Genomic DNA, 56,900 nt, shown 5'->3' with positions numbered 1-56,900 from the left:
GTACGCGACAATGTGGCCCAGGCCAAGGAACGCCTGGACTTTGTGGACACCGCCGCCACCGAAGCCGAGGCCAAGCTGGCAGCTGCCGACACCGCTGCCGCCGCGATGACGGTCAAGGCCGCCGAGGAAAGCCTGCTGCAGTTCAATGTGCTGCTGGAGGCGTTGAACAAGGCCGACGCCACGCTCCATGAGGCGGCGCAGACCCTGACCACCGCCCTCCCCGCAGCCCTGGCGGATCTGGGGCAGGCCAAGTCCATGGTGGCCTCAAGCCAGTTTGCCCGCTACAGCCCCACGGTGCAGGCGGCCGAGGCGCAATTGGACCAGGTGCGCAGGGGTGCTGCCGCCGGCAAGCCCAACCCCGTGGCACAGTTGGCAGCCGTCCAGCAGGCGCACGGGCAGCTCGATGAACTCCTCAACGGCATCCGGGATCAGCAGCAGCAGGCGCTGCGGGCGCAGGCTGCCCTGCAGCAGGCGCTCGCCGGCGCCCAAGCCACCATTGCCACGGCCGAGGATTTCATTGCGGCACGGCGCGGAGGTGTGGGCTCCGCGGCCCGGACCCGGCTGTCGGAAGCGGCACGCAATTTTGATTACGCCCTGTCCATTGCCGATTCCGATCCCAGCAATGCCCTCAGCTATGCCCAGCAGGCCCAGGCACTGGCCCAGCAGGCCATGGCGTACGCCCAAAACGACGTTGACGACTTTGGCCGCGGCGGCGGTTATGGTGGCGGCGGTTATGGCGGCGGCAGGGGTTCCATGGGTGGCGGCATGGGCGGTGCCATTTTGGGCGGCATCATTGGCGGCCTGCTTAGCGGCGGCGGCGGAGGTTTTGGCGGCGGCGGCTTCGGTGGCGGTGGAGGTTTCGGTGGCGGCGGCGGAGGCGGGGGCTTTGGCGGCGGGGACGGCGGCTTCGGGGGCAGCGGCGGAAACTTCTAGCCCGTGAAGGGTGCGGCGCAGACACTTGGCGGGTTTGGGCAGGGAGCCGCCAACCGGCGTCGGACGTGGGGAAGATTGCACCGGGGACGGCCCAGGGGCAAGAATGAACAGGAGCCGCGGCGGGCAAAAACCGCCGGGGCACTCTTCGCAGCTTTTCGAATTTTGTCAGGCAAGCAGCTATTAAAGGGGAAAGAACGATGAAGCAATCAATATTCGGCCGCATCGCACAGTTGGCCAAGGCCAACATCAATGCACTCTTGGACCAGGCCGAGGATCCGCAGAAAATGCTTGACCAAATGGTGCGTGACTACAAGGCCAACATCACGGAGGCCGAGGGCGCCGTGGCGCAGACCATCGGCAATCTGCGCATGCTCGAGGACGATTACAACGAAGATGTCCGCAATGCCCAGGATTGGGGTTCCAAGGCCCTGGCGGCAAGCCGCAAGGCCGATGAATTCCGCGCCGCCGGCAATCCCGCCGATGCGCAGAAGTTCGACAACCTGGCCAAGGTGGCACTGCAGCGGCAGATTTCCTCCGAAAACGAGGCCAAGTCCGCCCAGCCCAACATTGCTGCGCAGACCGAAATTGTGGACAAGCTCAAGACGGGCCTGCAGCAAATGCAGGGCAAGCTCAATGAGCTCAACAGCAAGCGCAATGAACTCATTGCCCGTTCCAAAACAGCCAGCGCCCAGCTGCAGGTCAACGATGCGCTCAAGAGCATTGACATCATGGACCCCACCAGCGAAGTCAGCCGCTTCGAGGAAAAGATCCGCCGTGAAGAGGCCAAGGTCCGCGGCCAGAACGAACTTGCCGCCTCCAGTCTGGATGCCCAGTTCAATTCATTGGAGGACCTGGGTGAGCAGACGGAGATTGAGGCCCGATTGGCCGCGCTCAAGGCCGGGCACTCCCCCGCGCCGTCGGCCATCAGTGCCTCCGACACCGTGGATGAAGCGGACTTCGACAAGCTCTAGCCGGCGTTCTTGGCCTTGACGCAAAGGGGTGCACCTTCCATAAAGGAAGGTGCACCCCTTTGTTTCCTGCCCTGGCAACTACATTTGCGTGAAGGCCGCCTCCGCGGGATCTGCACCGGTGCGCCCGCCTGCTTCCAGCGCCGAAATGCTCTGGAGTTCACTTTCACTGAGTTCGAGCCGGGCCGCAGCCAGATTCTCGGCCATGCGCTCGGGGCTGACGGTTTTGGGAATGACAATGTTGCCCAGTCCCAAGTGCCACGCCAGGACTATCTGCGCCGGGGTTGCCTGGTGGGCCTGCGCCAGCTGGGCAATCACTTCATTGTCCAAATCCTGCCCCTGCCCCAGCGGGCTGTACGCCTCCACCGCAATGCCGTGGCTACGGCTCTTGTGCGCCACGTCAGCCTGCTGGAAAGTGGGGTGGATCTCGATTTGGTTCACAGCCGGCACCACCGTGGAATTGGCCAAAAGCTCCTCGAGGTGGTCGGGAAGGAAGTTGGAGACCCCAATGGCGCGGATGCGTCCCTCGGCGTACAAGGATTCCAACTCATGCCATGCCTGGGTGAAAAGTCCCTGGGAGGGCACCGGCCAGTGGATCAAATACAAATCCACCCAATCAACCCCCAGCGCCCTGCGGCTGGCTTCAAAGGCTGCGCGCGCATTCCCTTGCTCGCCATTGCGCAGTTTGGTGGTGATGAAAAGTTCGTCGCGCGCCAGGCCGGATTCGGCAATGGCTGCCCCCACTCCGTCCTCGTTGCGGTACGCGGCCGCCGTGTCAATGTGCCGGTACCCCGCTTTGAGGGCCTGGCCCACAGCTGTCCGGGTTTCCTCCGGCGGGACTTGAAAGACGCCAAAGCCAAGCTGCGGAATGGTCACGCCATTGTTTAAGGTCAGATCTTGAACGGCTGGATTCGTGCCTTGATGGTCAGTCATGCCAGATGCGGTCCTTTCATTTCCTGCGCCGCACGCTGCGGCTCCCCCTCCAGCTTAAGCAGCTTCAGCGGATTGCCGCACCCCCCAGCTGCCCCACTGTCCTGCACAATTTGAGCATTGAACCGGGTATGCGCATAAATGGCCTATTTATATCCTCAGATGAGGAGGTTAGACTGGCAGCATGACTTTTATTCGCGTGGCTGAAGCGGCACGGTTCCTGGGCGTCAGCGACGATACCGTGCGCCGCTGGTTGGACAACGGCACTTTGACGGGCCACAAGGACCTCCGTGGGAAAACCGTCATTGCCGGCACCGAGTTGGCCGCCGTCGCCAAGGCCCAGGCGTCGCTGCCGCAGGATCCCACGGGCATTGGCAGTTCCGCCCGCAACCGTTTCGTGGGTCTGGTGACCAACATTGTGCTGGATAAGGTGATGGCCCAGGTGGAACTGCAGTGCGGACCGTTCCGGGTGGTGTCCCTGATGAGCAGCGAGGCGGTGCGCGAGCTGCAGCTGGAACCCGGCTCCGTGGCCACGGCCGTGGTGAAATCCACCAATGTCATCCTCGAAGTCCCGTCCGCAGGGAACCGGAGTTGACGGGCCGTGGCAGGCTGCCGGCAGCGCTGACGGCCCTGGCGTGGTTGACGACGGCGGCACTCACCGGCTGCTCCTCCCCCGCCTCCCCCGGCGGGTCCGCCGGCCAGGAGCCCACCGGAACGCTGACGGTCTTTGCCGCCGCGTCCTTGAAATCCACCTTCACCGAACTGGCAGGTGAGTATGAGCGCCAGCACCCCGGGGTGCAGGTGTCACTGAGCTTTGACGGTTCCAGCTCCCTGGCCACGCAAATTATTGCCGGGGCCCCCGCGGATGTTTTTGCCGCCGCCGACCAGCCCACCATGGACCGCGTCAAGGACAGCGGCCTGCTGCGGGGCGGTCCGGCCACCTTTGCCGCCAACACCATGACCCTGGTGGTGCCGCCCGGCAACCGAGCCAACATCACCTCCTTCGCCGACGCGGTGCGCCCCGGGGTGAAACTGGTGGTGTGCGCTCCCCAGGTGCCCTGCGGTGCCGCCGCCGCAGCGGATGCAGCCAGTGCCGGCCTGTCCCTGCAACCGGTCAGCGAGGAACTGTCGGTGGGAAGCGTGCTCAGCAAGGTCATTTCCCAGGAGGCCGACGCCGGACTGGTCTACGTCACGGACGCGAAATCCGCCGGTGCAAAGGTGGAGGAAATTGCGTTGGACGTGCCCAATCCGGCCCGCAACAGCTACCCCATTGCCGCCGTGGAGACCCGCACGCCGCCCGAGCTGGCCCAGGGCTTCATTGACCTGGTGATGGGTGCACAGGGACGCGCGGTCCTTCAGGAAGCCGGCTTCGATGCGCCCTAGGCCATCCCGACCTTGGCAATACACGGGTGTTCCGGCGTGGATCTTCGCCGTCGCCGCAGTGGGGACGCTCTTCATCCTGCTGCCCTTGACGGGGATGGTGGCACAGGTGAAGTGGGGGCAGTTTCCTGCGCTCATCACCTCAGCGGCCTCGCTGGCGGCGCTGGGACTGAGTTTGAAGACAGCCCTGGCCAGCACAGCCCTGTGCCTTGTTTTTGGTGTGCCCCTGGCGGTGCTGCTGGCCCGGGCGCAATTTCCGGGGCAGCGGATGGTGCGGGCCCTGATCCTGCTGCCGCTGGTGGTGCCGCCGGTGGTGGGCGGGCTGGCACTGCTGTACACCTTTGGCCGGGCCGGGCTCCTGGGCCAGCATCTGAACGCAGTGGGACTGGACATTGGCTTCTCCACCACCGCGGTGGTCATGGCGCAGACCTTTGTGGCCATGCCCTTTTTGGTGTTGAGCCTTGAGGGCACCCTGCGCACGGCCGGGCACCGTTATGAAGAGGTGGCCGCAAGCCTTGGCGCCGCTCCCGCCACGGTGTTCCGGCGCATCACGGTGCCGCTGGTGCTGCCCGGACTGGTGTCGGCGGCCGTATTGTCCTTTGCCCGGAGCCTGGGCGAATTCGGTGCCACCTTGACCTTTGCCGGGAGCCTGGAAGGCGTCACCCGGACCCTGCCGCTGGAAATCTACCTGCAGCGTGAAGGTGATCCCGACGCCGCAGTGGCGCTGTCATTTGTCCTCATTGCCGTGGCAGTGGTGGTGGTGCTGCTGGCATACCGGGCGCCGCGCCATGTAGGGCAGGGCACGGCATGACGCTGACGCTGCAGGCTGCGCTGGCCAGCCGGGGGCTGGAGCTCCAGCTGTCCCTGAAGCCAGGCGAAACGGTGGCCGTGATGGGTCCCAACGGTGCAGGGAAGTCCTCTTTGCTGCAGATTTTGGCCGGCTTGGTGAAACCCGATTCGGGCCACGCGGCCGTGGACGGCAAGGCGCTGTTCCAGCTGGCGGCAAATGGCGGGGAATCCAGGAAGCTGTGGCTGCCGCCGCACCGGCGCGGTGTAGGGGTGCTGGCGCAGGAGCCCCTGCTGTTTCCGCATTTGAACGTGCTGGACAATGTGGCGTTTGGCCCCCGAAGCCAGGGCCGCACCCGCCGTGAAAGCCGCAGCCGGGCAAGGCACTGGCTGCAGGAGGTGGATGCGGCCATGTTCTCCACCCGACGCCCCGCGGAGCTTTCCGGCGGGCAGGCGCAGCGGGTGGCCCTGGCCCGGGCGCTGGCCACCGACCCGGCGCTGCTGTTGCTTGATGAGCCCATGGCGGCACTGGACGTGGCCAACACGGCGCTCATGCGCAGCCTGCTCAAACGGGTCCTGACCGGACGCCGGGCCATCATCATCACCCACGACCTGCTCGATGCCCTCATGCTTGCCGGCCGCACGGTCATCATGGAGGGCGGGCGGATTGTGGAATCCGGCCCCACCGCCACCGTCCTGACGCACCCGCGCAGCACCTTTGCCGCATCCCTGGCGGGCTTGAACGTGCTGCGCGGCACCCTGGCCGGCAGCACCCTCGCCACGCCCGACGGCGGCCACGTCGCCGGCCGTCCCGCAGCCGGCACCAAAGGCACAGGCCCCGGCTTGGCCGCGTTCCCGCCGTCGGCGGTGTCGGTGTTCCCCACCGCGCCGCACGGCAGCCCGCGGAACGTCTGGCCGGTCACGGTGTCGGAAGTGGAACCCCAGGCCGGCGGCGTCCGGGTCCGGGCCGGGGAACTGTCCGCCAGCATTTCCACCGCCGCCATGGCGGACCTTGGCTTGACGCCGGGACAGCGGATCTTTTTTGTGGTCAAGGCCGCCGAAGTGGTTTTGTACCAGGAATAGGGCGGGGAAACGAAAAACCCCCGGCCGTCCGGCCGGGGGTTTTCCTCATCTGGTTGCGGGGACAGGATTTGAACCTGTGACCTCCGGGTTATGAGCCCGGCGAGCTACCGAACTGCTCCACCCCGCGTTGCGTCCTCAACAGTACATGCAATTGGGCCAATCACCAACTCGGGCCGGACCCGTCCGGTGCGCAGGCGCGCTAACCCGCCGCCGGCGCGGACTCAACGATGCTTGAAATTCGCCGGGCGCTTTTCATTGAAGGCCGCCATGCCCTCCTTTTGGTCCTCGGTGGCGAAGCAGGCAAAAATGCCGCGGCGCTCATGCCGGACACCCTCGGCCAGCGTGGTTTCGAAGGCCACGTTGACGGCCTCCTTGGCCATCATGGCGACGGGCTTGGACATGCCGGCAATGGTCCCGGCCGTTGCCAGCGCCTCCTCCAGCAGCGAATCCACGGGCACCACGCGGGCCACGAGGCCCGCCTGCTCAGCCTCCACCGCCCCCATGACGCGGCCCGTGAGCACCATTTCCATGGCCTTGGCCTTGCCAACAGCCAAGGTCAGCCGTTGGGAGCCGCCCATGCCGGGGATGACGCCGAGCTTGATTTCGGGCTGGCCGAACTGGGCGTTCTCTGCGGCAATGATGAAATCGGCGATCATGGCCAGCTCGCATCCCCCGCCCAGGGCGTGCCCGGCCACGGCGGCAATGATGGGTGTGCGGACCCGGGCCAGCTCGTCCCAAGCACCAAACCAGTTGGACTGGTACATCTCCACGGAGCTTTTGTTTGCCATCTCCACAATGTCCGCACCGGCAGCGAAGGCCCGGGATGAACCCGTGATCACCAGCGCGCCAATGCCGGGATCGGCGTCGAAAGCCTGGGCCGCGGCGAGGACCTCCCTGCCCATGGCGTCATTGAGGGCGTTCAGGGCCTCGGGACGGTTCAGGGTGATCAGCCCGACCCGGCCACGCTGCTCAACAAGGATGAATGAGTGCTGCGTCATGACAAGTCCAATCTTTTTGCGGTGGCTGTGGAGTGTGGTTTACGGTGCGGCCGCGGCGGGAAGCTTTAGTTCGCGTGCGCCCAGCGGCGCGAACGCGTCCGCCACCAGCTGCGCGGACACGTCTGCAAGCTGCGCCGGGAGCCACTGCGGGTTTCTGTCCTTGTCCACCAGCTGGGCCCGGATCCCCTCGCTGAAGTCCGGCCACTGCACAGCACGCAGGGACACCCGGAGATCCTGCGCCAGCCCCTCCTCCAGCGACCCCAGGCCACGGGCGCGCCGCAGCGCCGCCAGTGCCACCGTCACCGCTGTGGGCGACTTTGCTGCGATCAACTCCCCTGCAGCCACGGCCCGCGGATCACTGTGGCGGGCCAGGCGTGCAAGGATCGTCCCGGCGTCGTCAGCTCCGTAGCACTGATCGATCCAGGCACGGGACCCCTCCAGCTCCGAGGGCGACGGCTGCTGGCCCCAGCGGGCGGTGACGGCGGCTGCGGAGCGGTGCGCCAACTCGGCCACCAGCGTGGGCAGCCGGGACGAGTGCACATAGTGTCCGGCCAGTCCCATGGCAATGGCGTCGGCGCCGCTGACCATGGTGCCGGTCAGGGCCGCATGGGTGCCTGTTTCACCCGGGGCGCGCGCCAGCAGATAGCTGCCGCCAACGTCAGGGACGAAGCCGATGCCCGTCTCCGGCATGCCGATGCGGGACCGCTCGGTCACGATCCGGTGCCGGGCGTGGGCGGAAATCCCCACACCGCCACCCAAAACCACCCCGTCCATGAAAGCGACCATGGGTTTGGGATAGCTGTGAATGCGGGCATTGAGAGTGTATTCGTCGCGCCAAAACTGCTCGCTGCCCTGGCCGCCCCGGCGGGCGTCGTGGTAAATGGACACCACGTCGCCCCCTGCGCACAGCCCCCGTTCGCCGGCGCCGGAAATCAACACCGTGGCAACCGACGCGTCATGCTCCCACTCATCCAGTGCTGCGGCAATGGCACGGATCATGCCGTGGTTCAGTGCGTTCATGGCCTGCGGCCGGTTCAACAGCACATGTCCCAGCTGCCCGGTGCGCTCCACGAGGACTTCATTGTTCTCCATGCGCCCATCCTTCACGTTTTTACTTCGTTACTTTACCCATCAGGGAAGCCACCGGGCGCAGGAACAGCGGCTGGGCCAGGAACCAGGCCGCTGCCATGACCACCAGGGAGGCGGCAAAAATGCCAAAGCCCCACCAGTTGACGGCGTCGGTGGCGGCGTACATGTGGTTCAGGTTTTTCAGCGCCCCCGTGGCCAACACCAGTGTCACGTGCGTGATGATGAAGATGACAAAGTACACCATGACGGGGAAGTGCAGCGCCCGCGCCAGCTCAATGGGGTAGGCCTTATTCAGGGTTTTGGCCTTCTTCGGCCACGCACCGGACATGCGCAGGCCCGTGATGATGGCCAGGGGCGCGGCAATGAACACCGTGATGAAGTAGGTGAGCAGCTGCAGGGCGTTGTAATTGACCCAGCCGTTGTCCGTGGGCCAGTTCAGAGACAGGTACTGCAGTCCGGCGGAAACGGCGTTGGGGAACACGTCCCAGCTGGTGGGCACAATGCGCATCCACTGGCCGGTGGCAAACAGCACCACAATGAAGACAGCCCCGTTGAGGACCCACAAGGCATCCAGCGTCAGGTGGAACCAGAGGTCCAGGCTGATCTTTCCGGGCGCGTTTTTAGTTTTAATGAGTCCCTTGTTGTTGCGGATCCAGTGCGCAGCGGGGCGCTTGGTGGTGCGCACCTGCCAGCCCGAGCGGATGATCAGCAGGATGAAAAACGAGTTCAGGAAGTGCTGCCACCCCAGCCAGGCCGGAAGTCCCACCGGGGCGCCTTCGGGCAGCTCTGACGCCCCAGGGTACGTGGTCAGGAAGGACTGCACCGCCGCCAGCCCCACCAGTGAACGGGCTGCAAGGACCAGCACACCCAGCAGCACCACGAGGGCAGCTGCGGAAACGCCAATTTTGGACCACAGGCCCAGAGCCTGCCACCGGCCCTTAAGACTGGCGGCCTGCTTGTTACGGGGGGTCGACATGGTCGTGGAAACCTCTTTCACATACGTACTTGGGACAATGCCGTCACCACGGCGTACTGCGGTTCTTATCTTCCATCATCTGGACCCGCAGATCGAACTTTCACTACTCCCTGCGCCATCAGTGCACCCGAAGGAGCCCCCATGGAACTCCCCGCCCCCGCCATGCCAGTGCGCTGCCGGGGGTGCCCGAGGGCGGGCGCACACACAAAAAACCCCCGGCCAACTGGCCGAGGGTTTTTTCTTTGTTGCGGGGACAGGATTTGAACCTGTGACCTCCGGGTTATGAGCCCGGCGAGCTACCGAACTGCTCCACCCCGCGATGTGTCTACAACTTTACTGCCCTGAGGCGCTCAGGCCAAGTTCCCACCGGGTGACGTTCGTCTCCCCAGTCTCCGGCAGGTCAGTGACCTTCAAAAGAGCCATGCAGCAACAAGGCCCGGCCACCGGGGTGGCCGGGCCTTGTTGGCCTCACATTCTCAAAGCGGCGCCGGAGCCGGCGCTGCACATCCGGCTACGGAGCTGCCGGCGTTGCCGAGGCTTCAGGGCTCGCCGGCGCAGCCGGGGCTGCCCCTTCGGCGGCCAGTGCCGCGGCAATGGCCGCCTCCAGACGCTTCTGGGTTTCGCCGTAGGCGGCAAAGTCGCCCTTGGCCAAGGCTGCCTGGCCGTCCTTGATGGCTGCGCTGGCATCCGTAAGTGCCTTGGTCAGCGCGGCATTGCCACCGCCGGCAGGGGTGCCACTGCCGTCCGTGGAGCTGCCCCCGGTGCCCGGCTCCTCCTTGTCCAGGCCGAAGTCGCCGGCGGCGGCACCGGAGTCACCCCCGAAGAGGTTGTCCAAGGCCTCATCCAGGGTTGCGGCGTAGCCAATCTTGTTGCCAAAGGCCACGAGCACGCGCTGCAGCGTGGGGTAGGAGGTGGAACCGGTGGATTTGACGTACACCGGTTGCACGTACAGCATGCCGCCGCCCACCGGCAGCGTGAGCAGGTTGCCGTTGATGACGTCGGACTGGCCAAGTTTAAGCACGTTGAGCTGTTCCGACACGGCGGGGTCCGACTGGAAGGTGTTTTGCACCTGGCCAGGCCCGGGCACCTGGGTGGCATCGGGCAGTTCCAGCAGTTGGATTTTGCCGTAATCGGGACTCTTTTCACCCTTGACGCTGCCGGCATCGCCATTGGCGGACATGAAGCCGTAGAGGATGTTGCGTGAATCGGTGTTTTGGACTTCCTGCGGGATGAAGCTGGTGGTCAGGGAGAACGCCGTCTGATCCTGGCCGGGCATCTTCAAGGACAGGTAGTACGGGGGCTGCTTGTCCACCGCGGTGGTGGTGGGATCGTCCGGGACGCTCCATGCCAGCGTGTTTTTGAAGAAGTCCGTGGGATCTGTGACGTGGTAGCGGCCCATCAGTTCACGCTGGACCTTGAACAGGTCCTCCGGGTAGCGTACATGGGACATGACGTCCCCGGACATTTCCGAATACGGCTTCACCGTGGTGGGGAAGACGTTTTGCCAGGCCTTCAGGATGGGGTCCTGGTCATCCCAGGCAAACAGTTCCACGGAACCGTCATAGGCATCCACGGTGGCCTTGACCGAGTTGCGGATGTAGTTCACCGAAGCGTTGGGCATGGCCGTCCCGGCGGCTGTCAGTGAATCAGTGGTGGCCTCCTGCAGCTGCTGCTGCTGGGAATACGGGTACTGCGAACTGGTGGTGTAGCCATCCACAATCCACTTGACCTTCCCGTCCACAATGGCCGGGTAGGGGTTGTTGTCCAGCGTCAGGTACGGTGCCACTTTCTCCACCCGCTCCAACGGGGTGCGGTCGTAAAGGATCTGCGACTCTTCATTTACACCGTTGGTCAACAGCAGGTCCGTGGACTGGAACTTCAAGGCATACATCAGGCGGTTGAAGAAGTTGCCCACACTGGGGCCGGCGTCACCGGTGAAGGTGGTCAGGGACTCGTCGGCCGGGTTGTCGGTGTTTTCCGTGGGGGTGTTGCCCTGCGGACGGTCCAGCTCAATGGGTCCTGTGCCCTCCGGGGCGCCCACCACCGAGTAGTCCGTGGTGGACTGGCCAAAGTAAATGCGCGGCTGGTAGCTGCTGTCGGTTCCCAGTTCGCCCTGCGAGGGGACGCCTGACTGCATGAACTCGGGCTTGCCGTCGGAGGTGACCTTGTTGCCGTAGGCGGCCACCACACCGTAGCCGTGCGTGTACACCAGGTGCTGGTTGTACCAGCTTTGCTGGTTCGGGTTGATGCCGTCGGGGTTCAGCTCGCGCACGGCAATGACGGCGTCCTGGACTTTGCCGTCAATGGTGTACCTGTCCACGTTCAAGGTCTTGGGGAACTTGTAGTACGGGCGGTATTGTTCCAGCTGCGCGAAGGTGGAGGACATCAGGTTGGGATCCAGCAGGCGGATGTTGGCGGCCGTGTCGGCATCCTGGCGCAGGGCCCCGGCAGTCGCCGTCGTCGTGGCGTTGTAGGGGGTGACCTCCATGTCCGTGAGTCCATAGGCGTCACGGGTCATGTTGATGTTGCGCTCAATGAACGGCAGCTCCACGTTGCCCTCGGAGGGCTTGACCTGCCATTCCTGCACGGCCCACGGGTAAATGCCGCCGGCCACCACGGAGGTGACAACCAACATTCCCGTGCCAATCAAGGGCAGCTTCCACTTGCCAAGGAACGCGGCCACAATGAACAACACGGCCACAATGAGGGCCGCCGCGGCCAAAATGGCCTGGGTGGGAATGACTGCATTGACGTCGGTGAACAGTGCACCGGCGCGGTAGCCGCCATTGTCCTGCAGCGTGGCATAGCGGCCCAGCCAAAAGTTGCCGCCCAGCAGCAGCAGGAAAATGCCCGCCATCACGGCAATGTGCGCCTGGGCCTGGCGTGAGGTGAAGATGCCCCGCTCGGTGAGCCGGATGGCCCCGTACAGGTAGTGCGTGAGCACCCCGGCAATGAAGGCAATCACGGTGGCGCTGATCAGCATTCCAGCCAGGAAGCCAAGGAACGGCAAGGTGTTGGTGTAAAAGCTGATGTCCAGGCCGAACTCGGGATCGGTGGAGCCAAAGGGTTCCCGGTAGAGGAACAGCATGACCTTTTCCCACTGGGCCATGGCTGCCGTGCCTGCAAAGAGGCCAAAGACCACCGGCACTCCCAGCATGACCACCCGCCGCACGGGCTCCAACTGCATTTGGTAGCGGCTGAGATTGTCGGCCATGGCGTTGTCCGGGGCGTAGATGGGCCGGGCCCTGTAGGCAATGCGGATGGAGAAAAACACCGCCACGGCCATGATGAGGAAGGCGCCCACGAATATCAGGAGCTTGGCGAGGCGTTCGGTCCAAAAGACGTTGGCAAAACCAAGCTGCTTGAACCACAGGAAATCCGTGTAGATTCCGGAGAAAATCAGCACGGCTACCACCAGGGCCGCCACCACAATGATGGTGGGAACCAGGGCGCTGCGTTTTTTCAGCGGCGCCGGTCTGCCAGGCGATGGGGATGGTCGGGATGTCACTCTCTACCTCTTACTTCGGGGTGCATGGATACTTTTCGAATACTTCTATAGTGGTGGCACGAACGGACTAAGACCAAAGTTCCGTGTGTCACCGAATCGTTACTTGCAGGTGGGGAGCGTCGAGCTGTCCTTCCCGGAGCCAATGACCGACACGGCCTCAAAGGCTTCCTTCAGGGTCGCTGCCCGGAAAACCTGCAAGCCCTCGGGGACGTGGCCAATCACATCCTGGCAGTTGTCCGCCGGGGCCAGAAAGAACTCGGCTCCGCCACTGCGGGCACCCACCATTTTTTGGGCAATGCCGCCAATGGCGCCCACTTTGCCCTCGGGATCAATGGTGCCGGTCCCGGCAAAGTGTTTCCCACCGGTCAACTCCCCGGGCGTCAAGTTATCCATGATCGCCAAGGCAAAGATGAGTCCCGCGCTGGGACCGCCAATGTTTTCCAAGGAAATTTGCACATCGAAGGGGAAGGTGAAGGTGTTCTGCAAAGCCACGCCCAGCAGGTATTTGTCCTCGTCCCCCAGCTTCGGTGTTACGGAAAGCGTCTGTTCGCCACTGCTGCGCAGCACCGTGACATCAACTTCGGCGCCCCTGCCGGAGGCCAGGACGGATTGGATCGCGGAAAGTTCGGTGACGGCTTGGCCGTCCACGGCGAGCAGCACGTCGTCGGGCTTGAGGATTCCCGCCGCGGCGCCATCGGCGGGAACCGAGGCCACGGCCAGCTTGGATTCAAAGTCAATGCCCAGGGCCGTAAGTGCGGCAGCCGTGGCGTTTTCCTGCGAACCTGTCATGGCCGCCGAATTTTCGCTGTTGACCACCTCTTGGCTGCTCCCGGGGGCATAGATGAGTTCCGCCGGATAAATGGTGTGTGAGGGGGTGAGCCAGGATTTCACCGCGTCAAGGAAACTAATGTCATTGCCGGGCAGTCCCCCAGCCAGCCGGACGGTGGTCAAATCCAGCGCACCCGATGTGGCCGGAAAATCCTCTTTTCCGGTAATGGTCACCACCGGCTTGTCATTGACGGTGCCAATGGTGTTGATGGCCGGGCCCGGTGATTCGACCACATAAGGCACCGGCACCGTCATGGCGGCCACCGCGAGCACTGCAGCCACGGCGCCGGAAATGATCATGGCGGGAACCCTGCGGTCACGAACCATTCCTGGCGCAGCGGCGTTCTTGATCATCTCGTGGCTCAATTCAGTGACCTCTCCCAGTGTCCGGCAACCTTGCCCGTGGGTCCCTGGCAAAAATTTCAGCTATCAACACTTCACCTTACTGTGTTTAAATGTGCTGCACTTGTGGGGGTGCTGGGAGTTCACTTCAAAACACCCATCCCCTGCGGCGGCACCGGCGAAGGTGGCCGGCGGGGCCCTTTGCCTGTAGCGAACAGGGCCCCGGCACAAGGCGACAAGGCCACGTGGCGGCGGTAACGTGTTCTCAATCAGCGTCCACGCCAACGAACGGGCCATCATGTCTTCCACACCAGCCAATAACGACGACGACGACACTCCGAAGGATCCGCTTCAGGAAATGCTCGCCAATCTTTTGGGCGGTCAGGGGATGGAGGGCTTTGATCCGGCGGAACTGGCCAAGGCGGCGGGTCTGCCAAATGATCCCAACGTGCTCTCCCAAATGTTCTCCCAGGTCCAGGCCATGATGAGCGGCTCCTCCGACACCCCCGTGAACTGGGACCTGGCCCGGGATGCCGCCCGCAAGGCCGCCGCTGGCGGAGATCCCTCGGTGACGCCGCAGCAGCAGCGCGAGGTTGATGAGGCCCTGCGTCTGGCGGAAATGTGGCTCGATCCCTTTACCGAACTGGCCGCCACAGCCATCATTGGCCGGGCCTGGTCGCGGGCGGAGTGGGTTGAGGAAACCCTCGGCACGTGGCAGCGGCTGACCGAGCCCGTGGCCAACAGCATTGCCTTTGCCATCTCCAATGCCATGAATGAACAGCTTCCGGAGGAGATGAAATCCATGATGGGCGGTGCGGCCGCCATGATGCAAAACATGGGTGGAGCCCTGTTCGGTCTCCAGCTGGGGGCGGCCGTGGGGGCCCTGGCCAAGGAAGTGGTGGGTTCAACGGACATTGGGATTCCGCTGGCCGATCTGCAAATGGCCCTGCTGCCGGCGAATGTAAAGGCCTTCGGGGAGGGCCTGGAGGTTCCCGAGCAGGAAATTCTCTTGTTCCTGGCCCTGCGCGAAGCCGCCCACGCGCGTCTTTTTGTGCAGGTTCCCTGGCTGCGCGGACACCTGCTGGGCACCATTGAGTCCTATGCGCGCGGCATCCACATTGACATGTCACGCATTGAAGATCTGGCCCGGAACTTGGATCCGTCCAATCCGGAAGGTTTGCAGGAGGCCCTGTCCGAAGGCGTCTTCATGCCCGCCCGCACCCCTGAGCAGGACGCGGCCCTGGCCAAACTGGAAACCGCCCTGGCGCTGGTTGAAGGGTGGGTTGATGAGGTTTCCTTTGCGGCGGCAGCAAATTTGCCGTCCGCCGCTGCCATCCGGGAGACCATCCGCCGCCGGCGGGCCACGGGCGGTCCGGCCGAACATGCCTTTGGTTCCCTGGTGGGCCTGGAATTGCGGCCCCGCCGTCTGCGTGAAGCCGCCGCCTTGTGGGCTTCACTGAAGGAACAGCGCGGCATGGCTGGCCGCGATGCCATTTGGGACCACCCCGACCTGCTGCCCACGGCAGCCGACCTTGACGATGCCAAGGGCTTCAGTGAACGCCGCAGTGCCTCCGACGCCTCGGAATCCGATGTTGATGCGGCGTTGGAAAAGCTGCTTGCCGGGGGTTTCGACAGCATTGAGGGCGACCGCCTCGCCGAAGCCACGGACGCCGAAGCCACGGACGCTGAAGGCACGGACTCTGCAGCAACTGCTGAAGATGCCGGGGAAGATGCTGCCGCCAAGGACGCCGACGGGGATGAACCAGAGGCTCCCGGCACACAGAAGTGACCCTAGCGGGCATGCATGCCAGCCATCACTTCGGCACGGGCCACGCACCCGGCTGGAGCTGATGGCTGGCGGGCTTTAAGGCTGGGAACCAGCGTCCCCCTCCTGGCAGTCCAGATCAAGGCTGCGCTCCCCGGCGGTGATGTTCCGGGTGGAGGCAAAGGACGCTCCGTCCAGGAAGGCCTTCGCCGCGTCCAGCCGGGGATAACCGGCAAGTTCCTGCCAAAAGCCGCGGCCGTGGTTGGGATGCAGGAAGTGCGCCAGTTCGTGCAGCAGCACATAGTCCAGCACCCAGCCGGGCATGCCCTGCACATGGTGGGAGATGCGGATGGTTCCCCGGGCAGGTGTCGCCGATCCCCAACGGCTGTTTTGATTGGCCACCCAGCGCACCGAGTGCGGCTCCACGCGCCCGCCCAAATACTGCCGTGAAAGCGCCGTGGCGCGTTGCATCAGCGCCTCATCCCCTGCCGGACCGCGCCTGCCCGCCAACTCCTTCAGGGCCCCACGTTCCAGCCGGGCCACCATACGCGGGACCCAGTATTTCTCGTCCTCCACCGTCAGGGCCGCAGGCACCGCGATGACCGCCTGGCCGTTTTCCCAAAAGGCACTCACCCCGGTTTTGCGTCTGGCCGAACGCCGCACCACCACGGGCCCGCCGTTGCTGAGCGTATGCGCCGACAGGGTGTCCCCCGCCGTGCCGCGTGCCCGCAGCGGGCTTTGCTGCGCATTCTCTCCACGTGCCGCAGGCCTGGTCCGTGCCGGCACGGCTGCACGGGACGTTGCTGAAGTGACTGACATAGCTTTGAATGTACAAGTGTTTTCACTCGTGCGCGCCCCGAACTGCCGGAAATGTGGATAACACCCAGCTGTGGAAAACCTCACACCGGCGGCGCTGCTTCGTGCCATGCTCAAAGGTAAAGGCACCGGGCCAGATGATGGACGGAGCCGCTCCACGGAGGCGGGACATGACAAGCATCAATCCGGCGCTGCGCATGGTGCGCCGCAGTGAACAAAGCGTGCAGATTGGCGTGGGACGCGGCGGCATCATCCTGGCCGGACTGCAGCGGGCCGATGTGGATTTCCTGGATGCATTGCGGGCGGGGATTCCGGATGCGCACGTGCTGGAGGCAGCGGAGGCCTTGGGTGTCAGTGCCCTGCGGGCCCAGGAAATGTGCATTAAACTCGCCGGGTTTTTGTTTTCCGAGGCTGAACTCACCGCTCACGGCCACCGTGCCGAAAGGCTCTTCCCGGAGCGCTCCGCCATGCTTGGCCTGTACCAGGGCCCCTGCCAGGAACTCATGGACCGGCGCGAACACAGCGTGGTCCACGTGGTGGGTTTGGGCAGAACCGGGGCCGCGCTGGCCGCTGTTTTGGCAGCATCCGGGGTGGGTACCTTTTTGTTGGAGGATGACGGCGTGGTCACGGCCACCGATGTCAGTCCCGGCGCCCATCGAGTGGAGGACATTGGTGTGACGCGGGCCCTTTCCACCCGCAGAAACCTGCAACGCCTCGACCCTGCCTGCCAAGTGCACATCATGCACGACGGCGGCGTGGGCGGTCCCAGCGTGGCTTCGCTGGACCTGGCCGTGGTGGTGGGCCATGACGCCGTGCCGACGCACACGGCCGCCCGCTTTTTGGCCGCGGAGAAGCCGCAGCTCATTGTGCTCCTGCGTGAACAGGACGGCACCATTGGGCCCCTGGTGGTTCCCGGTGAAACAGCGTGCCCGGAATGCGTGGAGTGGCACCGCAGCGGCGAGGACCCGCAGTGGCGGGACATTTGCCAGGAACTGGCCCAGCCCCTTGAACCATGGCCTGACCGCAGGCCCCGCCACGAACGGCAGGAAACCATGGCGTTGGCCACCGTCCTGGCCGGGACTGCGGCGGCCCACGCCCTGCTGTTCCTCGATGGCATCAAACGGCCCAGCTCATGGTCAACCGTGCTGAATTTTCATCCTGACACGGGCGCCTGGACGCAGCAGGAATACCGTGCGCATCCACGGTGCGGCTGCCAGTGGCAAAATCAGCCGCGGGCAACGATTTCCAGCACTGCCGCGCCATAGCGTTCAAGCTTGGACGGACCCACTCCCGGCAGTGCGGCCAGGGCGTCAAGGTCCTGCGGCTCCGCCTCGGCAATGGCCATGAGGGTGGCATCGGTGAAGACCACAAAGGCAGGTACAGAGGTGCTGGCGGCAATGCCCAGCCGCCATTGGCGCAACTGTTCAAAGACCGCCTCGTCATAGCCCGCCGGACACTCCGGGCAGCGTCCAAGCTTGCGTTCGGCCCCGGTGTTGAGAATTTTGCCGCACACCCGGCACACTGACGGTCCGGACGCCTTCCGGGAGCTGCGCGTGCTGGCCAATCGCGGGCCAGTGGGCGCCCCACCCACGGATGCCGGGCGCAGCCCATCCAAAAAACGGGACGGTTTGCGGTTCGCACGCCCACCGGGGGTTCGTGCCGTCGACCATGAAAATGACAGGATTTCCCGGGCCCGGGTAATCCCCACATAGAGCAGGCGCCGCTCCTCATCAACCGTCTCCGGCGTGTCGGCGAAGGAGATGGGCATCAGCCCTTCGCTGAGCCCCACCAAAAACACCGCATCCCATTCCAAGCCCTTGGCGGAGTGCAGGGACGCCAGGGTGACGCCCTGGACGGTGGGTGCATGCTGGGCGGAAGCGCGGTCCTGAAGCTCAGCAACAAAATCGGCCAGGGTGAAGCGGTGTTCCTCCGTGCTGCGGGAAACCAGGAGCTCGTCGGCGAGCGCCACAATCGCGGACAGCGACTCCCACCGTTCCCGGACGGCGCCGCCGGTCTTGGGAGCCTGTGGCTGGTAACCCAGGTTGTTGAGCACATCCCGGACCAGTTGGCCCAAGGGCTCGTCCTGCTCCGCGCGGGACGCCGCCCGCAGCTGCAGCATGGCGTCGCGGACTTCCTTGCGGGCAAAAAAACGTTCCCCGCCGCGGAGCTGGTAGCCCACGCCCGTGTCGGTGAGGGCTTGTTCATAGGCTTCGGATTGACCATTGGTGCGGAACAACACGGCAATTTCGCTCGCCTGCGTCCCGCCGGCAATGAGGGCCTTGATCCTGGCAGCGACGGCGGCTGCCTCCGCCTCGTCGTCGGTGCACTCCAAAAATTCCGGCTGCGGGCCGCCCGGGCGTTGCGCCACCAGTTCCAAGGGTTTGGACCAGAGCGAATCGGCGCTGAGTCCGCCGCTGCGCCGGCTGCTCAGCAGGGTGTTGGCCAGGCCCACAACCTGGGGGGTTGAGCGGTAGTCACGGACCAGTTTCACCACATTCGCCGCCGGGTAGCGCTGGGGGAAATCCAACAGGTGCCGCGGCGTGGCGCCGGTGAAGGAATAAATGGTTTGGCTTGCATCCCCCACCACGCACAGTTCGTCCCGGCCGCCCAACCACAAATCAAGCATGCGTTGCTGGAGCGGGGAAACATCCTGGTATTCATCAACCACAAAGTGCCGGTACTGCTCACGCACAGTTGCGGCCACGCGGGCGTCCTCCTGCAAAATGCCCACGGTAATGAGCAAAACGTCCTCAAAATCAATGAGGTTCCGGTCCGCCTTGACGTCTTCATAACCTTGAAACAGCCGGCCCACGGCCACCTTGTCCAAGCCTCCTGGCTCACCTCGGTCCAGGGCCTTGAGCAGGTACGTTTCGGGGGTCAGCATGGAGACCTTGGCCCACTCAATCTCCGCCGCAAGGTCACGGATCGCCGCACGGTCGGTGGGCAGGCGCAGGCGCCGGGCTGCTTCGGCAATGATTTGTGCCTTGTGCTCCAGCAGCCCGGGCAGCTGGCCGCCGACGGCGTGCGGCCAGAAATACTGCAGCTGGCGCAGCGCCGCCGCGTGGAAGGTGCGGGCCTGGACGGTGCCCACCCCCAAATCACGCAGCCGGGTGCGCATCTCCGCCGCGGCACGGGCCGTGAAGGTCACCGCCAGCAGGCGGTTGGGGTTGTACACCCCGGTATGGACACCATAGGCAATGCGGTGCGTAATGGCGCGTGTTTTTCCCGTCCCGGCGCCGGCCAGGACACACAGCGGACCATTGAGGCTGGTGGCCACCAGACGCTGCTCATTGTCCAAGCCGGCGAGGATGCGTTCCTCGGCAGTACGGGAGTCCATGACGGGCAGCCCGGTTTGGCCTGGTTCAAAGCTCATGCCTTGTCACCGGGTTCTACAATGGCACCGCCGTACCAGTGTTCGATCAGGGCCCGCGCGATGGAGAGGCGGTGGGATATTTGCACTTCCCCGGCCAGGACCGCCGACTGCAGCTCACCGCGGGCAAACCACCGCGCCCCGCGGACCTCCACATTGTCAGGGACTGCAACTGTGTCTGCGGTATGGCCCAGAAAACCAAGCATGAGGGATTGTGGGAACGGCCAGGCCTGGGAGGAAATGTAATTCAGGGAGTGCAGGTGCACCCCCACTTCCTCGGCTATCTCACGCACGGCGGCCTGCTCGGCGCTTTCCCCGCCCTCCACAAACCCGGCCACGGTGGAGTACCTGTTGTTTTCCCACTGCCTGTTGTTGGCCAGCAGAATCCTGTCATCGCTGCCCACAATGGCCACAATCACTGCCGGGTCCGTGCGGGGAAAGTGCTGGGACCCGTCCTGTGGGCAGCGGCGCATCCATCCTGCCGCGTCCATAATGGTTTTGCTGCCACAGCGCGGGCAGTGCCGGTGGCTTGCATGCCAGTTGGCCACGGCCTGGGCCTGGACAAACGCCTGCTCATCCACCGCGGTGAAGTTCACTGCCACGTCACGGAACCGTGCGAAGGTGCCGCCGTCGGGCACCCAGTCCGGCTCATCGGCGTCGTCCGGCAGCGCATAAAGCACCAGGTCGGTTCCCTGCGGCAGCACATGCCCCTGCCCGGGGCCGACCTTGCCCAGATAAACCACCGTGGTGCCCTCGGGCGTCACGTCCGGCAGGACCTCCGGTGCCAGGAAAGCCGGGGTTGAACCCGCCATCAGTGCCTGCCCGCGTTGAAAAACCATCACGCGGTGCGAGGCCGAAGACAGGACCTTTTCCATGAATCCAGGTTCACTGCGTTGTTCACACTGCCGGTCCAGCACAGCTTCGGGAAAAGGGGTGGATTCAATCATGGTTCTACCGTACGCACCGTGTGCCAATTTATATATTCCACACCGGGTGAATGTGGACAAACACACTCCCGGCTGCGTGCCGGACCTCCATGCGGGGCATGGTCATTCCAAGGTCTTCTCGCGACTCGCCGCCCCAGCGACGCCGCGTTGGAGCATTGGCGTTCTACGGTGGAGGGGTGAGAAGAATGACAGCAATTGAACTGGCCGCCATTGCCAGCGCCGCCGTGCCCGGACTGAACGTCACGGCCTTTGGACCCGAGCCCGATGATGGCGCCGATTTTTGCTCGGCATTGCTGGTGGATGCAGACAAACGCCGGTGGCGGGTCCGTTCCCCCCGCCACGCGGAGGCCAGTACCCGCCTGGTCACTGAACGCGAGGTTTTGCGCGCCTTTTCCCCGGCAATCCGTGCGGAGCTGCCGTTTTTGCTGCCCACCGTCGCCGGCACCGTGCGTCAGGGCGAGCTCATTACCTTTGTGTATTCCCACATTGCCGGCAAGCCGGAATCGGTGGAGCGGCTGGCGTCCGGCAGCGCGGCCCTTGCCGCTGAAATTGGTGCGGCAATTGCGGCCATCCACGATCTTCCGCAGGAACTCATCACCAACTATGATCTGCCCAGTTACACCGCCAATGAGTTCCGCCAGCGCAAGCTCAATGAACTGGACCAGTCCGCCACCACCGGCAAAATTCCGTCATCGCTGCTGCGCCGCTGGGAGCATGCCATGGAAGATGTTGCGTTGTGGCGCTTCAACCCCTGCGTGGTGCATGGCGATCTGCACGAAGACAACATTTTGCTCGACGGCGAGCAGGTCAGTGCCGTCATGGGTTGGACCGACCTGCGGGTGGGCGACCCTGCCGACGACTTTGCCTGGCTGGTCGCCGTCAACGAACCCAGCTTTGTCGACGCCGTCCTGCAGGCCTACACCACCGCCCGCAAGGAAACCCCCGACCCGCACCTGCTGCGCCGTGCCGCGCTGAGTGCCGAATTTGCCTTGGCCCAGTGGCTGGTGAAGGGTTACGCGGCGGACAGCGCCCGCATGGTGGAAGATGCCGAGTCCATGCTCAAAACCTTGGAAGCTGACATTGCCGAGCACGGCGGCCAGCCCATCAGTGTGGAGCCCGTGGTTCCGGCACGGACTCCTGCTTCCGTCCCGGGCGGGGCGACGGCAGCCGCGCCAACAGCACAGCGGGCCCCGGTCCAGCCGGCCACCAAAAAACCGTCCGTCTCTCCCCTGGGGAAAGTGCCCACCGGCGTGCAGCGGGTCCCGGACACCGCTGACAAAACCTCCGGTCCCGCGGCCGCAGCCGGTGCGGCACCTTCCTCCGGCCCCGCGGCCGCAGCCGGTCCAGCCCCTTCCCAGCCGCCGGCATCCGCCACTGCGGACAAGCCCTCACCGGGAGCCAAATCAGCCGAACCGCCCGCAGCGGACCTTGCCCCGGACGGGGACGCCGCGGAGCTGGACACCACAGCCATGAAGGTCATTCCCCTGAAGAAACAGTCCCGCAGCTAAATCGTGTAGGCGTTTTTGACAATGGCTTCCAGTTCCTCCTGCCCCGCCAGATCCACGGGGCGGATGAGCTGGTTTTGGCCCACATAGTAAAACGCTGCCCGGACCCGTTCCAAGGGCACTTCCTTGAGCCTGGACCAGGCCAAGCGGTAGACGGCCAGCTGAACGCTGCGCACCGCCAGCTGGGCTTTGGTGGGAATTTTGCCGGTTTTCCAGTCGATCAGGTCCCAGCCGCCGTCGGCGTCCCGGAACACCGCATCAATGCGGCCGCGCACAATGACGTCAGCCACCCGCGTTTCGATGGCCACCTCAAGATCGGCAGGCTCCCGGGCGGCCCACTGGGAGTTCTTAAACACCTCCTGCATCTCCTCCAGCCCGTAGGCAGCGTCGACGTAGGCGTCGGCACCGGGTTCCTCGTCAAGGTCCAGCTGTCCGGTGGTGGCAAAATACTCTTCAATCCAGGCGTGAAAGGCAGTACCCTTGCGCGCGGACATGCCGGGTTTCGTGGGCACCGGGCGCCGCATGGCGCGCGTCACCTTTTCCGGGTCCTCCCGCAGCGCCACCAGCCGGGAAGCGGAAATGTGTGGTGGCAGTTCCACCAGCAGCTGTTCGCTTTCCAGCTGTTCCTGGGCCAGGAGCACACTGACCTCCGTGCCCCACCGCAGGTTGTGCCTGAGAAAATCCGCCGTGCCCGGCACTGGCAGGCTCCCGGGCTGGTCCAGTTCCTCCTGCACCGCAGCGGCCGAGCGTTCCGCGTTGGCGCGCCGCCCGGCACGTGCCACCACGGCTGCCCTGCCCTCAATGACGGGTCCGTTCAGCGGGTCATAGGGCCACTGCGCGGTTTCCACGCCCGCAGCGACGGGGTTTGCGGTGTCCTCGGCGGGATCCTCAGCCCAGGGGCCCAGCACCGCCGACTGCTTTGCGCCTTCGCTCAGCGGCAGCAGCTCGTTCAGGAACGGGGACACGGCCAGTGGCTTCTTTCCCGTGCCCCAGACGGTGCTGGAGCACATGAGAAAGTCGCGGGCGCGGGTAAACGCCACGTAGGCCAGGCGGCGTTCCTCCTCTTCGCCGTGCAGGGCGACGTCGTCGGCGAACAGTTTCTCGTGCTCCAACAGGGTTTTCAGATCCGGAACCTCCAGATCCCAAACGGGCAGGTCGTCCCGGTCCCCGCGCAGGGGCCAGGGCAATGATTTGGCCCCTGTGCTCCACCGGTCGGCACGGGTGCTGGGGAAGGCGCCGCCATTCATGCCCGGAACAAACACCACGTCCCATTCCAGGCCTTTGGAGGCATGCACTGTCAACAGGGCCACCGCGTCGGGGTTGCTTTCCACCGCGGTGGTCTCCAAGCCGCCCTCCTCCGATTCCGCAGTGTCCAGCCAAGCCAAAAAGGCATCCAAATCCACCCTTTGGGCTGCGTGCATGAAGCTTGCCGCGGCGTCGGCAAAGGCATCCAGGTGGCGGCGGGCGTGGTGGATGCTGGATCCGGGCTTGGCAGCCAATTCAACGTCCAAAAGCATGGTCCGTTCCACCACGCCCAGCAAATTAACCAGATCCTCCCCCACATAGGAGCGCAGCATGCGCAATTCATCCCGCAGCGCCAGGAGCCTGCCGCGCGCCGTGTCGCTGAGGGGTCTGGCGGCCTCCGGCCAGTAGTCGGCGCTTAAATAATCCAGGGCCTCCACAAGCGACGACGCATCCACCACATCCGCCGTGACCGCCACCGGATCAAGGTCCGTCCTGTCGGGGGCGTGTGCGAGCGCACCGCCGCCCTCTTCATTCAGGAGCACCGAGGCGTCAAAGTTCACCTTGTGCTTCGCCGCCCAGGCCCGACGGCGGGCCAGGTACCGGGCCCAGTCGGCAAAAGCCATGAGATCCGCCGGTCCAATGCGCCACCGCGCCCCCGTGAGCAGCCGCATGAGGGCATCGGATCGGCCCGGATCGGCAATGACGCGCAAGGTGGCCACCAGGTCCACGATCTCCGGGGTGCTGAGCAAACCACCCAGGCCCACAATCTCGTACGGGATGCCCCTGGCCTCAAAGGCTGCCTGAAATTGGGCAAATTGTGCACGGCGCCGGCACAGCACTGCCACAGTCATGGCGCCCTGGGGCCCGGACCGGCGCGTGAAATCACCCTTGCGTGCCAGGATTTCATCAGCAATGGCCTGCGCCTGCGCCAATTCTGTCTCATACCGGGCCAGCAACACCTCACCCGCCGGGGCTTGCGGCCGCTGCCGCAGCGGCGAGACCACCACGGAGGGCCCCGCCGCTGCACGCTGTGCGCCGGTGAGCCCGGCGGCGAGCTTGGCATTGGCCTTGCGGGTCTGCGCCTGCGTCAATGCCGCGGACATGACGTTGGCGGTTGAGAGGATGTGTTCCGAGTTGCGCCACGCAATGGTTAGTTCCGCGGTGGGTGCGTACCCGCCGCTGGCGAGCCTGAATATTTCCGGGAAGCGAAACAGCTGGCCGGCTGAAGCGCCCCGGAAACCGTAAATGGACTGATGCGGATCCCCCACCGCGGTGACGGGATGCCCTGCCCCAAAAAGCTCGGCAAAGAGCTGCAGTTGGGCGTGGGAGGTGTCCTGAAATTCATCCAGCAACACCACCTTGTAGCGTTGGCGCTCCATTGCGGCCGCGTGCGGGACATCCCGGGCAATGCGGGCCGCCAGGGCCACCAGGTCGCCATAGTCCAGGACATTGCGGCGGCGTTTGGCCTGGGCATACTTTTGCACCAGGGCAGCCACCGAGGCCCGGGTGCGCAGCACGTTCAACTGTTTCTCGACCAGCTGCGTGCGGGGTTTGGCGGTGTCGGCAATGTAGGGCAGGGATTCAAACTCAGCAAGGTATTTTTCAATGGTTGCCACCACATGGTCCGGGTCCTGCAGATGCTCGGCGCACTCGCCGGCCAGTTCCATGACGGCTTGAATCAGGGTGGATTTGGCGGCCGTGAAGTGTTCATGGCCCCCGTCGTGGGCGGCCACCACCTCACTGGCCAGCTGCCAGGCCTCGGCGGCGCCCAACACCACGGCGTCGCGTTCAATGCCCAGACGCAGCCCGTAGTCGGTGACAATGCCGCTGGCGTAGGAGTGGTAGGTGGAAACCTTCGGCTCCAAAGCCTCCCGCGCGGCGGCGGCCGGAGCCAGGTCAACTTCGCCGGAGCGCGCGAGCGCGCCCAGCTTCGCCAGCTGACCGCGAATGCGTGCCGCCAGCTCGCCGGCGGCCTTGCGCGTAAAGGTCACGCCCAGGATTTCCTCCGGCAGGACCAAACCATTGGCCACCAGCCACACCACCCGGTCTGCCATGGTGGTGGTCTTGCCCGAACCCGCTCCCGCAATGACCAGCAGCGGCTCCAGGGGCGCGGCAATGATCGCTGCCTGCTCCTCGGTGGGTGGCCGCTGTTCCAGCAGCTCGGCCAGCTGGAACGGGTTTAAAGGCGTTGCCAGGACGGCGGGGCCGGCTGCGTCCTCGGCGGTGCCGGCCGGATCCAGGTTCTGAACTGGGTGTGAACTCATTCGGTGATTTGTTTCCCTTCCGGGCACAGCGGACAAACGGTGGGCAGCGGGCAGCCGCGGCGGGGATCCCAATCCTCGCCATGGCGGGCGGGAAACACGGCTTGGGCCATCAAGCGGGCAGCTTCGAGCACCTTGAGCGTGGGGTCGTTTTCGCTGCCGGGCACCATGGGCGCCTGCTGCTGTGTCTTGACGGCTTTGGCGGCATCCCCCAGGGGCAGCAGCGCGGCACCGCCTGCCACAGCACCTGCCAATCCCGCGGCGGCGGCTTGTTCGGCAAAGCCGCCGGCAGCGACAGCCACCTGGTAGGCGCCCAGTTGCGGGTGTTCCTCCACCTGGGCCTTGGTGGGCTTGGTGCGCCCGGTCTTAATGTCAATGACCACAAGTTTGCCGTCGGCGTCGGCTTCGAGGCGGTCCACCTGGCCGCGCAGCCGCACTGTCACCGGCTCCGCGGATTCATCGCCAACGGGCAGAACGCCCAGGTCCACGGTGAAGTTTTCCTCCACGCCAAGGAGCTTGCGGCCCTGCTGGCGGGCATCGATGACGTACTGGGCCAGCTTCAGCAGCATGTTCTTGGCCCGTTCGTAGTCGACGTCGGTTTCCCAGGAATCCGGAAGGCCCAGGGTGGGCCAGCGCCGCTCCAGCTCGGCCAGGTATTCGTGCCCCGCACCGTCAGGAATGTCCTGGGCGATGCCGTGGATCAAGGTGCCCAGGCTTCTGGCAAAGTCGGTGGTGGCCTCGCCACCGGCGGCACGCACAAACCAGTTCAGCGGAGACTTCAACACTTCCTCCACCTTTGATGGGGATACCGCCACAATTCCCCCCGGGGCAACAACGGAACCGGTGCTGCTCAGCGGCAATAGACCCCACCATTGCCGCGGCGCGGCCCCCGGCACCTGCTGCCGGGACAATACCGCCAGCATCCGGGCAGCTTCGGGATCGGCATGGATTTCAGATTCCTGCCGCAGCTCCGCCACCAGGGAACGCAGGGTCATGGGCCGCGGCACCTGTTCCACGGGACGCACGGGGTACTGCGACTCTCCGCCCGAATCCGTCACCGGCTGGTACGGCGCCGCCAAGTCAATGAACTGCGAGGGCTGGAGGTCGTGGGCCGCGGCCGCCGTGAGGATGAGCTTGCCGCTGGCCCGGGAGATGGCCGCGGCGAAGCTGCGCAGCTCATCGTAGCGAATGTCCCGCAGCCTCGTGGCCGGGTCAATCTGCCGTGCCGCCGCCGCACCCCGCTCCAAGACATCCACCAGCAGCTGGCTGCCCAGCAGCTCCCCGCGCAGGCGCGTATTGGGCCACACGCCCTCCTGCAGCCCGGAGACAATCACCACCGGCCATTCGCGTCCCGCGGCGCTTGCCGGGGTGAGGATTTCCACCGCGTCGCTGCGTTGGGCGCGGGCTGCCAGGGTGTCCATGGGCAGTTCCTGGCTCATGAGGTAGTCGAGGAACTGCTGCGGACTGGATCCGGGCATTTGATCCACATAACGTTCAGCGGTTTGGAAGAGCGCCATGACGGCGTCCAAATCGCGGTCCGCGCGGATGCCCATGGGCCCGCCATGCAGGGCCTGGTTTTCCCACAGCCCGGAGCTGTCGCAGGCATCCCACAGCGCCCACAGCACCGTCTCCGCATTGGCCCCGGCTTCGGCCACAGCCATCCGGCCGGCTGCCAGCATGGCGGCGATCCGGCGGGCATTGGCCGCCTCCCAGCCCAGGGGGGCCAGCTTTTCCGGTTCCAGCAGCGCCTCCACCAGCAACTCGTCACTGGCCCTGCCCCCACCTGCATGGAATTCCTGTTGCCGCAACGCCTGGCGCAGGCGCCGCAGGTGCAGGGAAGTGGAGCGCCCCAGCCGGGAGGTCAGCAACGCCACGCAAGCCTCGGCGTCGAGCTTTTCAGGTGCCAGGGCCACGGCAAAAGCCTCCAACAGCGGACGCACCGCCGGCTCGTCGCGCACGGGGTTCTCCGCCACGGGCACTTTCACGGCAATGCCCTGGGCGCTGAGATACCGCTGCAGGGCTGCCAGCGCCGCACCAGTGCGAACAATCACCGCAATGTCCCCCAGGCTGTGCCCGCGCAGGTGCTGAAGGTGCAGAATCCGCTCGGCGACCAGCCGCAGTTCGTGGACCTCGGAGGCCACCACGTGGGCGTTCACCGCATCCTCCGTTCCCGGGGTGCCCGTGCGGGACTCCGACGCCAGGGTTGGGGTCTTTGGCGGGGAGAGCCTGCGGGCCTTGTGCCCTCCACGGATTTGGAAAATCCGCTCCGCCACACGCTGCCACGCTGCGGCCAGGGACGGGCCCATGCGGTGTGAGATGGAGAGCGGAAATTCCTGCAGGGGCCGCTCCTGCGTGCCCAGCGAGCCTGCCAGCGAGGCCACCAGATCGGGCCGTGCGCCACGGAAGCCCTGGACCACGGTGTCGGGCGAGGCGGCCACCAGTACGTCCTTGCCGCGGCCCACCAACGCCAACAACTGGTGGACGGCCTTATTGGCCTCCTGAATGTCGTCCACCACTATCAGCTGCAGCCGCTGGCGTTCCTGGGCCAGGAATTCCGGGTCCAGTTCCAGCAGCGTCGTGGCGGCGGTGATGATGCCGGCCGGGTCAAAGGAGCCGGATTTTCCCCAGTCCACCACATCCCGGTATTCGGCGTAGAGGGAGGCGGCGGCCACCCAGTCGGGGCGTTGGTTGTTGCGGCCCAGCTGGGCCAGCTCCTCCGGGAGCAGGCCGTATTCAATGACCCTGTCAAACAGCTGGCGGACTTCCTGGCGGAAGCCGCGGGTGTCCAGGGCATCACGCAGCTCCGTGGGCCAGTGGGGGGCGTTTCCCAGCCCCAGCTTGTGCCCTGTGAGCAACTCCCGGATGATGAGGTCCTGCTCCGGACCGCTCATCAGCCGGGGCGGCCCCTCCAGGTGCGGCATGCGGCCTTCCACTTTGGCCCGGCGCAGCAGGTCGAAGGCGTACGAGGACCAGGTGCGGGCCGGGGAGGTGCCCAGGCTCCTGCTTAACCGGGCGCTGAAACCATCGCGGAGCCTGGCTGCCGCCAACCGGGATGGTGCCAGCAACAGCGCACGGCCGGGATCCACGGCGCCGTGTTCCATGCGGGCCACCGCGGCTTCAATGAGAACAGTCGTCTTTCCGGTGCCCGGCGCCCCCCACACCAGGACGGGACCGGACCCGGGCGCCAACGACACCACGGCTTCCTGGTCCGGGCTCAGCGCAGGTGCGGAACGGGGAACCGCCGAGGGCGGCCGCAACATCAAGGCGGGCACGGCTAGGCCCCTCTGGCGTTCTGGCATGACGACCGGTGCTGCTTGCTGGCTCATGCCTTCAGTCCATCACGGGGCACTGACATTTTCGGCGCGCCCGTTTCCCCCGGCTGCCTGGGCGCAGGAGTGCGGTCGGGCCGCCCGTCCGCATCCCGCAGCCGGTCCGCCAAGGCGTCGATGCGGGCAAAGTCGCCCTCCCCGGGCCACCACCTGGCCAATGCCATGTCAAGGCGCCCGCCCGGACTCCCGTCCCCCTGTCCGCCGCGCAGCGGGGTCCCCTCACGGCGGTAATGGTGCATGGCGGTGCCCCCGTGGCAGGCGGGGGCGACGCCGTTGGAGCGCACCACACGCCACCAGCAGACGGCTCCACCGTGGGCAGACATGACGGCCCCCACCTGCCGCGGACCGCCCACGTCAAGGAGTGCGGCAATGTCGCCGTAGGACAGGACCCGCGCCGGCGGAATGAGATCCGCGACGGCTAAAACTGCTTCAACATACTGCTCACGCATGGTCCCAGCCTAGTTGGCCGCGGACCGGCTTCGAAGATGTCAGCGCCGGGCGGTAGCGTGAGTTCATGACTAGCTGGAGCATGCACCCCCGTGCCGCCTTTGATTTGGAAACCACGGGCAAGGATCCGCGGGAGGCACGGATCGTGACGGCTTCCATTGTGCTCGTTGACCATGGCGGAACCGTGGTGGAACGCTTTGAATGGCTGGCCGATCCCGGGGTGGACATTCCGGAGGAGGCCGCAGCCATTCACGGCATCACCACCGCGCATGCGCAGGCCAACGGGCAGTTTGCCGATGTTGTCGCAGCGGAGGTTGCCGCCGTGCTGGCTGTGCTTTTTGCCCACGGGATTCCCGTGATTGCCTTCAATGCCAGCTACGACTTCACGGTGCTGGCCCACGAGGCCAGGCGGCATCAACTGGAGCAGATCACGCCCGCTCCCGTGATCGACCCGTTCATTTGCCATAAGAAAATGGAGAAGTACCGCAAAGGCAGCCGCACGCTCGTGGCCCTGTGCGAGGAGTACGCGATTGATCTCATGGACGCCCACACCTCCGCGGCCGACGCGGAGGCCACGCTGCGGCTCGCCGATGCGCTGGCCGCCAAGCACAGCGCCCTGCGCGCGGATGTCACGGAATTGCACGCCACCCAGGTGGAGTGGGCCCGGGAACAGGCAGCGGATTTTCAGGAATATTTGCGTCGGACCAAGGACCCCGCGGCGGTCGTAGAAGGGGATTGGCCGGTGCTGCCGCCGCGGAGCTGACGATCGGGCAGGGCGGGCCTGACGGCACAGCACGGCCCCTCAACGGGCGGTCAAGTGGGATAAATCACTGGCTGAACAGGGGTGCCGCGGCCCAGCTGCAACCGTCAGTCATGCAGTGATGCCCGCGCGGACGGGGCTGCTGGATCAACAAAGCAGGCATATTACGTTTTATTCGTTGATAAACGCTTGAAACAGCCCGCATTTATTCACATCGGACACGATTTTGATGCGGATGACATAATTTAGTTTCGTTGGTTGAGTTCTGCTAGGAATCTCCTGGGAGTTCCCGCGCTCCATCCACATATACTCCCTCCCCGGCGGCACTTTGACGGATGGGGCACCTGCAATGAAAGTGATAGTTTGATGAAAAAATCAGCACTGAAGTGGATTACCACTGTCCCGGTCGCCGTTGCCCTGGCGTTCTCCCTTGCAGCCTGCGGCGGCTCCGGTGACACCGCTTCCAACGGCCCCACGGACGCCTTGGCCGGCAGCGACCAGACCTCCTTGGACAAGTACACCACCGACGAGGTCGTTGCCCTGGACTCCATCAACAAGGATGAGCTGGGTTTGATCACCCCCGGCACCATCAGCGTGGGCACCCTCTCCGACGCCCCGCCGAACATTTTCCTCAAGGACGGCGTCTTCACCGGCTACGACAACGAGCTGCTGCGCGCCATGGCGGAGAAGCTTGACCTTAAAGTGGAATTCAAGTCCACCGACTTTGCAGCCCTGCTGGCCCAGGTGGAAAGCAAGCAGTTCGACGTCGGATCCTCCTCGATCTCCACCACCGACGCCCGCCGCGAGAACGTCGGCTTCACCAACGGTTACGACTTTGGCTACATGGCCGTGGTGGCCAAAACCGATTCGGAAGTCAAGGGCTTTGCCGATCTGAACGAAAAGACGCGCATTGCCGTGGTGCAGGGCACCGTGCAGGATGACTATGTCACCAATACCCTGAACCTTGAAGCTGTTCGCTTCGCGGACTACAACACCGCCTACGCAAACTTGAAGAACGGCCAGGTTGACGCCTGGGTTGCGCCTTCACAGCAGGCCACCGGGCAAGTCAAGGACGGCGACGGCACAGTCATCGCCGAAGAGGTTGTCAACACCCAGAACTTCACCGCATATGCCGTGAACTCGGAAAACAAGGCCCTTACCGATGCCTTGAACGCAGCCCTTGACGCCGTCATTGCCGACGGCACCTGGTCCACGCTGACCAAGGAGTGGTACCCCACCCGTGACATGCCTGAGGACTGGACCCCGGGTTCCAAGGCCGTAACGGTTCCCAAGGCCTAATTTATGGATGTTCTTGAGCAGCTTGCAAAAACGTTTTTTGACTGGGAAGCAATGTGGGCGGTTGTCCCCGAAATGCTTACAGTCGGATTGCCGAACACCCTGATCCTGGCCATTGCCTCAGGCGCCATTGGCTGTTTGCTGGGCATGATTCTGGCCGTGATGGGAATTTCCCGCAACCCCATCCCGCGCTGGATTGCCAGGGTCTACACGGACGTCTTCCGCGGCCTGCCGGCCATCTTGACCATTCTCCTGATTGGTTTGGGCCTGGGCCCGGTGTTTCGTTCCCTGACTGGAAGCACCAACCCCTTCCCCCTGGCCATCCTGGCACTGTCCCTGATGGCGGCGGCCTACATTGGCGAGATTTTCCGCTCCGGCATTCAAAGCGTCGAAAAGGGCCAGCTCGAGGCGTCCCGCGCCCTGGGATTCAGCTATGGCTCGGCAATGTCCTTGATAGTGATCCCCCAGGGCATCAGGCGGGTGCTGCCGGCCTTGGTGAACCAGTTGATTTCGCTGATCAAGGATTCCTCCCTGATCTACCTGCTGGGGCTGCTTGCCAGCCAGCGGGAGATTTTCCGCATTGGCAACGATGCAGCCGCCAACACCGGCAATCTCTCACCCCTGGTGGCGGCCGGCCTGCTGTACCTGCTGCTCACCGTGCCACTGACCCACGTGGTGAACTTCATGGACAAGCGCATGCGTGAGGGCAGGGCCCAAAAGGTCGAACCCGACGAAGCGGCAGCAGTCATTGGAAAGGGCGCCACAACATGAGCGAATTCAACTCAGGGTCCCTGACGGCCAGCAACATCCACTTGGCTTTCGGTTCCAACAAGGTCCTGCGGGGCATTGACCTGCACGTGCCCGAGGGCACCACCGCCTCGGTCATCGGCCCCTCCGGTTCCGGCAAATCCACGCTGCTGCGCGTCATGAACCGTTTGATCGAACCGGACCAGGGTGACATCACCTTGGACGGGCGGTCGGTCCTGCAGGACAACCCGGACGAGCTGCGCCGGCGCATTGGCATGGTGTTTCAGCAGTTCAACTTGTTCCCGCACAAGACAGTGCTGCAGAACGTGTCCCTGGCTCTGATCAAGCTGCGGAAAATGCCCAAGGAGCAGGCCACCGCCCGTGCCTTGGAACAACTGGATCTGGTGGGTCTGAAGCACAAGGCCGATGTCCGCCCCGGGAATCTTTCCGGCGGCCAGCAGCAGCGCGTGGCCATTGCCCGTGCGCTGGCCATGGAACCGGAGGTGATGTTCTTTGACGAGGCCACCAGCGCCCTGGACCCTGAGCTGGTCAAGGGCGTGCTGGCGCTTATGACGGATCTGTCCAAGGGCGGCATGACGATGGTGGTGGTTACCCACGAGATGGGCTTTTGCCGCAATGTCTCCGACACCGTGACCTTCATGGATGCCGGCGTGGTGGTGGAAACCGGCCCGCCCGGTGAACTGTTCACCGATCCCAAGACCGACCGCTTGAAGGGCTTCCTCTCCGACGTCCTTTAGGCTTTTGCCCAGTGCAGCAAAAACGCCGCTGTGAACCAATGTTCACAGCGGCGTTTTTCATCCCCTGGGCGGATGTACGCAGGAAAACCTCAGGCTGCCGCGGCGGCCTTGGCTGCCGCCGGGAGCGCTGCAAAGATGCGGTTCATGGCGGCGTCGTCATGCGCGGCGGAGAGGAACCACGCCTCAAAGACGCTGGGGGGCAGGTACACGCCGGATTCGAGCATGGAGTGGAAGAACGGCGCGTAGCGGAAGGCTTCCTGGGCCTGCGCATCGGCGTAGTTGTGCACGCCGTTGGCGGAGGTGCCAAAGGCCACCGAGAACAGGCTTCCGGCACGCTGGATGGAGTGGTCCACACCCTCGGCCGCAAGTGCCTGGGACAGGGCTGCGGAGAGTTCCAGCGAGCGGGCATCCACCGTCGCGTAGACCTCCGCGGTGGCGGCGGTCAGGGTGGCCACGCCGGCGGCCATGGCCACGGGGTTTCCGGAGAGCGTGCCCGCCTGGTAGACCGGCCCCAGCGGGGCGAGGTGGTCCATGACCTCCCGGCGTCCACCCAGGGCGGCGGTGGGCAGCCCGCCGCCAATGACCTTGCCAAAGGTGAACAGGTCAGGCGTCCAGCCCTCGGCGGCGCCCGTCAGGCCCCAGTAGCCGGCCGGGCCGGTGCGGAAGCCCGTCAAAACCTCATCCACAATCAACAGCGCCCCGTGGGCTGCGGTGATGCGGGAAAGCCCGGCGTTGAAGCCCTCCCCCGGGGTCACCACGCCCATGTTGGCCGGTGCCGCCTCGGTGATGACCGCGGCAATGCGGTCCCCGTGCGCGGCGAAGGCGGTTTCCACCGCGGCCAGGTCGTTGTAGGGCAGCACCAGCGTCTCGGCGGCCGTCGCTGCCGTGACACCTGCGGATCCGGGCAGCGCCAAGGTGGCCAGTCCGGAACCGGCGGCGGCCAGCAGCGAATCCAGGTGCCCGTGATAGCAGCCGGCGAACTTGATGATCAAATCGCGTCCGGTGAAGCCGCGCGCCAGGCGCACCGCCGTCATGGTGGCCTCGGTGCCGGTGGAGACCATGCGCAGGCGTTCGACGCCGGACACGCGGCCCTGCACCAGGGCGGCAAGTTCGCTTTCGGCCGGGGTGGAGGCGCCAAAGCTCAGCCCGTGGTCCACGGCCGCATGCACGGCGGCCAGCACGTCCGGGTGGGCGTGGCCCAGCAGCGCCGGACCCCAGGAGCAGACCAGGTCCACGTAGTCGCGGCCGTCGGCGTCGGTCAAATAGGCGCCCTTGGCGTTGACCATGAAGCGCGGGGTGCCGCCCACGGAGCCAAAGGCACGCACGGGCGAGTTCACCCCGCCGGGCATGAGGGTCTTGGCGCGGTCAAAAAGTTCCTGGGAACTGGTCATGGTGGGTCCTTGCGTTGGAGGTGAAGACGGGGGTCAGTCGCGGAGCCAGCCGGCCAGCTCGGCCGCCCAGTAGGTCAAAATCATGGTGGCGCCGGCGCGCTTGATGCTCAACACCGACTCCTGGATGGCTGCCCGGCGGTCAATCCAGCCATTGGCGGCCGCGGCCTCGATCATGGCGTACTCGCCGGAGATCTGGTAGGCCGCCACCGGAACGGAGGACATCTGCGCCACATCGGCCAAAATGTCCAGGTAGCTCATGGCGGGCTTGACCATGACAATGTCGGCGCCTTCGGCCAGGTCCATTTCCACTTCCAGCAGGGCTTCGCGGCGGTTGCCGGGATCCATTTGGTAGGTCCTGCGGTCCCCCTGCAGCTGGGAATCCACGGCCTCGCGGAACGGGCCGTAGAACGCCGAGGCGTACTTGGCGGCATACGCCAGCACGGACACGGAGCTGAAGCCCGCCGCGTCCAGGGCCTCGCGGATCACCGCTACCTGGCCGTCCATCATGCCCGACGGCGCCACCACATGGGCACCCGCCCTGGCCTGCGCCACTGCCATGTCGGCATAAATGTCCAAGGTGGCGTCATTGTCCACCTGACCGGCGGCGTCGAGCACGCCGCAGTGGCCGTGGTCGGTGAACTCGTCCAGGCAGAGGTCGCTCATGACCACGAGGGAATCACCCACGGCCGCACGCACATCCGCAATGGCCTTGTTCAACACGCCCTGGGGGTCCAGGCCGGCGGAACCCGTGGCGTCGCGCTGCGCGGGGATGCCAAAGAGCATGATGCCGCCGAGCCCCAGCTCCACGGCTTCACGCGCGGCGGCCAGCAGGGACTCGGTGGTGTGCTGGAAGACGCCGGGCATGGAGGTGATGGCCCTGGGCTCGGTGAGGTCCTCGCGGATGAACACCGGCAGGATCAGGTCCTTGGGCGCCAGGGAATGTTCGGCCACCAGCCGGCGCATGGCGGGTGTGGTGCGCAGGCGGCGCGGACGGTGCTGGGGAAAGCTCATGGCGACTCCGTAAGTGGCTTGTTGGGAAATGGGGTGCGGGCCAGGGCCAGCGCCGCGACAATGCCGGCGGGGGTGGGCTGTTCGGCGGTGGCGGCCACGCGCAGGCCCAGCCGCTGCGCCTCTGCGTGGGTGGGCCCGCCAATGGCAATGACCAAGCAGTCCGGGGGCAACGGGGCAAAAAGGGCCGCCACCCTGCGTGCGGCGCTGCCTGAGGCGAGGACGACAGCGTGCAGCGCCCCCGCGGCCAGCTCCGCCTTTGCCTGCTCCGGGGTCAGTTGTTCGTGGCTGGCTCCGCCGTTCGGCGCGGCCTGGTTCAAGGTGGCGGTGAGCCGGAGCTCCGGCCGGGCGGGATAATCCACGGTGTGGTAGGCCGTAACGGCCTCCGGCAGCCAGCCCTTGGCCCGCAGGCCCATCACCAAGGTGTCCGCAGCCAGGTCGGACTGCGGCAGCAGCACCTTTTTACCCACGGAGGCATCCGTGCCAGGGGCCTCGGGCCACAGCTCCACCAGTCCCGCAGCGGACTGCTGGCGCACCGGGGCCAGCTGGGCTGTGATGCCCTCGGCTGCCAATGCGGCCACGGAGGTGGGGCCAATGGTGGCCACGCGCGTTGCAGCCGGAATCAGGGCCGCGAGGGTGGTTCCGGCACCCCCGCACCACTGTTTCAGGGCACGGACGGTGGTGATGGAACTGAACACCAGCCAGTTGCACTCCCCCGCCGCAAGGCGTTCCATGGCTGCGCCCAGGGCGTTGCTGTCCGCCACTTCAAAGTCGATGACGGGCAGCAGGACGGGCTCGGCGCCTGCGGCTGCCAGGGCATCGGCGAGGGCGCCGGCACGGTCGGCGCTGCGCGTGAGCGCCACCCGCACCCCCGCCAATGCCGCTGAAGCGTTCACTTCGAGGAGCCGGCCAAGTCCGCAAAGTCCCCGGCGCCGCCGGCCAGCAGTTCCTCGGCCAATTCAATGCCGAGCAGCGTGGCGCCCACAACCGTCAGGGCGTCGGTGGCCTTTTTCAGGCGCAGGGAACGGGTACCGTCGAGCGAGACCACCACGGCCTCCAGGTACAGCATGGAGCCTTTGCGGAGGCCCAGCGCGCCCACGGGTGCCGCGCAGCCGGCCTCCAAACGGGCCAAAAGCGCCCGTTCGGCCGTGACGGCCAGGCGCGTGTCCTGGTCGTCAATGGCGGAGAGGGACTGGCCCAAAACCCCCGTCAATTCGGCGTCGGCCGTGCGGCATTCCAAGGCCAGGGCACCCTGGCCGGGCGCCGGCAGCATGACGTCGGTGGCCAGGAACTCCGTGACGGTGTCCAGGCGGCCAATGCGGGTCAGGCCCGAGGCCGCGAGCACCACGGCGTCCAGGTCGGCGGCCTTGCCGGGTTCCGGATCCACCAGGGCGTTGCCGGGCAGGCCCGGAACACGCGCCAGGCGGGTGTCCACATTGCCGCGGATGTCCACGATCAACAGGTCGTTGCGCGCAGCGAGCAGCTGCGCGGCGCGGCGCGGGGAACCCGTGCCAACGCTGGCCCCGTGGGGCAGCTGGGCAAGGGTCAGGCCGTCGCGGGAGCACAGGGCGTCCCGGGCGTCGGCGCGCACGGGCACGGCGGCCAAGGCCAGCCCGGGTACGGCGGCGGTGGGCAGGTCCTTGAGTGAATGCACTGCCACGTCCACACGGCCATCAAGCACGGCCGCGCGCAGTTCGGCGGCAAAAACCCCCGTGCCGCCCATTTGGGACAGCGGCCCGGTGAGGACGTCGCCGTCGGTCTTGACGGGCACAATGTCGGCGGCCAGGCCGCTGACGGCCACCAGCTGCTCGGTCACCTGACCCGTTTGGGTCAGTGCCAGCTTGCTGCCGCGGGTGCCAATTTTTACACCCGTCAACGTTTCAGCCATGGTCTCAGGCCTCCGCCCCGGCGGACACCAGGCCCACGGTGCTTCCCACCTCGGAGATGGCGGGCTTTTTGCCACGGAAGTTCTCGCAGCAGCCCGGGTTGCAGACATCAAACCACGGGCCCAGCCCGGTCATGGCCGGACGTGCCTCAATGTGGTTTTCCACGGTGCGTTCGCAGATCATGTCCACCAGCCCGGACACGAACTTTTGGTGGGTGCCGGGGGTGGGTGCGCGGTCAAAGACCAGGCCCAGCCCGGCGCACGTTTCAGCCGCCTCGGTGTCGAGGTCCCACAGGACCTCCATGTGGTCGCTGACGAATCCCAAAGGAACCACTACCACGGCCTTGACGCCGGCTTCGGCCTTTTCAGCCAGGGCGTCGTTGATGTCAGGTTCCAGCCACGGCACATGCGGGGCGCCGGAGCGGGACTGGTACACCAGTGACCATTCCTGCGCCGGGTCCACGGCGGCCATGACGGCTTCGGCGGCGGCCAGGTGCTGCGCCACATAGGCCGAGTTCTCCGCAAATTCACGCGGTTCGTTCTCGGAGTGCCCGGCGGCTTCGGCATCGCGGGTGGGGATGGAGTGGGTGGCGAACATGACGTGCACGGGGGCGTCGGGCGTGCCGGCTTCGGCCAGCTCTGCGCGCACCTTGGCCAGGGATGCGGCCGTGCCCTCGATGAAGGGTGTGACGAATCCGGGGTGGTCAAAGTACTGGCGCACCTTGTCCACCGCCAGCTTGCCGTCCAGGCCCGTCTCGGTCAGCGCCATGCCAATGTCCTCGCGGTACTGGCGGCAGCTGGAGTAGCAGGAGTAGGCACTGGTGGTGACCATCAGCAGGCGGCGGTGGCCGGCGTCGTACGCCTGCTGCAGCACAGCGGGAATGTAGGGGTCCCAGTTGCGGTTGCCCCACAGCACGGGCAGGTCAATGTTCCGCGCTGCCAGCTCCGCCTCCAGGGCGGCCTTCAAGGCCCGGTTCTGGGCGTTGATGGGGCTGATGCCGCCGTTTTTGCGGTAGTGGTGGCTGACCTCCTCCAGACGCTCGTCGGGGATGCCGCGGCCGCGGGTGACATTGCGCAGGAAGGGAATGACGTCCTCCTGGCCTTCCGGGCCGCCAAAGGAGGCGAGCAGGATTGCGTCGTAGTGCGCGGGGGCAGCCACGGCATTGGGGGTTGTGGGCCTAGTCATCGCAGGACCTCGGCAATCTCGGCACCAGCCACGCGGCGGCCCGTGTAGAAGGGAACTTCCTCGCGGACGTGCAGACGGGCATCCGAATACCGCAGGGTGCGCATCATGTCCACCAGGTCAATGAGATTATCAGCTTCCAAACCCAGCAACCATTCCCAGTCGCCCAAGGCGAACGCGGAGACGGTGTTGGCTTGGACCTGCGGGTATTCGCGGCCCAGCATGCCGTGTTCGCGCAGCATCCGGGACCTGTCCTCGGCGGGCAGAATGTACCACTCGTAGGAACGCACGAACGGGTAGACGCACAGCCATTCCTTGGCTCCGTGGGTGCCCATGTACGCCGGGGCGTGGGATTTGGCGAACTCCGCCTCGCGGTGCACTCCCATGGCCGACCAGGCAATTTCGGTGGCGGCAAAGAGCGCTGTGCGGCGGATGCTGCGGACAGCCTTTTGCAGCCCTTCAGCGTCCGCGCCCACCAGCCAGACCATGATGTCGGCGTCGTTGCGCATTCCCGAAACGTCATAGCTGCCGCGCAGGGAAATGCTTTCGGCGGCCAGGGTGGCCACCAGCTTTTCAAACTCGGCAAGGGCGGCGTCGCCACCGCTGAACGATCCAGTGCGCTTGAAGACCGTCCACAGCGTGAACGGGGTCTCGCCGGGCGTTTTAGTGACAGATTCTGCGCTTGTGTGGCTCATGTTTTAAGTGTGCACCTCAGGTTGGGGAAACTAAAATCAGTATTCTCTACATTGCGTAGAAAGTGGGGAAGCTCATAGCCGCGCGCTGGCATCCACCGCCGCCCGCACGATCCGCCGGGTTCCGGCCACAATGGCCGCCAGGCCGTTTCCGCTGACCCAGCCGCCCACCAGCATCAGCCCGGGCTGCTCCCCGGCCAAGGCCTGGACCTGGGCCACCTTGGCCTGATGTCCGACGGCGGCGAACGGCAGGGTCCCCGTCCACCGGATGACGTCGGCACCGAGCAGATCGGCCTCGCTCATCTGAACCCCCAACAGCGTGGAGGCGTCGGCAATGGCCGTGGCAATGAGGTCCTCCTCGCGGAAGGTCGCGGGCGTGAGACGGACGGCGTCGGCCGGGTTCCGGGCTGCACGGCCATAGGAAAGCCGCAGCACATGCGTGCCCGGGCCCGTGGAGTCCGCCAGCCAGGGCCACTTGGCGGTGGCGTGGGTGAGCGCCTTGGCGGTGATGCCCGGTGTCTCCGGGGCCACCAGCACCCCGGTGCCGCGCGGTGCAGAGTCCAGCTCGGGCACGTCCACCACGAGCGTGACCAGGCGGATGTCGGGCCCCGGCGCGGGGGCAAAGGGTGCCAGCTCCGGAATTTCCTGCCCCAGCAGTTTCACGGCGGTGGGCCCGTCAGTGGCCACCACCAGCATGGCTGCGCCGTCAAAACCGCGTTCGGTGCCGTGTTCCCAGTCCACGATCCAGCGCGGGGGCGCGCCTCCGTCGTAGTGGGGCTTGGTGCTGTCCGCGGCCTCGGCGGCGTCCCCGCGGTAAACGGCCTTGATGCGGTGGCCGGCATGCAACTGCACCCCGGCGGCGCGCAGCTGCGCCACGAGAGCTGTCACCAGGGTGTGCATGCCGCCGGCCAATCCGGCCACGGCCGACCCCGGCTTGCTGCCGCCGGCGCGCTGGGCTGCCACGGCCGCGGCCAGCGAACCATGTTCACGAATGCCCGCGCGCAGTCCCGGCGCCACCATGTCCACATCCAGCACTTCCGGATCGGCCGAGTGCACGCCAGCCACCACCGGGGCCACGAGACGTTCCAAGACCCGCCTGCCCATCCGGGCACGCACCAGATCCGCCACACTGGACACGGCCTCGGTGGTGCCGACGTTCACGGGCATTTTCGCATCCAAAGCCGCCCGCAGCACGCCGGCCGCGCTCAAGGCCGCCTTGACCTCCGGGGCATTGAGGTCCGCCGGAATCCCCAGCACCCCCGTGCGCGGCAGCGGGATGGGGCCTTCGGGCAGCCAGATGGAGGCACCGGCGGGATCGGGCAGCACAATCTGCTCCGCCATCCCCAGCTCGGTGGCGAGGTCGGCCACGGCGGTGTTGCGCGTGGCGAAGGATTCCGCCCCCGAATCAAGCACCACGCCGGCCACCTCGTGGCTGGCCACGGCCCCGCCCCAGGTGCCCGAGGCTTCATAAACGCTGACGTTGAAACCGGCTGCCAGCAGTTCCTTTGCCGCCACCAAGGCTGAAATCCCGCCGCCCACCACCACTGCATGGTTCGGTGCCGGGTGTGTCTTGGGGCGGTGGGCCTTGGCTGCGGTTTTGCGGTTTTCCATGGTGTCCCTTGCGGCTGTTGCTGCTGGTCTGGCCACGTGCGTCCAAGCTTCGGCGCGGTGGCGAAGAATTCTGTGGTCTTGAATCTGCCGGCACTGCGTCAGCGGGCCGGCGCCAAGGGGGGGCCTAGGGCGCGATCGAGTGGATGAGTTCAACCACGCGGGTCAGAACCGCGGGATCGGTTTCCGGCGGCACCCCGTGGCCCAGGTTCACCACGTGCGACGGCGCTGCGGCGCCAGCTGCCAGGACCTCGCGGACATGGCTTTCCAGCACCTCCCAGGGCGCGCTGAGCAGGGCCGGATCAATGTTGCCCTGCAAGGCAACGGTGCCGCCAAGCCTGCGGTTGGCAACATCGAGCGGCAGCCGGTAGTCAACGCCCATGACGTCGACACCAACGTCGTGCATGGCCCCCAACAATTCGCTGGTGCCGGTGCCAAAGTGGATCAGCGGCACCCCCAGGTCCCGGACATGGTCCAGGGCCCGGGCCGACGCCGGCGCCACGTGCTGGGTGTAGTCGGAAAGTCCCAGCGACCCCGCCCAGGAGTCGAAGAGCTGGCCGGCACTGGCCCCGGCCTCAATTTGGGCGCGCAGGAACTTGCCCGAGGCGTCGGCCGCCCAGTTCATCAGCTGCTTCCAAAGCTCCGGTTCGGCGTGCATCATGGTGCGCGGGCCCAAATGGTCGCGGGAGGGCTTGCCTTCCACCATGTAGGCGGCCACCGTGAAGGGCGCGCCGGCGAATCCAATCAGGGGGGTGCTGCCCAGTTCGGCCACCGTCAAGGCCACGGCCTGACGGATGGGCTCCAGCGCCGCGTCACTGAGCTCGGGCAGGGCCGCAATGTCGGCGGCTGTCCTGATGGGCTTGTCCAACACGGGGCCCACCCCGGGGACAATGTCCACCCCAACACCGGCCAGTTTCAGTGGGATCACAATGTCGGAAAAGAAGATTGCGGCATCAACGTCATGGCGGCGGACGGGCTGGAGCGTGATTTCAGCAGCCATCTCGGGTTTGAGGCAGGAGTCGAGCATGGTGGTGCCCGTGCGGAGTTCCCGGTATTCGGGCAGGGACCGCCCGGCCTGGCGCATGAACCACACCGGGCGCCGGCTTGGTTTTCCCCCGCGGTAGGCGGTGATCAAGGGAGAGTTGCTCGTACGGCCATCCATGAGGGGGTGGCTGGGGCTCAGTGTCATGGCACCACCATACCCAGCCACCCTGAACGCTGCTTGTGCACACCTTGTCAGCGCGGGAGCCGGCGCAGCGGCTCCCGCACGGCACGGCCGGGGGTGCTGGGGGGTAAGCATTCTCACAGCCGTTTACTGACGCTTTTCCCCATCGTGTGAACAAACACCCAGTTTGGAGGACTACGATGGTTCCATTGTGGTTCTCTTTTCACTCGTTGCCTCTCACTCAGACCTGGATCTAGAAACCGTTGCACGCCTCAGCGCAGGTGCAGCGGCGGTCAGTGCTGACATCACGCAGGGCGGCAACGACGTCGCCGGGCTGGTCACGCTGGCCACCTGCAACCGTTACGAGCTCTATGCGCAGGCCCCCAGCGCGGATCATGTGGAGTCCGCCCGCAGCAGCATCGTTGCCGCCATCAGCTCCCGCACCGGCCTGGCCGAATCCGAAGTATCCGCAGCCCTGGCCACTCATGTGGGCCCGGAAGTGCCGCGCCACTTGTTTGCCGTCAGCACGGGGCTGGATTCCGCGGTGGTGGGTGAGCGTGAAATTGCCGGCCAGGTGCGCCGGGCCCTCAGTTCAGCTGAAGAGGAGGGTGTCACCACCCCTCCTCTGGTCAGGCTCTTCCAGGCGGCGGCAAAAACGGCCAAGGACGTGGGCGCACAGACAGCGCTGGGCCGCCGCGGCATGTCCATTGTCTCCGTGGCCCTTGACCTCGCAGCCGAGCTGCAGGAAGCACCCCCCGAGCCTGCCGTCACGGCCGGCCCCCACGGGGCGCCGCAGCCGGGCACGGCACGCCCCGGTCCCCTGGCCGGCAAGACGGCTGTGCTGTTTGGCACTGGCGCCTACGCCGGGGCCGCCATGGCCCAGCTGACCCAACGCGGCTGTACAAATATTTTTGTCTACTCGGCTTCCGGCCGGGCCGAAACCTTCACCGCCTCCCGCGGCGGCACCGCAGTGGATGACGGCACGCTGGCAGCGGCCGTGGCCCAGGCCTCGCTGTTGTTGGGCTGCAGCGGTTCCGACCACAAAATCACCCGGGATGAGCTGGCCTCGATGCGCCAGGAAAGCTCCGGACAGCTCACGGCCATTGACCTGGCCCTGACCCACGACTTTGAACCCGACGTTGCGGAGTTGCCCGGCGTGGACCTGCTGACCTTGGAAACGGTGCGCCAGGCGGCCCCGGCCGAACAGGAATCCACGCTTGCCGAAGCCGCCGCCCTGGTGGCCGAGGCCACCGCCAAATTTGAGCAGACGCAGAATGCACGGGCCCTGGACCACGCCATCGTGGCCCTGCGCAAACACACCATGAGCGTGTTGGATGACGAGCTGGCCAAGGTGCGTAAACAGCACGGCTGCACGGCCGCCACCGCCGAGGTGGAATTTGCCATGCGCCGCATGGTCAAGCAGTTGCTGCACATACCCACGGTCCGGGCCAAGGATCTGGCAGCAGCCGGGGACACGGAAAGCTACCTGGCCGCGCTGGATGTGCTGTATGGTCTGAAAGTTTCCCCCGAGGTCATTGGCTCGGCCGTGGCCGCAGCCGCCCCGGCCGGACCGGCATCCGCGGCCCAGGCCGCCCACCACGGCGCAGCAAGCGCCTAAGCCGCCCCGCTTTCGCCCATCCCCGTCCGGCGCACTGCCGGGCCACGGGTTTTAATGGCCTGCGGCGTGCCAGGCATCAATCCCGCCGGTCAGATGCACCACGTCGGTAAATCCCGCCGCGCGCAGGCTTGCCAGGGCCTGGGCCGACCGGGTGCCCGCCTTGCAATGCAGAATCAGCGGAACCCCCTGTGGCAGCTGATCCAAGGCGGTGCCATTGCGGATGCCGTTGAGCGGGACCAGCACTGAACCGGGGATCCGGGAGATTTGATGTTCCACGGGCTCGCGGACGTCAATGAGGGCAAAATCCTCACGGCCCTCTTCCCGACGGCGCAGGCGGCTGGCAAGTTCGGCGGCAGCAATGGCATCGCCGTCCTCCTCTGCCACGGGGGCCACGCCGCAAAACACCTCATAGTCGATGAGGGTGGTGATGGGGGCCGCTGCAGGGTCCTTGGCAATCCGGATTTCACGCCAGCGTGCAGTGAGGGCGTCAAAAATGAGCAAACGCCCCAGCAGGCTTTGCCCCACGCCGGTTATCAGCTTGACCGCCTCGGTCACCATCATGGCGCCAATGGATGCGCACAGCATGCCAAAAACACCACCCTCGGCGCAGGACGGCACAGAACCCGGGGCGGGCGGCTCGGGATAAAGATCGCGGTAGTTGGGGCCGAACTTGTCCCAAAAGACGCTCACCTGCCCGTCAAAGCGCAGGATCGAACCCCACACATAGGGTTTGCCCAGTATTGCCGCGGCATCGTTGACCAGGTAGCGGGTGGCAAAGTTGTCCGCACCGTCCAAGATCACGTCGTAGTCCGCCAGCAGTTCCAGGGCATTGCCGGAGTCCAACCGCACCGGATGCAGCCGCACGTTGATGTCCGGGTTGAGTTCCATGATGGAATCCCTGGCCGACTCCAGCTTGCTGCGGCCCAAATCCCCCATGCCGTGGATGACCTGACGTTGGAGGTTGCTCAGTTCCACGGTGTCATCGTCAACGATCCCCAGTGTGCCCACCCCGGCGGCAGCCAGATACAACAGGGCCGGAGAGCCCAGGCCACCGGCGCCGATCACCAGGACCCTGGCATTTTTCAGGCGGCGTTGACCGCTCAAACCAATTTCCGGCATGAGCGCATGGCGGGAATACCGTTCCAGCTCGGACGGGCCAAGCTCCGGCCCCGGCTCAACCAAGGGCGGAAGCAGGGGCGTGGACGGGGCGGACGGGGTTTGTCGCAATGAAACCATAGTGCTTAATCTAGTCCGATAAAGCTCCTTTGTTTGACTACCGGCCGGTAGAATGTCACGAACGCCGGGCCCACCACCAGGGCATTGCAAGGAAAGGCAGCCGTCATGACTTCGGATCCCCACGCCAAGGGGCGTGTACCCCAAAAAGGGCAGGCCACGCGCATGCCCAAAGACGAACGCCGCCTGCAATTGCTGTCCTCGGCCCTGGAGGTTTTTGTCAACCACGGCTACCACGGGGCCGCCATGGATGAGATTGCTGAAACGGCCAAGGTCAGCAAGCCCGTGCTGTACCAACACTTCCCCAGCAAAAGGGATCTCTACCTGGCCCTGCTGGACTCCCACCTGGAATCGCTGACCAGCATGCTGGTGGCTGCCTTGAACTCCACCACCGACAATAAATTGCGCGTCCAAGCCACCATGAAGGCCTATTTTCACTTCATGGCCAAGGACGACCAGGCACATCGGCTCGTTTTCGAATCCGATCTGGTCAATGATCCGCAGGTGGCCGCCCGGTTGGAAAAGTTCAACGCCGGGTACGCCGACGCCATTGGAAAAGTCATTGCCGAAGACACCCGGCTCGCTCCTGTGGAAGCCATCCTGCTGGGACGTGCCCTGGCCGGAATGGCCCAGGTCAGCGCCCGTTACTGGCTTGAGGCCAACGGTGACCTGGACATCGATGTGGCCAGTGATTTGGTTTACCGTTTAGCTTGGCGCGGAATCAGCCGCTTCCCCAAGGAATCCTAGCCCGCTGCCCCTACAGTGGGATGTACCCACTTCCATCAGCAGCATGCATCGAGGAGACAACTATGGAAATTAAGATCGGCATTCAAAATGTCAGCCGTGAAATTGTCCTTGAAACCGACCAAAGCGTTGACGACGTCGCCGCGCTGGTCTCCGACGCCCTGTCCAAGGGCACCGAGCTGCGTCTCAATGACCAGAAGGGGCGCCTGGTGATTGTTCCCGGCCACGCCCTGGGCTACGTTGAACTCGGTGGCGAAAAGCCCCGCGGCGTAGGCTTCGCAGCACTCTAGGCCATCTGGCAGCTTCACCAAAGGAACGGATCCTCGACATGGTTGCAGTGGTTGTCATTGCCCTGACGGCGGCGGCCCTGGGCGCCGTGGCCTGGGCCATCACCCAGCACCGGAACACCCTCGGTGCCCTGTTGCCCGCCGGTGCCGCCGTGGCGGTGGCCATGGTGGTGTGGATCACCACCATGGCGCTGGGGCTTGGCCAGCACGCCGCAACACAGTGGATTCCATGGATCGCCGGCATTGCCGCCGCCGGCGCGGCGGCGTGGACCACGGCCGCGCTGGTGGGCCGGCATCGCCACCAGGAATACCTGCGCCGAAGCGGGCAAATTCTGCAAATGCGCTAGTGGGCGGTCAGGTCTGAAACAGCTGTGCGCAGGAACCTTTTGGTATCTGCGCACAGCGCTTTAATGCCCGCTTGCCGGTTAGGCGTCCCCGCCCTGCTCTTCGGTGCAAATGCACAGCCGGTTGCCCTGGGCATCGCTGAGGATGGTCCAACTTGGCGCATGCCGGTCATTGAGGAAACCCCCGGCCGCCACGGTTGCCGCCACCGCGTCCAGGCTCTCACTAAAGGGCACATTGACATCAACATGGATGCTGTTGGGATTCGGTGTGGACGTTTGCTGAAACCACACTCCCGGCCCCCGCCCGTGCGGGTCATACAGGCTCCCGTCGGTGGCGGAACTGTAACCGAGTCCGGCCTTCCATACCCTGCTGATCGCCGCCGGGTTGACGGTGTCAATGGCCAGGTCATAGGACCGCAGCACGTCCGGCCGTGCCGTTGCGCCGGCCTTTGTGGCAGCTGCCGAGATGGCGGTGACCAGCTGAACGTCGCGGGCAGTGACCTTCCGCTGCGCATCGTGGGAACAGCAGGAGACAAATACGGTGTCATACCGCCAGTCAACATCAGGATGATGGTTGGCCTGTTGCGCCAGCTCCCCAATGGCTGCCAACAACTCCAGGGCCGCAGCCGGGGAAGCACATTTAAAGGCGGCCTGCAGCGGACCCAGGTAACGCCAGTGCGGCAGAGTTGCCAAGGCTTGGTCATTTTCAGTCCGGGTCAGGACATCTTGCGCATCCACAGCGAACCCCTTCGTTTGCCGGTATTTATTTCTCCCTTTACAGGTCGGGACGGCCGGCCATGGCCGAGGACGCCAAAGCATGGGATCGCTTGGGAATGCGACCGCCCAGAGCTGCCAGTCTGCCAGCTCTGACCGCGTATTTAAAGGCTTCGGCCATAATTTGCGGGTTCTGGGCCCGGGTCACGGCCGTGGCCAGCAACACTGCGTCGCAGCCCAATTCCATCGCCAGGGCGGCGTCGGAGGCGGTGCCGATGCCGGCGTCGAGAACCACTGGAACACCCGCCCGGGACACTATGAGTTCAATGTTGTGTGGATTGAGGATGCCAAGCCCGGTGCCAATGGGTGCTCCCAACGGCATGACGGCGGCAGCGCCGAGCTGTTCCAGCCGCCATGCCAGCACCGGGTCGTCATTGGTGTAGGCGAAGACCTTGAAGCCGCGGTTGACCAGCTGCTCGGTGGCATCGGCCAGTTCCAGGGCGTCGGGCAGCAGGGTGTGCTCATCGGCCACAACCTCCAGTTTCACCCAGTCGGTCTCCAGGGCCTCGCGCGCCAGTTCAGCCGTCATGGCGGCTTCCCTGGCCGTGAAACAGCCGGCGGTGTTGGGCAGGATGCGGATGTTGTTCTCCAGCAGCAGCTTGAATAAATTCGTGCCGCCGCCGGACGCCTCCTGGACACTGTAGCGGCGCATGGCCACGGTGGTCAGTTCGGTTTCGGACACGCGCAGGGCAGCTTCCAGCCCGGACAGGCTGGGCGCACCGCCGGTGCCCATGATCAGACGGGATTCAAGGCTCACCCCGGCGATGACAAGGGGATCGTTGGGGGCAAGGTTTTCAGTCATGGGATTTCACTTTCCTGCAGGAACTAAACAAGGACGCCACGGGGCCCCGCGGCGGGTGGCCGGGCAGCTGCGCAGTTCAGCCACCCTGGACGGCCGTGACGATTTCCAGTTCGTCGGCATGTCCCACAGCTGTCAGCGCCCACTGGCTGCGGGGCACCACATGGGCGTTGCGGGCCACGGCCACGCCGAGGCGGCCGCCGTCGGCCGCCTGCCCGGTGGGCAGCAGGGCACGTCCGGTGACCGCAGTGACCAGATCGGCCACCGTGGTTCCCTCAGCCACCTGGTGCGCGGCGCCGTTGAGATCAATGGTGTTCATGGAAGCTCCTCATGTGACGGCCCCGGAAGGGTGGGGCACAGGTTGGGGGACAAAGTGGGTGAAAACCGGTCCGGGCGGAAGGGCAGCCACGCCAGGTCGGTGATGCCGCCCAACAGTTGGCGGCACAGCTGCCCGGCCATGGCCGTCAGCAGCACCCCGTGGCGGAAAAAGCCGGTGGCAATGATCAGTCCCGGAATGTCCTGGCCGCCTTCCCCCGCCACCCGGCCCAGCAGCGGGGCATTGTCCGGTGTCCCGGGCCGGGCCCGGGCGGTGCATTCGAGCAGTTCCAGCTCGGCCACGGCAGGGACCAGGAGCTGGGCGTCCCGCAACAGCTGGTGCACGCCTCCGGCGCTGACCCCTGCCGTTTTGTCCTCCCGGCTCGTGGCGCCAATGACCACCGTGCCGTCGGAACGGGGAACAATGTACACCGGCATCCCCCGCACCATCCCGCGCACCGTGTGGGTGATCAGTGGGCGCAGGTGTCCGGGGACGCGCAGGCGCAAAATATCGCCGTGCACCGGGCGCAGCGGCAGTTCCAGGCCCCGCGGCAGTGCCTGCAATTCAGCCGCGCCCAGGCCATTGGCCACAATGACCTCCCGGGCGTGGATTTCACGGCCGTCAGCCAGGGCGACGCCGGTGACGCGGCCTTGGGCGTGCCTGCCGGCGTGCTCCCACAACAGCGCGGCAGCCTGCCCGGCCACGAACGCCCCTTCCCCGTCCCCACGTGCGGCGGCCACTTCATTGAGGCGCTGACGCAGCGCGGCGGCGGTGGCCCGCGGATCAAGCTGGTGGTCGCCGGCGATGCGCAGGGCGCAGGAAATCTGGGGACTGAGCAGGGGCTCGGCAGCCCGCGCGTCCTTGATGCTCAGCTGTTCCACCTGCAGTCCGTGCTGGAGCTGCACGGTGCGCAAATCGGCCAGCGCCTGCCGGTCCGCGGCGTCGGCCCCCACAACGAGGGTCGGCGTCGTAACAAATCCCGTCTCCGGCAGACCTGGTGCGTCCAGGGAGGCCAGCAGCTCGGGCCACAGCGCGGCGGAGGCGAGCATGAGTTCCAGCAGGGGCTGCTCTTGATAGTGCAGTTCGCTGATGGCCGCCAACATCCCGGCCGCGGCGAAGGTGGCTCCGGAGGCAGGGGCGGGGTCTATCACTTTTACGCTTCGGCCCGAGCGTTGGGCTTCCCAGGCAATGCCAAGGCCCACAATGCCACCGCCAATGACTGCCACGTCAAGGGTGGGGGGTGCTGGAGTGCCGGAGCCGGGCATTGAAGATCCCATGTATTTTCCTTTCCTACGCCGGCATGACCCGGATCAGGTTCCACGCCCACAAGGGGGCGAATGTCGGTCGACGCATCAGGCGTCCTCTCAGCCAGCTTCACTGGCTCCCGCGGTACTGCACTAGTCTATGAGACATGCACAGCTCTTCTGCCATCCATGACGCCATGCCCGCTGCCGACGCACCCTCCACGGCGCCCCAACTGGCCGCGGCCAGACTATATTTATGCACCGACGCCCGCACCCGTCAGGGGGATTTCGCCGATTTTCTACGCGCAGCCTATGCCGGCGGCGTGGACATCATCCAGCTGCGCGACAAGTCCATTGAGGCCGCCGAGGAGCTGGAGCTGCTGGCCGTGTTGCGTTCCGTGGCGGAGGAATCCGGCAAGTTGTGGGCCGTGAATGACAGGGCCGACCTTGCCTCCCTCAGCGGTGCGCCCGTGTTCCACATTGGCCAGAAGGATCTGCCGCTGCCGGCCGCCCGCTCGCTGGTGGGCCCGGTGTCGATGGGGCTCTCCAGCCACGACCCCGCCCAGGTATCCGCCGCCGCGGCCCACCCGGACGCCGACTACTTCTGTGTGGGCCCGCTGTGGGCCACCCCCACCAAACCGGGCCGGGCCGCCGTCGGGCTCTCCCTGGTGGAACATGCCGCCTCGCTGGGCACGGCCAAGCCGTGGTTCGCCATTGGTGGTGTGGACCTGTCCACCGTGGACCAGGTCATCGACGCCGGTGCCTCGCGGATAGTTGTGGTCCGCGCCATCACCGACGCCGCGGATCCCACCGCGGCCGCCCAAGAACTGCTCTCCCGCCTGCCTGCACTGGGGTAGCACCCAGGGCACGCCACCAGGGTCGCCGCCGGGCCTAGCGCACGACGCCGGTGGCAACCTTGCGCGGATCCGAATCGGTCACCATTGCCGTAAATTCAGACTCAATCACGGGATTTTCCTTGTAGGTGAACTTGGAGACGGCCACTGCCACAATCAGGTTCAGGAGGAATGCGGGCACAATCTCGTACATTGCATCATGCAACACCGGCGTCTTTCCCCAGACAAACACCACCACCGTGGCCACAACCATGCCCGCCAGGGCACCCTGCGAGCTCAGCTTGCGCCAGTACAGGCTCAGCAGGACCACAGGACCAAAGGCGGCCCCAAAGCCGGCCCAGGCGAAGGACACCAGCTCCAGGATGCTCGATTCCCTGTCCAGGGCGATGAGGGCTGCAACGACGGCAATCACCAGCACGCCGAGCCGGCCCAGAATGACCTGCTGCTTGGCCGTGGACTGGCGCCCGGTCATGTTGTACAGGTCCTCAACGAGCGCCGAGGAACACACAATGAGCTGGGAGGAGATGGTGGACATGATGGCGGCAAGCACGGCCGCCAGGACCAGGCCGGCCACGAACGGGTGGAAGAATATCTGGCTCAATTTCAGGAACACCGTTTCCGGGTCGCCAAGCTCCAGAGCGGGATTGTCGGCAAAGTAGGCGATGCCAATCAATGCCGTGCTGACAGCCCCGGCCGCCGTCAAAATCATCCAGCCAATGCCAATGCGGCGCCCCGCCTTGGCATCCTGCGGGGAACGCAACGCCATGAACCGGACAATGATGTGGGGCTGGCCAAAGTAGCCCAGGCCCCATGCAGCGGTGGAAAAGATGCCCACCAGCCACACCAGGGTGTTCCCCTCCCCAAAGCCCCTGAACAAGTTCAAGGCCTCGGGGTCGATGTTTTGCAAGCGCGTCACCGTGGCGCCAACGCCGCCGGTTTGGATCACGGCCATCACCGGGACCACCATCAGCGCGGCAAACATCAGCAGGCCCTGGGCCACATCCGTCAGCGTGGCCCCAATGAACCCGCCAAAGAGCGTGTAAGCCAGCGTGACCACCGTGACCACGCCCATGCCGGCCAGGTACGACCAGCCAAAGGATCCCTCAAAGAACTTTCCGGCCGCCACCATGCCCGAGGACACATAGAAGGTAAAGAACACCAGGATAATGGCCGCCGCGGCAATGCGCAGCAGGTGCGAGTTGTCCTTGAGGCGCTTTTCAAAAAAGCTGGGGACGGTAATGGCGTTCTGTGAAATAAATGTGTAGGAACGCAACCTTGGCGCCACGAACTTCCAGTTCAACCAAGCCCCGATGGTGAGGCCTATGGCAATCCATGCCTCCACCAGTCCAGTGAGATAAATGGCCCCGGGAAGGCCCATGAGGAGCCAGCCTGACATGTCCGAGGCGCCGGCGGAAAGCGCGGCAACCCCTGGCTTGAGCCCGCGGCCGGCAAGCATGTAGTCGTCGAGGTCGTCTGTTTTTTTGAAGGCAAAGTATCCAATGGCGAGCATCCCCGCCAAATAGACGGCGATGGCCAGCAGTTGAAAAACTTGGTCTGACATGGGGCATTCCTTTGCGGTTTGTGACACTTCATCGGGTCATCGATGGCACACGCGCCGGGTGCACCTACTGCGCAGCGAATACGGGCCTATGCAGGCCCTGGTCCGTATAACGTACCAAAGTTGGTGGACAAATTCTTCAAACGCAGCCGGGGCCGTGGCGAGGGGCGACCGGGCAGCACGCCTTGGACAAAGCTTCGCCGGGATTCAAAGGGCACGTCCGGAGCACCGAGTGCCGGCTTTCCCTGCCGGCCAGAGAGCTGAAAATCCACTGCGCCGGGAAATGGCCGTCAGCAGGACCGAGGCATGGTGGCCGGAGGATGCTGGGCTGGCGGCTCAATGGTGAGGGCAATCTTGCGCAGCAGCGCAGCCAACTGCAGCTGTTCCTTGGCGCTGAGCCCGGCGAGCATCTCACGGTCCCCTGTCAACAGGCGTGGAAACTCGCGGTCCACAAGTTCCTCGCCCTGAGCGGTCAGCCGCATCAGGACCACCCGGCCGTCCCGCTCCCACGGCAGCCGTTCAATGAAGCCGCGCTTGACCAGCCGTTCGGCGTTCTTCGTGGTGGAGGCGCCGCTGAGCATGGTGGCGGCAGTGACCTCGCTGGCACGCATGGGCCCATCGCCCCGGGCCAGGGTGCACAGCACGTCAAATTCGGCCCGGGTGATCTCCGCCGGCAGCAGCTCGCGGCCGGCGCGCTGGGAGGCCAGCGCACCAATCCTGCCAATGCGTCCCATGACCTCAATGCTGGACACATCGAGTTCCGGACGTGAACGCTCCCATCCTTGGCGTGCCCGGTCCACGAAGTCCACATTTTTGCCAGTCATGCATCCAGTCTAGAGACGACTCTCACAGACCCCGAAACTATTTTACTAGTAAAATACCTAATAGACTGGGCAGATGATGTCCGCCCCTCGGTCCCAGCACATTGGCGCTGCACTGGCCCATGCCTTCTCCCCTGCCGCCTGGCGCGGCGCCTTTGTACTTCGTCCCGCCGACGCCATCTTCGCCACCGCCATCAAGGTGGGTGTTGCAGCGTCCATTGTTTTGCTTGCCGGGGGCTTGTTGGGTGAGCGGCAGCTGGCAGGGATTGCGGCGCTGGGTGCATTGACCAGCGCCTTCGGCCGCTACCAGCCGTATTCGCGGCTGGCCCGCATGATGGCCATTGTGGCCATCGGCATGCTTGTCTCCATTGCTGTGGGGGCCTTGCTGGGGGCCGCGGGAGTCACCATGCTGAGCCAAATTGTGCTCTTGTCGGCACTGGCTGCGGTGGCTTCGCACATTTTCACGGCGTTTCGCATCACCGGGCCCGGCGCCGTCATCCTGGTCTTCGCAGCGGGGGCAGGCGCTGGCTACACCCACAATTTTGCGGCCCTCCCCCGGCCACTCATTGCCATGGGCATCGGCGTGGTGGTGGGGTGGTTGGCGGCCATGGCCCCGGTGCTGGTGGTCCCGCTGGGTCCGGCCCGCCTGGCCGTGGCCCGCGCCCTGGCAGCCGTCCGGAAACCGGCAACGGACGACGCCGGCCCCCACCGTGACGCCGCCGCCACCGCCCTGCGCTCGGCACGGGAATCGGTGATCCTCAGCTCCGGAAACTTCCGCCGGAACAGCCGGCGCTCGCAGCGCCTGCACCACCACGCCAGGCACCTGCATGCGCTTCTGAATGAGGCAGCTGCGGCGTGGGAACTGGGCAACACCGCACACTCCAGCCCCGCCGCCCACGCGGCGCTTTCGAAGTTGGCAGACCACGAAAAAGCCCTGCGCAGGCTGGGAGGCATCCCGGTGCCGGGGGAACACATGCCAGATGCCTCCAGCAATGACGCTGCCGCCGCGTGGGCGGAGCCGCCCACGTTTTTCGCAGCCGCCCTGCCGGGGCTGGGCTCCGCATCCAGCATGGTCCATGCCCTGCGCATTGCCGCCGCCGCCATGCTTTCCGGGTGGGCCGCCGTCGGACTGGGTTTTGACCATCCGCTGTGGGCCACCATGGGCGCAGTGGCCGCCTTGCAGGGGATGAATTACGCCATGACCGTCCAACGCAGCATCCAACGTTTGGTGGGAAACGTGGTGGGGGCGGCCGTGGCCCTGGTGTTGCTGTCGCTCCCGCTCGGCTTTTGGCCGTCGGTGCTGTTGGTCGTGGCCTTCCAGGTCTTGGCCGAACTTTTGGTGCTGAAAAACTACACCTTGACCACCATTGCCGTCACACCCATGGCGTTGATCATGACCGGCTTGGGGTCTGCATTGGAGCCCACGGCAGCCATCAGCCGCGTGGCGGACACCCTGGTCGGTGTGGTCATTGGAACCCTGGTGGCAGCCGTGAGCATTTCCCTGGCCGACCGCCACCACGTCGTTGACACGAAGGCGGCTGCGCTCAAGCGCCAGCTGGGATGACCGCTTTGCCGCCGTTCTTCTCCGCGATGCACTGTGGATGCCACCGGCCCGCCTGACATCAGCCGGCACAGCAAGTGAAAGCCGCCAATCCCGGCACGCCCGGGCTGCGGGGTCCACGGTTTGCCAGTCGTGGATCCGGGTCGCAGATGCCGCCTGCAGGTCTGGGACGACGCCGGCCCCAACCGTGACGCCGCCGCCACTGCCCTGCGCATGGCACGGGAATCGGTGATCCTCAGCTCCGGAAACTTCCGCCCGAACAGCCGGCGCTCGCAGCGCCTGCACCACCACGCCAGGCACCTGCATGCGCTTCTCAATGAGGCAGCTGCAGCTTGGGTCGCCATGGACACCCAGGGTTCAGGCACTGCCACTGCGGCGCTTTCGAAGTTGGCGCAGCACGAAACGGCGCTGCGCAGGCTCGGCGGCATTCCAGCAGGAGAGCACACATCAGGGCCCCAAGCCTCAGGAACGGCGGATCGCGGCGTTGCCACCGCGTGGGCGGCTCCACCCATGTTTTTGGCTGCCTCCCTGCCGGATCTCCGCTCGGCTTCGAGCGCTTTCCGTTCCGTGCGCACTGTCGCCGCGGCCCTGTTTGCCGGGTGGGCCGCCATGGGGCTGGGTTTTGACCACCCGTGGTGGGCCACCATGGGTGCCATAGCCGCGTTGCAGGGGATGAATTATGCAGTGACGGTGGAGCGCAGCATCCAGTGCCTGGTGGGCAATGTGGTGGGGGCGGCCGTGGCCCTGCTGTTGCTTTCGCTTCCGCTGGGTTTTTGGCCGTCGGTGCTGTTCATAGTGCTCTTCCAAGTGTTGGCCGAACTTTTAATGCTGACGAACTACACCTTGTCCACCATTGCCGTCACGCCGGTGGCGTTGATCATCACGGGTTTGGGATCCACGCTCCCTCCCATCGCTGCCATCAGCCGCGTGGCGGACACCCTGGTGGGTGTGGTCATTGGAACGCTGGTGGCAGCCGTGAGCATTTCATTCGCCGACCGCCACCACGTCGTTGACGCTAGGCACGCGGTGCCAACTCCATAGCCGTGGCCAGGAGCTCAAAGCTGCGGATCCAGGCGGTGCGGTCGGTGATTTGCGAGGCCACAATGAGCTCGTCGGCATCGGCCGTCGCGGCGAAGCCGTCAAGGTATGCACGCACCACGTCAGGAGTGCCCACGGCCGCGTAACGGAACATGGTATCCACCTGGTGGCCGGCGGGGGAATCCAGCAGCATGTCCATCTCGGCATCGGTGAACGTCTGGCCACGCCCCACCAGGGAGGCCACGCGGCTTCGCCTGGCCTGCAGGGACATCCGCTCAGCCTCTTGTTGGGTGTCGGCGACAATGGCATTGACACCGGCAATCACGTATGGCTGCGCCAGCGCCGCGGAGGGCTTGAACTCGCGGCGGTAGATGCGCACTGCATCTTCCAAAGCCTGCGGGGCAAAATGTGAGGCAAAGGAATACGGCAACCCCAGGGCTGCGGCCAGCCGGGCCCCAAACAGCGAAGAGCCCAAAATGTACAGCGGCACGTTGGTGTCCTTGCCCGGGTAGGCATTGACCCCGGAAATGCGGGTTTGACCGGCAAAATATGCCTGCAGTTCCTGCACGTCGGAGGGGAAGGTGTCAGCTGCTGACGGGTCACGGCGCAGGGCCCGCATGGTGTTTTGGTCGCTGCCGGGTGCACGGCCCAACCCCAGGTCGATGCGCCCAGGGTGCAGCGTTTCCAGGGTGCCAAACTGCTCGGCAATCTGCAGGGGCGAATGGTTGGGCAGCATGATGCCGCCGGCACCGAGCCGGATGCTCTTGGTGCTGGCTGCGACGTGGGCAATCAACACACTGGTGGCGGAGGAGGCAATGGAAGGCATGTTGTGGTGCTCGGCAAACCAAATGCGCGTGTACCCCCACCCTTCAGCCTTCTGCGCCAATTCCACGGAGGAGGCAAAGCTTGCGGCAATGCCGTCATCGCCCACATGGGCCAGGTCAAGGATGGACAGGGGCAAAGTCATAGCGTGACGCCTTTCAAAAGGGGTTTCCCTAGCGCCAACCTGCCAGCGGCCAAGGATATTTCCGCCAGTGGCCAGGCTCACCGCCGGGGCGCATCTCCCGGGCGCGGCCGTGACCGCACCGGTCATCCGAGGCAGGTCCCGCACAGGCCAGCAAAGTGAAATTTCCCCGGCTCATCCTGACACCGGCGTGTCTGCGGGAACCTTTTGCGTGGACAGGTGCACACTGGCCCCACCTGCCACAGACGGTCCGGGAAGTGCCCTGGGGGGATAGTTGCCGTGCTGCGGGCGGCGGGGCCGGTGCTGCCCCGGCTCGGAGTGAAGGGGATATGACGTGTGCCTTGCCTGAGGCTGCCGTTGTTCGGCGAACCAGCCCCCCGGCGGTCCCGGCGGGTATGAGGACAATGCTGGTTTTCCCCACCGGCCCCATGGTGTCAGGGGCCATGGTTGCCCCGAGGCAGGCTGCCCAACCGGCCCCGTGCCCAGCAGCAGCTTCCCCATTGCACAGTGGTCAGGTGCAGGGAATCCAAGGCGTGGCGGGCAGTGGATTCGGGTCTGAGGGCAACGCGGAAGGCAGGTACCACTGCGGCGCCCAACACCAGAGGGGCGCCGGGGCCTGCGGGCTCAAAGGCGCCGTTTCCGTGCCGACGCCTAGGGCGTGTCTCCCAAATAGGTTGGTCGTTGGTTGATTAACTTGGAGGGTGTCGCGTTTTCAAGTTTTTACAGATGACCAATGGGCCCGTGTT

At 65.4% G+C, this 56,900-nt stretch carries 48 protein-coding genes, 2 tRNA genes and 1 riboswitch (1 of these 51 running past the window's edge); of the genes, 20 read left to right on the top strand and 30 right to left on the bottom strand.

The annotated features are described in order from the left end of the window. Both ACFUCV_RS12240 and ACFUCV_RS12235 read left to right on the top strand, forming a co-directional pair. Nucleotides 1-933, top strand: partial view of a TPM domain-containing protein gene (locus ACFUCV_RS12240; protein WP_380816053.1) — the end only. Its footprint begins 1,110 nt before the window's first position; 933 of the gene's 2,043 nt are visible here — the last part of the coding sequence; its start codon lies beyond the left edge, outside the window; its stop codon occupies nt 931-933. Nucleotides 934-1,130: 197 nt separating this feature from the next. Then, nucleotides 1,131-1,904, top strand: coding sequence for a PspA/IM30 family protein (locus ACFUCV_RS12235; protein ID WP_380816051.1), 774 nt, complete (start codon nt 1,131-1,133; stop codon nt 1,902-1,904). Between the two features lie 78 nt (nt 1,905-1,982). Here ACFUCV_RS12235 and ACFUCV_RS12230 read toward each other — a convergent pair whose 3' ends face one another. After that, nucleotides 1,983-2,834, bottom strand: a complete 852-nt coding sequence (locus tag ACFUCV_RS12230) for an aldo/keto reductase (RefSeq protein ID WP_380816049.1) — start codon at nt 2,832-2,834, stop codon at nt 1,983-1,985. A 181-nt stretch (nt 2,835-3,015) separates the two neighbouring features. On the opposite strand from ACFUCV_RS12230, the gene ACFUCV_RS12225 reads away from it, so the two are divergent. Genes ACFUCV_RS12225 through ACFUCV_RS12210 form a run of 4 tightly spaced genes read left to right on the top strand, consistent with a single transcriptional unit; the run spans nt 3,016 to nt 6,080 of the window. Continuing rightward, nucleotides 3,016-3,426: a molybdopterin-binding protein gene (locus ACFUCV_RS12225; RefSeq protein WP_380816047.1), complete on the top strand. Its 411-nt coding sequence runs from the start codon at nt 3,016-3,018 to the stop codon at nt 3,424-3,426. Next, nucleotides 3,423-4,214, top strand: a complete 792-nt coding sequence (gene modA / locus ACFUCV_RS12220) for a molybdate ABC transporter substrate-binding protein (protein ID WP_380816043.1) — start codon at nt 3,423-3,425, stop codon at nt 4,212-4,214. Before ACFUCV_RS12225 ends, modA begins: the two co-directional genes overlap by 4 nt. Further along, nucleotides 4,204-5,022 carry an ABC transporter permease gene (locus ACFUCV_RS12215; protein ID WP_380816041.1) on the top strand — a complete coding sequence of 273 codons (819 nt, stop codon included), beginning with the start codon at nt 4,204-4,206 and terminating at the stop codon, nt 5,020-5,022. The genes modA and ACFUCV_RS12215 overlap by 11 nt, the downstream gene beginning before the upstream one ends. Beyond that, nucleotides 5,019-6,080 carry a sulfate/molybdate ABC transporter ATP-binding protein gene (locus ACFUCV_RS12210; protein WP_380816039.1) on the top strand — a complete coding sequence of 354 codons (1,062 nt, stop codon included), beginning with the start codon at nt 5,019-5,021 and terminating at the stop codon, nt 6,078-6,080. Before ACFUCV_RS12215 ends, ACFUCV_RS12210 begins: the two co-directional genes overlap by 4 nt. A gap of 50 nt (nt 6,081-6,130) precedes the next feature. Here ACFUCV_RS12210 and ACFUCV_RS12205 read toward each other — a convergent pair. The 7 genes from ACFUCV_RS12205 to ACFUCV_RS12175 form a co-directional block, all read right to left on the bottom strand. After that, nucleotides 6,131-6,207, bottom strand: a tRNA-Met gene (locus ACFUCV_RS12205). A 94-nt stretch (nt 6,208-6,301) separates the two neighbouring features. Continuing rightward, entirely contained in the window at nt 6,302-7,078 is a 777-nt protein-coding gene (locus ACFUCV_RS12200; RefSeq protein ID WP_380816038.1) for an enoyl-CoA hydratase, read from the bottom strand. 39 nt (nt 7,079-7,117) lie between these two features. Beyond that, a complete protein-coding gene (locus ACFUCV_RS12195; protein ID WP_380816036.1) occupies nt 7,118-8,170 on the bottom strand; it encodes an enoyl-CoA hydratase/isomerase family protein in 1,053 nt (350 codons plus the stop codon). 19 nt (nt 8,171-8,189) lie between these two features. Further along, nucleotides 8,190-9,143, bottom strand: coding sequence for a cytochrome b/b6 domain-containing protein (locus ACFUCV_RS12190; protein ID WP_380816034.1), 954 nt, complete (start codon nt 9,141-9,143; stop codon nt 8,190-8,192). 245 nt (nt 9,144-9,388) lie between these two features. Continuing rightward, nucleotides 9,389-9,462 (bottom strand) — tRNA-Met (locus ACFUCV_RS12185). Nucleotides 9,463-9,654: 192 nt separating this feature from the next. Continuing rightward, nucleotides 9,655-12,651: a UPF0182 family protein gene (locus tag ACFUCV_RS12180; RefSeq protein ID WP_380816032.1), complete on the bottom strand. Its 2,997-nt coding sequence runs from the start codon at nt 12,649-12,651 to the stop codon at nt 9,655-9,657. Between the two features lie 99 nt (nt 12,652-12,750). Further along, on the bottom strand, nt 12,751-13,845 hold the full coding sequence (locus ACFUCV_RS12175) for a PDZ domain-containing protein (protein WP_380816030.1): 1,095 nt from the start codon (nt 13,843-13,845) through the stop codon (nt 12,751-12,753). 274 nt (nt 13,846-14,119) lie between these two features. Between ACFUCV_RS12175 and ACFUCV_RS12170 the strand changes: the two genes are divergently transcribed. Further along, nucleotides 14,120-15,610, top strand: coding sequence for a zinc-dependent metalloprotease (locus ACFUCV_RS12170; protein WP_380816028.1), 1,491 nt, complete (start codon nt 14,120-14,122; stop codon nt 15,608-15,610). Nucleotides 15,611-15,685: 75 nt separating this feature from the next. On the opposite strand, the gene ACFUCV_RS12165 is transcribed toward ACFUCV_RS12170, so the two are convergent. Further along, on the bottom strand, nt 15,686-16,405 hold the full coding sequence (locus ACFUCV_RS12165) for a M48 family metallopeptidase (RefSeq protein ID WP_380816026.1): 720 nt from the start codon (nt 16,403-16,405) through the stop codon (nt 15,686-15,688). Between the two features lie 167 nt (nt 16,406-16,572). Between ACFUCV_RS12165 and ACFUCV_RS12160 the strand changes: the two genes are divergently transcribed. Further along, entirely contained in the window at nt 16,573-17,667 is a 1,095-nt protein-coding gene (locus ACFUCV_RS12160) for a ThiF family adenylyltransferase (protein ID WP_380816024.1), read from the top strand. Here ACFUCV_RS12160 and ACFUCV_RS12155 read toward each other — a convergent pair. Together ACFUCV_RS12155 and nudC are read right to left on the bottom strand one after the other, a co-directional pair. Further along, the gene (locus ACFUCV_RS12155) at nt 17,628-19,775 is read right to left on the bottom strand and encodes an ATP-dependent DNA helicase UvrD2 (RefSeq protein ID WP_380816022.1); all 2,148 of its coding nucleotides are present in this window, start codon (nt 19,773-19,775) and stop codon (nt 17,628-17,630) included. The genes ACFUCV_RS12160 and ACFUCV_RS12155 overlap by 40 nt on opposite strands. Next, nucleotides 19,772-20,719 (bottom strand): NAD(+) diphosphatase, encoded by a 948-nt coding sequence (nudC, locus tag ACFUCV_RS12150; RefSeq protein ID WP_380816020.1) that lies wholly within the window; start codon nt 20,717-20,719, stop codon nt 19,772-19,774. Before nudC ends, ACFUCV_RS12155 begins: the two co-directional genes overlap by 4 nt. A 185-nt stretch (nt 20,720-20,904) precedes the next feature. On the opposite strand from nudC, the gene ACFUCV_RS12145 reads away from it, so the two are divergent. Continuing rightward, entirely contained in the window at nt 20,905-22,227 is a 1,323-nt protein-coding gene (locus ACFUCV_RS12145; RefSeq protein WP_380816018.1) for a macrolide 2'-phosphotransferase, read from the top strand. Here ACFUCV_RS12145 and ACFUCV_RS12140 read toward each other — a convergent pair. The 3 genes from ACFUCV_RS12140 to ACFUCV_RS12130 are packed head-to-tail and all read right to left on the bottom strand — an operon-like array spanning nt 22,224 to nt 29,508. Continuing rightward, nucleotides 22,224-25,733 (bottom strand): ATP-dependent helicase, encoded by a 3,510-nt coding sequence (locus ACFUCV_RS12140; protein ID WP_380816016.1) that lies wholly within the window; start codon nt 25,731-25,733, stop codon nt 22,224-22,226. The genes ACFUCV_RS12145 and ACFUCV_RS12140 overlap by 4 nt on opposite strands. After that, nucleotides 25,730-29,056, bottom strand: a complete 3,327-nt coding sequence (locus ACFUCV_RS12135) for an ATP-dependent helicase (protein ID WP_380816014.1) — start codon at nt 29,054-29,056, stop codon at nt 25,730-25,732. The genes ACFUCV_RS12140 and ACFUCV_RS12135 overlap by 4 nt, the downstream gene beginning before the upstream one ends. Further along, entirely contained in the window at nt 29,053-29,508 is a 456-nt protein-coding gene (locus ACFUCV_RS12130; protein ID WP_380816012.1) for an MGMT family protein, read from the bottom strand. The genes ACFUCV_RS12135 and ACFUCV_RS12130 overlap by 4 nt, the downstream gene beginning before the upstream one ends. A 65-nt stretch (nt 29,509-29,573) precedes the next feature. Between ACFUCV_RS12130 and ACFUCV_RS12125 the strand changes: the two genes are divergently transcribed. The 4 genes from ACFUCV_RS12125 (at nt 29,574) to ACFUCV_RS12110 (ending at nt 33,067) form a co-directional block, all read left to right on the top strand. Beyond that, nucleotides 29,574-30,269 (top strand): 3'-5' exonuclease, encoded by a 696-nt coding sequence (locus tag ACFUCV_RS12125; RefSeq protein ID WP_380816010.1) that lies wholly within the window; start codon nt 29,574-29,576, stop codon nt 30,267-30,269. 363 nt (nt 30,270-30,632) lie between these two features. Beyond that, complete coding sequence (locus tag ACFUCV_RS12120) at nt 30,633-31,565, top strand: ABC transporter substrate-binding protein (protein WP_380816008.1); 933 nt, start codon at nt 30,633-30,635, stop codon at nt 31,563-31,565. A 3-nt stretch (nt 31,566-31,568) separates the two neighbouring features. Next, entirely contained in the window at nt 31,569-32,333 is a 765-nt protein-coding gene (locus tag ACFUCV_RS12115; protein ID WP_380816006.1) for an amino acid ABC transporter permease, read from the top strand. After that, on the top strand, nt 32,330-33,067 hold the full coding sequence (locus tag ACFUCV_RS12110) for an amino acid ABC transporter ATP-binding protein (RefSeq protein ID WP_380816003.1): 738 nt from the start codon (nt 32,330-32,332) through the stop codon (nt 33,065-33,067). Before ACFUCV_RS12115 ends, ACFUCV_RS12110 begins: the two co-directional genes overlap by 4 nt. An 89-nt stretch (nt 33,068-33,156) precedes the next feature. Here the strand turns inward: ACFUCV_RS12110 and hemL are convergent, their stop codons facing one another. The 8 genes from hemL to hemE form a co-directional block, all read right to left on the bottom strand. Continuing rightward, a complete protein-coding gene (hemL, locus tag ACFUCV_RS12105) occupies nt 33,157-34,458 on the bottom strand; it encodes a glutamate-1-semialdehyde 2,1-aminomutase (RefSeq protein ID WP_380815999.1) in 1,302 nt (433 codons plus the stop codon). Between the two features lie 33 nt (nt 34,459-34,491). Continuing rightward, nucleotides 34,492-35,469 carry a porphobilinogen synthase gene (gene hemB / locus ACFUCV_RS12100; RefSeq protein ID WP_380815996.1) on the bottom strand — a complete coding sequence of 326 codons (978 nt, stop codon included), beginning with the start codon at nt 35,467-35,469 and terminating at the stop codon, nt 34,492-34,494. Beyond that, nucleotides 35,466-36,362: a uroporphyrinogen-III synthase gene (locus ACFUCV_RS12095; RefSeq protein WP_380815993.1), complete on the bottom strand. Its 897-nt coding sequence runs from the start codon at nt 36,360-36,362 to the stop codon at nt 35,466-35,468. The genes hemB and ACFUCV_RS12095 overlap by 4 nt, the downstream gene beginning before the upstream one ends. Beyond that, the gene (hemC, locus tag ACFUCV_RS12090) at nt 36,359-37,354 is read right to left on the bottom strand and encodes a hydroxymethylbilane synthase (protein ID WP_380815991.1); all 996 of its coding nucleotides are present in this window, start codon (nt 37,352-37,354) and stop codon (nt 36,359-36,361) included. The genes ACFUCV_RS12095 and hemC overlap by 4 nt, the downstream gene beginning before the upstream one ends. Nucleotides 37,355-37,358: 4 nt before the next feature. Further along, nucleotides 37,359-38,537: a ferrochelatase gene (locus ACFUCV_RS12085; RefSeq protein WP_380815989.1), complete on the bottom strand. Its 1,179-nt coding sequence runs from the start codon at nt 38,535-38,537 to the stop codon at nt 37,359-37,361. Beyond that, a complete protein-coding gene (hemQ, locus tag ACFUCV_RS12080; RefSeq protein WP_380815987.1) occupies nt 38,534-39,229 on the bottom strand; it encodes a hydrogen peroxide-dependent heme synthase in 696 nt (231 codons plus the stop codon). Before hemQ ends, ACFUCV_RS12085 begins: the two co-directional genes overlap by 4 nt. A gap of 72 nt (nt 39,230-39,301) precedes the next feature. Beyond that, nucleotides 39,302-40,837 carry a protoporphyrinogen oxidase gene (hemG, locus tag ACFUCV_RS12075; RefSeq protein WP_380815985.1) on the bottom strand — a complete coding sequence of 512 codons (1,536 nt, stop codon included), beginning with the start codon at nt 40,835-40,837 and terminating at the stop codon, nt 39,302-39,304. Between the two features lie 124 nt (nt 40,838-40,961). After that, on the bottom strand, nt 40,962-42,023 hold the full coding sequence (hemE, locus tag ACFUCV_RS12070) for a uroporphyrinogen decarboxylase (protein WP_380815982.1): 1,062 nt from the start codon (nt 42,021-42,023) through the stop codon (nt 40,962-40,964). A 187-nt stretch (nt 42,024-42,210) separates the two neighbouring features. Here hemE and ACFUCV_RS12065 point away from each other — a divergent pair, with 187 nt between their 5' ends. Next, nucleotides 42,211-43,617: a glutamyl-tRNA reductase gene (locus ACFUCV_RS12065; RefSeq protein ID WP_380816063.1), complete on the top strand. Its 1,407-nt coding sequence runs from the start codon at nt 42,211-42,213 to the stop codon at nt 43,615-43,617. A 51-nt stretch (nt 43,618-43,668) separates the two neighbouring features. Here the strand turns inward: ACFUCV_RS12065 and moeB are convergent, their stop codons facing one another. Then, nucleotides 43,669-44,853 (bottom strand): molybdopterin-synthase adenylyltransferase MoeB, encoded by a 1,185-nt coding sequence (gene moeB / locus ACFUCV_RS12060; protein WP_380815980.1) that lies wholly within the window; start codon nt 44,851-44,853, stop codon nt 43,669-43,671. Nucleotides 44,854-44,958: 105 nt separating this feature from the next. On the opposite strand from moeB, the gene ACFUCV_RS12055 reads away from it, so the two are divergent. From ACFUCV_RS12055 to ACFUCV_RS12045, 3 genes are all read left to right on the top strand, one after another. Continuing rightward, the gene (locus ACFUCV_RS12055) at nt 44,959-45,597 is read left to right on the top strand and encodes a TetR/AcrR family transcriptional regulator (RefSeq protein WP_380815978.1); all 639 of its coding nucleotides are present in this window, start codon (nt 44,959-44,961) and stop codon (nt 45,595-45,597) included. A 62-nt stretch (nt 45,598-45,659) separates the two neighbouring features. Next, complete coding sequence (locus tag ACFUCV_RS12050; protein ID WP_380815976.1) at nt 45,660-45,884, top strand: DUF3107 domain-containing protein; 225 nt, start codon at nt 45,660-45,662, stop codon at nt 45,882-45,884. Between the two features lie 38 nt (nt 45,885-45,922). After that, entirely contained in the window at nt 45,923-46,228 is a 306-nt protein-coding gene (locus ACFUCV_RS12045) for a hypothetical protein (RefSeq protein WP_380815974.1), read from the top strand. A 78-nt stretch (nt 46,229-46,306) separates the two neighbouring features. On the opposite strand, the gene ACFUCV_RS12040 is transcribed toward ACFUCV_RS12045, so the two are convergent. The 4 genes from ACFUCV_RS12040 to thiO form a co-directional block, all read right to left on the bottom strand. Continuing rightward, entirely contained in the window at nt 46,307-46,963 is a 657-nt protein-coding gene (locus ACFUCV_RS12040; RefSeq protein WP_380815972.1) for a 4a-hydroxytetrahydrobiopterin dehydratase, read from the bottom strand. Nucleotides 46,964-47,000: 37 nt separating this feature from the next. Further along, a complete protein-coding gene (locus tag ACFUCV_RS12035) occupies nt 47,001-47,801 on the bottom strand; it encodes a thiazole synthase (RefSeq protein WP_380815970.1) in 801 nt (266 codons plus the stop codon). A 76-nt stretch (nt 47,802-47,877) separates the two neighbouring features. After that, the gene (gene thiS, locus ACFUCV_RS12030; RefSeq protein WP_380815966.1) at nt 47,878-48,117 is read right to left on the bottom strand and encodes a sulfur carrier protein ThiS; all 240 of its coding nucleotides are present in this window, start codon (nt 48,115-48,117) and stop codon (nt 47,878-47,880) included. Next, entirely contained in the window at nt 48,114-49,391 is a 1,278-nt protein-coding gene (thiO, locus tag ACFUCV_RS12025; RefSeq protein WP_380815964.1) for a glycine oxidase ThiO, read from the bottom strand. The genes thiS and thiO overlap by 4 nt, the downstream gene beginning before the upstream one ends. Beyond that, a riboswitch (TPP riboswitch) is annotated at nt 49,385-49,511 on the bottom strand. Its footprint overlaps the gene before it by 7 nt. A gap of 14 nt (nt 49,512-49,525) precedes the next feature. Between thiO and thiE the strand changes: the two genes are divergently transcribed. Continuing rightward, nucleotides 49,526-50,215: a thiamine phosphate synthase gene (gene thiE, locus ACFUCV_RS12020; RefSeq protein WP_380815961.1), complete on the top strand. Its 690-nt coding sequence runs from the start codon at nt 49,526-49,528 to the stop codon at nt 50,213-50,215. A 34-nt stretch (nt 50,216-50,249) separates the two neighbouring features. Here the strand turns inward: thiE and putP are convergent, their stop codons facing one another. Further along, nucleotides 50,250-51,773, bottom strand: coding sequence for a sodium/proline symporter PutP (gene putP, locus ACFUCV_RS12015; RefSeq protein WP_380815956.1), 1,524 nt, complete (start codon nt 51,771-51,773; stop codon nt 50,250-50,252). 287 nt (nt 51,774-52,060) lie between these two features. Then, nucleotides 52,061-52,594: a MarR family winged helix-turn-helix transcriptional regulator gene (locus ACFUCV_RS12010; RefSeq protein ID WP_380815954.1), complete on the bottom strand. Its 534-nt coding sequence runs from the start codon at nt 52,592-52,594 to the stop codon at nt 52,061-52,063. A gap of 73 nt (nt 52,595-52,667) precedes the next feature. Here ACFUCV_RS12010 and ACFUCV_RS12005 point away from each other — a divergent pair, with 73 nt between their 5' ends. Further along, the gene (locus tag ACFUCV_RS12005) at nt 52,668-54,155 is read left to right on the top strand and encodes an FUSC family protein (RefSeq protein WP_380815951.1); all 1,488 of its coding nucleotides are present in this window, start codon (nt 52,668-52,670) and stop codon (nt 54,153-54,155) included. 129 nt (nt 54,156-54,284) lie between these two features. Continuing rightward, nucleotides 54,285-55,193, top strand: a complete 909-nt coding sequence (locus ACFUCV_RS12000; RefSeq protein ID WP_380815949.1) for an FUSC family protein — start codon at nt 54,285-54,287, stop codon at nt 55,191-55,193. On the opposite strand, the gene ACFUCV_RS11995 is transcribed toward ACFUCV_RS12000, so the two are convergent. Beyond that, nucleotides 55,168-56,157 (bottom strand): LLM class flavin-dependent oxidoreductase, encoded by a 990-nt coding sequence (locus ACFUCV_RS11995; protein WP_380815947.1) that lies wholly within the window; start codon nt 56,155-56,157, stop codon nt 55,168-55,170. The two genes, ACFUCV_RS12000 and ACFUCV_RS11995, sit on opposite strands and share 26 nt — an antisense overlap. Nucleotides 56,158-56,900: the final 743 nt, after the last annotated feature.

The sequence above is a fragment of the Specibacter sp. NPDC057265 genome (assembly GCF_042668835.1).
Classification (GTDB): Bacteria; Actinomycetota; Actinomycetes; order Actinomycetales; family Micrococcaceae; genus Specibacter.
This window is presented reverse-complemented; position numbering and strand designations above follow the sequence as displayed.

Excerpts from the sequence above, each read along its gene's own strand:
- ACFUCV_RS12110 (WP_380816003.1), top strand. The coding sequence starts at position 32,330 with ATGAGCGAATTCAACTCAGGGTCCCTGACGGCCAGCAACATCCACTTG.
- putP (WP_380815956.1), bottom strand. The coding sequence starts at position 51,773 with ATGTCAGACCAAGTTTTTCAACTGCTGGCCATCGCCGTCTATTTGGCG.
- ACFUCV_RS12005 (WP_380815951.1), top strand. The coding sequence starts at position 52,668 with ATGATGTCCGCCCCTCGGTCCCAGCACATTGGCGCTGCACTGGCCCAT.
- hemG (WP_380815985.1), bottom strand. The coding sequence starts at position 40,837 with ATGGAAAACCGCAAAACCGCAGCCAAGGCCCACCGCCCCAAGACACAC.
- ACFUCV_RS12195 (WP_380816036.1), bottom strand. The coding sequence starts at position 8,170 with ATGGAGAACAATGAAGTCCTCGTGGAGCGCACCGGGCAGCTGGGACAT.
- hemQ (WP_380815987.1), bottom strand. The coding sequence starts at position 39,229 with ATGAGCCACACAAGCGCAGAATCTGTCACTAAAACGCCCGGCGAGACC.
- ACFUCV_RS12145 (WP_380816018.1), top strand. The coding sequence starts at position 20,905 with ATGACAGCAATTGAACTGGCCGCCATTGCCAGCGCCGCCGTGCCCGGA.
- ACFUCV_RS12120 (WP_380816008.1), top strand. The coding sequence starts at position 30,633 with ATGAAAAAATCAGCACTGAAGTGGATTACCACTGTCCCGGTCGCCGTT.
- ACFUCV_RS12230 (WP_380816049.1), bottom strand. The coding sequence starts at position 2,834 with ATGACTGACCATCAAGGCACGAATCCAGCCGTTCAAGATCTGACCTTA.
- hemE (WP_380815982.1), bottom strand. The coding sequence starts at position 42,023 with ATGACACTGAGCCCCAGCCACCCCCTCATGGATGGCCGTACGAGCAAC.
- ACFUCV_RS12125 (WP_380816010.1), top strand. The coding sequence starts at position 29,574 with ATGACTAGCTGGAGCATGCACCCCCGTGCCGCCTTTGATTTGGAAACC.
- ACFUCV_RS11995 (WP_380815947.1), bottom strand. The coding sequence starts at position 56,157 with ATGACTTTGCCCCTGTCCATCCTTGACCTGGCCCATGTGGGCGATGAC.
- ACFUCV_RS12050 (WP_380815976.1), top strand. The coding sequence starts at position 45,660 with ATGGAAATTAAGATCGGCATTCAAAATGTCAGCCGTGAAATTGTCCTT.
- nudC (WP_380816020.1), bottom strand. The coding sequence starts at position 20,719 with ATGATTGAATCCACCCCTTTTCCCGAAGCTGTGCTGGACCGGCAGTGT.
- thiO (WP_380815964.1), bottom strand. The coding sequence starts at position 49,391 with ATGGGATCTTCAATGCCCGGCTCCGGCACTCCAGCACCCCCCACCCTT.
- ACFUCV_RS12010 (WP_380815954.1), bottom strand. The coding sequence starts at position 52,594 with ATGACTGGCAAAAATGTGGACTTCGTGGACCGGGCACGCCAAGGATGG.
- ACFUCV_RS12210 (WP_380816039.1), top strand. The coding sequence starts at position 5,019 with ATGACGCTGACGCTGCAGGCTGCGCTGGCCAGCCGGGGGCTGGAGCTC.
- ACFUCV_RS12055 (WP_380815978.1), top strand. The coding sequence starts at position 44,959 with ATGACTTCGGATCCCCACGCCAAGGGGCGTGTACCCCAAAAAGGGCAG.
- hemL (WP_380815999.1), bottom strand. The coding sequence starts at position 34,458 with ATGACCAGTTCCCAGGAACTTTTTGACCGCGCCAAGACCCTCATGCCC.
- ACFUCV_RS12115 (WP_380816006.1), top strand. The coding sequence starts at position 31,569 with ATGGATGTTCTTGAGCAGCTTGCAAAAACGTTTTTTGACTGGGAAGCA.
- ACFUCV_RS12225 (WP_380816047.1), top strand. The coding sequence starts at position 3,016 with ATGACTTTTATTCGCGTGGCTGAAGCGGCACGGTTCCTGGGCGTCAGC.
- ACFUCV_RS12165 (WP_380816026.1), bottom strand. The coding sequence starts at position 16,405 with ATGTCAGTCACTTCAGCAACGTCCCGTGCAGCCGTGCCGGCACGGACC.
- ACFUCV_RS12200 (WP_380816038.1), bottom strand. The coding sequence starts at position 7,078 with ATGACGCAGCACTCATTCATCCTTGTTGAGCAGCGTGGCCGGGTCGGG.
- ACFUCV_RS12160 (WP_380816024.1), top strand. The coding sequence starts at position 16,573 with ATGACAAGCATCAATCCGGCGCTGCGCATGGTGCGCCGCAGTGAACAA.
- hemC (WP_380815991.1), bottom strand. The coding sequence starts at position 37,354 with ATGGCTGAAACGTTGACGGGTGTAAAAATTGGCACCCGCGGCAGCAAG.
- ACFUCV_RS12215 (WP_380816041.1), top strand. The coding sequence starts at position 4,204 with ATGCGCCCTAGGCCATCCCGACCTTGGCAATACACGGGTGTTCCGGCG.
- ACFUCV_RS12170 (WP_380816028.1), top strand. The coding sequence starts at position 14,120 with ATGTCTTCCACACCAGCCAATAACGACGACGACGACACTCCGAAGGAT.
- hemB (WP_380815996.1), bottom strand. The coding sequence starts at position 35,469 with ATGAGCTTTCCCCAGCACCGTCCGCGCCGCCTGCGCACCACACCCGCC.
- thiS (WP_380815966.1), bottom strand. The coding sequence starts at position 48,117 with ATGAACACCATTGATCTCAACGGCGCCGCGCACCAGGTGGCTGAGGGA.
- ACFUCV_RS12155 (WP_380816022.1), bottom strand. The coding sequence starts at position 19,775 with ATGAGCTTTGAACCAGGCCAAACCGGGCTGCCCGTCATGGACTCCCGT.
- ACFUCV_RS12035 (WP_380815970.1), bottom strand. The coding sequence starts at position 47,801 with ATGACTGAAAACCTTGCCCCCAACGATCCCCTTGTCATCGCCGGGGTG.
- ACFUCV_RS12085 (WP_380815989.1), bottom strand. The coding sequence starts at position 38,537 with ATGACTAGGCCCACAACCCCCAATGCCGTGGCTGCCCCCGCGCACTAC.
- ACFUCV_RS12130 (WP_380816012.1), bottom strand. The coding sequence starts at position 29,508 with ATGCGTGAGCAGTATGTTGAAGCAGTTTTAGCCGTCGCGGATCTCATT.
- moeB (WP_380815980.1), bottom strand. The coding sequence starts at position 44,853 with ATGGTTTCATTGCGACAAACCCCGTCCGCCCCGTCCACGCCCCTGCTT.
- ACFUCV_RS12045 (WP_380815974.1), top strand. The coding sequence starts at position 45,923 with ATGGTTGCAGTGGTTGTCATTGCCCTGACGGCGGCGGCCCTGGGCGCC.
- ACFUCV_RS12190 (WP_380816034.1), bottom strand. The coding sequence starts at position 9,143 with ATGTCGACCCCCCGTAACAAGCAGGCCGCCAGTCTTAAGGGCCGGTGG.
- ACFUCV_RS12135 (WP_380816014.1), bottom strand. The coding sequence starts at position 29,056 with ATGAGCCAGCAAGCAGCACCGGTCGTCATGCCAGAACGCCAGAGGGGC.
- ACFUCV_RS12140 (WP_380816016.1), bottom strand. The coding sequence starts at position 25,733 with ATGAGTTCACACCCAGTTCAGAACCTGGATCCGGCCGGCACCGCCGAG.
- thiE (WP_380815961.1), top strand. The coding sequence starts at position 49,526 with ATGCACAGCTCTTCTGCCATCCATGACGCCATGCCCGCTGCCGACGCA.
- ACFUCV_RS12235 (WP_380816051.1), top strand. The coding sequence starts at position 1,131 with ATGAAGCAATCAATATTCGGCCGCATCGCACAGTTGGCCAAGGCCAAC.